Genomic DNA, 57,671 nt, shown 5'->3' with positions numbered 1-57,671 from the left:
AAAAAATCTGTGATAATGCTTTAGGACCAATCTGCGCTATCGTACTAGTTACTGGCGCTGGCGGTATGTTTGGTGGTGTATTACGAGCAAGTGGAATTGGTAACGAATTATCCGCAATGCTATCAGATACAGGTTTACCAGTTATCGTTGCCGCCTTTATCATTGCTCTAGCATTACGTGTTGCGCAGGGTTCTGCAACTGTCGCATTAACTACAGCTTCAGCACTTATTGCGCCAACTGTGGCAGCAACATCAGGATTAAGTCAATTTGATTTATGCTTTATTGTGATTGCCATTGCTTCAGGTGCAACAGCACTATCACATGTTAATGATTCTGGCTTCTGGCTAGTCAGTCGTTTCTTAGAAATGGATGAAAAAACAACTTTAAAAACGTGGACAGTCATGGAAACACTGATTGGTGTTGTGGGCTTCACTATTGCTGGCATTGGTAGCATCTTATTGTAAAATTTAAAAAAATCGACCGCACTTGACCCAACTTCAAATCACCCCGAGTGCGGTTCGATTTTCTCAATTTATCTCATAAACATCCAAATCAATCAGCGCACTGCGTTAAACGTTCAAAACCCGCTTGTAAATCAGCAATTAAATCTTCTGGATCTTCTAATCCTATATGCACACGAATTAAAGTACCGCTCAATTTACGTTCAATACTTGGACGAATAGCCATAATTTCTTCTGGTTGGTTATATAATATTAATGACTCAAAGCCGCCCCAAGAGTAAGCCATACTGAACAAACTGAAATGATTCATAAAGCATTCAAGCTGTTGTTGTGTCAATTTTTGCTGCAATTCAAATGAAAATAACCCACTTGCTCCTGTAAAATCACGCTTGAAAAATGCATGTCCTGGACAACTCGCTAACGCAGGATGATAGACCGCTTTTACTTGAGGTTGTGAAGTTAACCATCGTGCCACTTTTAATGCATTTTCTTCGTGTTGCTTCAAACGAATACCCAATGTCCGAATCCCTCTTGCGGTGACATAAGCACTATCAGCATCAACCATTTGCCCCATTAAATAGGAATTTTCACGTAACTTATCCCAACAACGAGCATTAGCGACTGCCGTACCAATCATCACATCTGAATGCCCAACTAGATATTTAGTTCCGGCTTGAATTGAAATATCAATGTCATGTTCCAACGCTTTAAATAACACTCCTGCAGACCAAGTATTATCAATCATAATCACAATATCAGGATTAACTTGGCGTGCTGCTTTAACAATGGCTGGAATATCAGGAACTTCCATCGTAAGTGAACTGGGTGCTTCAAGAAAAAGCACTTTGGTATTTTGTTTAATCAGAGATGAAATTGCTTCACCAATCATGGGATCATAGTAAGTAGTTTCTACACTAAATTGCTTCAATAACAGATTGCAAAAGTCTTGTGAGGGTTCATAGGCTGCACCACTCATCAAAATATGATCGCCACTTTGTACAAAAGATAAAATACTATGAGTAACTGCTGCTGCACCACAAGGATATAAATAGCAACCCACTCCACCTTCTAATTCTGTCATCGCTTCTTGTAAAGCAAAATGCGTCAATGTACCGCGTCGCCCATAAAATAACGCCCCTTTTGCTCGCTGAATAGTAGCTTGCTTTTTGTGTGCTAGACTATCAAATACTAATGATGATGCACGCTGAATAACAGGATTCACACTTCCCTGTAAAAATCTTTTGTTACGCCCTGCATGTACAAAAGTTGTAGATAAAGAATGGCGCTTTGACATGATAATTCGCTCCTTATAGCAATAAAAACAAGCATGATGTATATGAAAGACAAAAACCACTGTCAAAACCAGTTAACTTTCTTTAGAATAGAAAAGCAAATCCTGCTACTTATTAGCAGTGTTTTTTGTTTAATTTTTAATAGGAGATTATGACTATGGTATTAGTAACTCGTCAAGTACCAGATTTTACCGCAGCAGCTGTGCTAGGTAATGGCGAAATTGTTGATAATTTTAATTTTAAACAACATATTGCAGGCAAAGCTGCAGTTGTTTTTTTCTATCCACTTGATTTCACATTTGTTTGTCCATCTGAGTTAATCGCATTTGACCACCGCTACGAAGAATTCCAAAAACGTGGTGTAGAAATCATTGGTATTTCTATCGATTCTGAATTCAGCCATAACGCTTGGCGTAAAACCCCTGTAGAAAATGGTGGTATCGGCGAAGTCAAATACCCATTAGTCGCAGACATCAAACATGAAATTGCACAAGCATTCGGCATCGAACACCCAGAAGCAGGTGTTGCATTACGTGCTTCTTTCTTAATTGACAAAGAAGGGATCGTACGTCACCAAGTCGTTAACGACCTACCATTAGGTCGTAACATCGATGAAATGCTACGTATGGTTGATGCACTACAATTCCATGAAGAACACGGTGATGTTTGCCCTGCTCAATGGGAAAAAGGCAAAGAAGGGATGACCGGCAGCCCTGAAGGTGTCGCAAAGTACTTAAAACAACACGCTGATGAACTATAATATTAAATTATAGCTATTTAAAAATTAAAAAGGATTAACTTAAAGTTAATCCTTTTGTTTTATATTGAAAATAAAAATATAAATAACACTATATCAATATATTTGTTTTCCTTAAAAGCTTTAACTACTCTAGGTAATTTATTCTTTATTTAAAGAACCATTCATTAGAATCTATTCTCTTATACACATCGTGTATAGCTGTCATAGCGAGAAAATTAGATATAAACAAAAAATCCCTTGAAAACAAGGGATTTTTTATACCATTAACGTTTTAGTTAAACTTTGGTTTTTTAGAAGAGGAACGTCCAACTTCTTCTTCAAATCCAATAACTTGTTTAAATGTATCTAATAACTCTTTCTGACTATATGCTACATAATATTGATCACCAACACATTTCTTCCAAGCATCTACCTGGCGTTTAGGTGGGCTATAACCGAATGCAACAAATGCAATACGAGTAGGCAATTCTCTAAAATCTGGATCTTGTAACGTATCTACTCTTTCTTTAATTTTTTCACAAATACCTGCATTTAATAGTGTTACGAGTGTATCATAAGTCGGCCAGTTATCTTCTCCATCAGATAACACCATAATAATTCTTTGCGTATTTGTACCTAATTTCGACGGTTTAGCTTTAGGATCCGTATTCGCATCCATAATCAAATTTGCACCAACAATTAATCCTGACGATGCAGAAGTCCAGCCATGAGGATTAATACTACTCAATGCTCCAGAGATATTTTTATTTGTTTGATCAAACCAAGATTGTGTTGTTTTCTGCCCCTTATTTCCACCAAGACAGTATCTATCATCATCAAACACGAAATGATAGTTTCTTTTAGAACCATCAAAAGTCTGAACTTGATTAATAGTTTCATTGATATCCATATATTTATTAAAAATAGCACGTACCGTAGTCCAGTCCTTAATTGAAAGAGCATAATTCATGATAGTTTTAGGATTTGCTGATATATCACAGTAAGTAACTGCGTTACTCCCCGTTCCTGACACTTTACATGTATTCTCATAAAACTGATCATAGTATCCCTTATAATGGTCATCAAACTTTACCCAGCTATATACCCATTGTTTTGTTGCTGCATCCCATTTAAGAGGTGTATTATTACCTGTAATCCATCTTTCAATAGTCAATTTAGTAGAATTTTTCCATGCTTTTCTCTCATAGGGTAGGGTACATGTCCTTGTTTCATCTTTTTGTCTTACTCCACCAGAAAAAGTAGTGAAAGCCATTCGGTTAAAGGGACTCACTTCTTCTGATATTTTAGTAGGTAATAAAATTTTTGAAATCTCACCAACAACTTCCCTCAAAATAGAGATTTTACTTTTTCCCATTTTAGTTTTATCACTGCTATATTTCCCATTGAGGTCTTGATGCATAGACCCCGAAAAGTCAGCAACCAACATCAATTCAACTGGAATTACCACTCCTTTTTCTTTAATGGCATAGGTAGTCTGTGAATCTAAAGTCAAGCGTCCATTTTTAAGAGAATTTACATTAGCAAGCGACTCACTTACTGGTAACCAAAATTTACGATCTACACTACCTTGCACCTGGCAAACAACAGGTTTACGACGAGAATATTCATTACCTGTTGGTAAATCTAATTCCTCGCATAAATACTGAAAATCTTTGCTAACTTTAACAGGAGCGTCAGAGTCATTACTATCTTCTGATCTTAAATATAATTTGGCAATACCTTGGATTAACTCTTGATTCCGTTTCTCTTGTTTGGCTATAAATTCATTTCCACCAAACTTCTCTTTTTCCTCTTTAGAAATAATCTGTCTATTAACATCAGAATGCTTTTTATTTTCTCTATAATTATTATTCTCCGCAATAAGCGCTAATGCGGCCTGATCCATCCCCTGTGCTAAGCGGGATTTATCTAATAAAACACCGGTACCATCAACAGTAAAACCGACTAAAACTAATAGTGGAAATGCAAGTAAAGCAGTCATTACTGCATAAACCCCTCGTTCATCAACATAAAACTGTCTTAATTTATTATAAAAGTAAAACGTAAAATTCAATTTTTTCATAAAGTTCCTCCACGATAGATTATCGTGATACTGACATTGATGACGATCTCATCAAACCTGATGAACGCTGAGATTCATCTAATAACAAAGATTCAAATAGACTATGAGTTTCAACACATAATGTTACTTGATAGAGAGGTATTTTCCTTTCATTATTTAATTCTGAACGAGGAGATAAATAACTCAAATCAGAAAGCTTTTTATATGGCTTACAATCCCCTATCGCATTAGGAATTCTACGTCCAGAACCATCTTGTGCCCAATATTCTAAAACAACACCTATTTTTTTATCACTATCTTTATTTCCATAAAGCAGCTTTTTAGCAAGCTTTTCAAATTGCTTATAATCAGTATCATTAATTTGAGGGATACGATTATAGAGCTGTGAACGCTCCCTCAAAATACTGACCATCGTATACGAAGCATTATCCAATTTACCTAATGTCGAGCGTAACATTACTAAATCAAATAAAAATGCAAACAAGATAAGAAGAAACATTGACATAAAAAGAAACTCAATAGTGACTGATCCCTTTTTATTCCTTAAGAATGTTTTAATCATCCTAAATAAACTAAATTCTTTCATATATAGCTCTACTATAAAATAATTAACAAGCTCCCAAATTAAGGATTGCCTCCAGATGAATTAGTTTTTCCACCTGCATTAAAACGGGAACGCTCAAATTCTTGAACAACAACAAACTCACGGTTCAATATTGTTTCTGACCAAGACTTAGGAATAAATAATAACGGGATTACAAACTTATATTCATAAGTCAAAGAATAGCGCGCTAAAGTAGCTAAACGACCATCTGGTGAAATGATCTCGCCTTCGCTATTTTTTTGAGGCTGACGGAATTTTTCAGCTAATAAATTTTGAATACATTCAACCTCTTTCGCACAATCGACATATTCGACTTTGACTTCAAAATCATTCTTTTCAAGAAGAGCCAAATATCCCATTGTTGATTCATCATGGAATTTTTTTTGCTGCTTAAGAGCTTTTCTAAAAGCATCTTCATAGTTAGATGCAGAAGCTTGCTCATTCTTTGCAATCCTTACACTTTCAGTAATAGCAAGATCCCAATATGCTGTTGCAATAGCTAAACGACAAAATTCAAAGATAAACATCACAATAAATAAATAGAAAGCTATAGTAAGAGCAAACTCTACTGTAGACGTTCCTTTACTATTTGATAGAAATTTTTTCATATCAAATCCTCTTAATTATCTACGCACACCCTTAGATGCATGTGTGGTCTTTTTCAAAGCATTAATTAAATCATCTGGCGATGTATTTAATCGCTCCTTAACAATAATATCTTTTGCATAATCAAAATTACCATTTTTGACTAATGCAAAAACAAGGTTATGGATCAAACGAGGTTCCCTAATACCATTTAAATATTGAGGTAATAATAACGATACAGCGTTACTAAAATCACCATTAATAATATTCAACATTGCTAAATTATTAATAGCTACGCTATCATTAATAAAAAATTCTCTGGCTTTATTAATATCTGTACGTGCCTGACTAAGATTACCATTTTGAGCATATGCAATCCCTCTTAAATTATAGACTTCACCGTCATTAGGATGCTGATTCAACAAATCAGTAGCTACAGAAATAGCTTCTGAAAATTGGGATAGTTGGATTAAATTCTTCACTTGTAACGTTTTAGCTTGTACGCCAAGCTTAGATGTATCAGACAGTAAAGGGACTAAATACAATAAAGAAGATTTACTATCGCCACGCTGATAATAGGTTTTAGCCAATTTATATCGAATTACAGGATCTTCTTTATTTTTTAATATATCTCTATACAAAGAAGTTAACGCTGAATAATTCTGTGTACTCTCATATAATGTTTCTTTCGCTGCAATAGCTTCAGATGACATAGTCTTTTGATGAACATTTGTTGAACAACCTATAACAGATAAAACTAAAATACAAATTGCAGTTTTTTTTGTTAGTTTAGAAAACATTTGGAAATACCCTCATTATACCTGGTGCTAAAATTAAAATAATAATTGGAAACATAATAAATAAAATTAATGGAATACTCATTTTGGCTGATAATGTCCCCAATTTTTCTTCTATAATCAATAATTGCAATTCTCGAATATCTGCTGATAATTGGATTAAATGCGAATAAATAGAAGACCCAAAATTTAAACTTTGTTGTAATACTGTACAAAACATCCTTATTTCAGTTGTAGGCAATGAAATAGAAAGATCCTGTAGTGCCTGTGATAAACCAGTAAGTTCAGATTTACGAATAATCCTTAACATTACATAAGTAAGATCAGGATTCAGTTTTTTAAAATCAGTAGCAACTTGTTTTAATGCAGCATCAATACTAACCCCTGTTTGTACATTAACTGCGACCAAATCAATAAAGCCTGGTAAATCAACCATTATTTTCTTAATTTTTGCTTTTAAAATCATATTTGTTAAAATACCAGGAATAACAATAATAAAGACAAGAATAATCGCTAACCCCATAACAAAATTAAGCTCATTTTTTAAGGCATATAAGTAATATATGCCTGATAATACTAAAACAAGTAAAAACTTAACTTTTATATTTTTATCTAGAACACCTAAAAATTTTAAAACAGGATTATTATTAATAAGCAATAACTCTAATTCAATTTGTTGCTTACTTTTACCTTTCTCAACTGTTTCTTCGCTTTTTTCTTTAGGACTTTCACCAGCTAGGATTTCTCGACTTCTCTCTAATTTCTTTTTATGTGACAACGCAATAAGTAAGACAGATATTCCAAATATAATAAGTAAAATATAGAACAAGAGAATTTTAAACGTCATGTTGACTTCCTCATTAACCACCAAATGATCAACATACCAAATACCTCACTTCCAAAAACATAATATAGGACAATTCTACCACTAGGGTTATTAAGCAAAAAATCAAAGTTTTCAGGCATCGCAAACTGCATGAATAAGAAAAAACCTATTGGGAACATCGCTACGATAAAAGCCGACATTCTTGCTTCTGAAGTCATTGCTTTCTTTTTCTGTTCCATTTTTTTACTATCGGCAATAACACGTCCTAAACGAGAAATTACCTCACGAATCTGTCCACCTTTAGACAAGTTAGTTCTAATGATAGTGATAAAGAAATAAAATTCTTTATAAGGATATCTACTATAACTATCTTCAAATACAGACATAGGTTCTTCACCAAGTGCTAAACGTCTATGTATACTTTTGAATTCTTCACCTAATTGTCCTGTTAAATCTTTTCCACATCGTTCTAATGACTGCAATAAACCAGCCCCCCCTGTAGCAGCTGCATTCATGATCTGAATTACTTCTGGGAACATAGCATTAAACATTTTTTGATTACGATATTGTCCAAATTTCCAAACAAAAACAATAAATGCTAAAGCAAAGAGACAAATAAATATCCATCTTTCAAGACGAATATAAGTAACATTTACAAAAAATAAAATTAAAAATACAGCAATGCTAATAATAATATTTCTTAATAGTTTCTTTTTATCGCCACCGATAAAATAATACTGCCACAAAAAAAATTTTTTCTTTATATCTGCCACAGTATCTGCACTTCTGTTCAAGGAAGCATCATGCGGCTGTATTTTCTTTCTTGTTGTTCTCCACCCTTGTGCAGTGTATAAAAATAAAACAGCACCAAAAGCAAGAATCAAATAATACATTAAAGACATTTAACGTTCCTCAAAAATACTTTGCAATTCTGCACTCAAATTGAAGACTTGCGCATTTTGATATACGACAGAGCGAGTTAATAAACCATGAGAAATAAATTCGCCTGTAATCTTTCCATTTTGATCACGATGTTTACTTGGCTGATAAGAAAAAATATCTTGCATAACAATTTGCCCATTTTCCATTCCCATCAACTCAGTAATATTCATTATTTTTCTTGAACCATCATTCAAACGAGAAGCTTGCACAATAATATTTACAGCAGAAGCAATATTGCGGCGAATTGCTTCAAGTGGTAAAGATGCATTTGACATCATTACCATACTTTCTAAACGAGCCGTAGCATCACGAGGACTATTAGCATGCAGGGTAGACATTGACCCATCATGTCCAGTATTCATAGCTTGTAACATTTGAAATGCTTCCCCACCACGACACTCACCAACAATAATACGTTCTGGGCGCATACGTAATGCATTAATCACAAGATCTTGCATTGTAATTTCACCAGTACGTTCTACACCAGCTAATCGAGTCTCTAAACGTACAACATGTGGTTGCTCTAAACGTAACTCAGCAGTATCTTCTAATGTAATTACACGTTCCTGCGGTGAAATATAATTCGATAATGCATTTAGTAATGTTGTTTTACCAGAACCCGTACCACCAGAAACGATAATATTAACACGCGATCTTGCAGCAATAATTAGAAAGTTAGCCATTTCGCGTGTCATTGAACCAAAATTAACAAGCTCTTGTAATGACTTTTTGGATTTACTAAATTTACGGATAGAAATTGAAGTCCCATCTAAAGCAATAGGGGCAATTACCACATTCAAACGGCTACCATCCGGTAATCGAGAGTCAACTAGCGGACTTCCATCATCAATACGACGTCCAACTCTTGCAACCAATCGTTTTGCAATATCAGTTAACTGCTCATTGCTAATAAAAACTTTATCTGTTTTTTCTAAAATACCCGCTCTTTCAACCCAAACATCATCAGGACCATTAACTAAAATATCATTGACTGTCTCATCTTCCATGAGTTCTCTAATAGGTCCATAACCACCAATTTCATCAGCTATATTCTCAGCCATAAACAAGGCGTCTGCTGATGTAATATATACATTCCCTTTACCAGCAACTCGATAAACAACTTGAACTAATTCATCTACAAGCTTAGCCCTTTCACTTTGAATTTCATCAATCTTTTCAATATCTAGGTTACTTAATAGTTCATTTCTAAAAAAAACCTGCTGTTCTCTAGTCAACATATGTTATGATCTTCTTATTTATTACCAATTATGCCTTTCCGTAACGATGAAAATAATCCTTGTTTCTCTTTCTTTTGTTTGTGGCGCGATACTGCCCCAATCACTTTCATCATTAAAGAATTAATTTCTTTCTTACCAATACGTCCCAAATCAACATCTAAAATTGTTTTCGCATCTGTTTTCTTCAAAAATGGAATCACTACATCAACAGGTGATTTCAATAACACTTCTATATCATTCGTTGCCATTAGTCTAGAGGTCTCTTGACTATTATCAGATATACATATAAAAGTACGAATGGGTTTACCAGTCGAGCTTCTTACTCGTTCACATTCATCTAAAAATTGTTTAGCGACTCGTAATGCAACAATACTACGTTCAACAACTAAAATAAAACTATTGCTATATTCTAAAAATTCAGCAAAATCATCTTTATTAACATTAAAAATAGGCTGATCATAGATAATGAAATTATATTTATCAGTTGTAGAAGTTGGTAAACGAGATGGATCTCCACTGAATAAATCCAGATTAGGCATATACTCTACAATATCGCCTTGTAACTTTTTATCAAAAGAGAGATCTAAATCTTGAGAACCATTTGGTCCCTGTGCTAACAAAACAGGTACTTTCTTGTTTAAAACAATTTCATTTGCCAAGTGTGAACTGATTAAACTGGCACCTGAACCACCTTTACAACTCAATACTGCAATTTTTACTGTATGTCGAACAAGTGGAATATTTACACCAGATACGATTTTTTCAGCCATTTGACTTAACTGTGTATCAGAATGGAAATAAAGAATACCTTCATCAAGTAATTTTTGCGCTAGAGAAATAGAATCGCTTTGTCCAATAACACAGCACCACACGTTTTGAGGTACCACACTATAAATATTTTCAGAAATAACTTTTATATCAGTTTCAGCCCCAATATCAACAATGACACCTAATGTTTCTTCGGCTGCAAAAGCCAAATCAGATGATAAAAAGAAATCACTATTAATAATCTCTAAATTTTCTAAGCCACGAGTACGTAAAATCTGGGCAATATCATTTTGAATATGTTCTTGCCCTGAAACAACCATGATCTTTCGGGCACTGTCAACTGTAATATTTTCTTTATCAAGTAATAACATAAAGCAACCCCTTCTATATTAATGCTTTAATTGTATACGATGGTTACTTTTTGTTGCACAAGGATTAATTCCATCCCAACTCATCATATCTTCTGCTGTATCGACTACACAACGTGTCTTTTTCGAGCTAATATTTGCCACCTCTATATAAAGTGGATAAATTGCTCGTTTATATTGACTGCGCATAACTTTAATATATTTAGCCTCAATGCCCTTTTTAATTAAAAAACTGCGAATTTTTGCTGCATTTTGCTTCGATTGCTTATCGTTCCAAATAATATGAACACGTTTACTATTATCACTACCTAAATCTCGAATCACAGAACGGATAATATTATGATAAGCGATATCAGAATGCTCAGATAAAATATAACGATTAACTAACTGAGTCCGACTGAACTCATTGAGCTCATTAGGTTGCGCTAGCTTAACATTATTAACTAATTCATCTTTAGAAAAAGCCATTAATTGTGTCGATGTGAATGCCATAAAAGCAGCTAAAGCAATAACTAATTTTTTCATTGAATAAATCCTCCATTTCTTAAGAAATTAGAGCTTAATGTTTTATGATATACATTCTTTACCGGAGTTAAATTAAAGAAACGTTCCATTGTCCCTGTCTGTTCAAAAGTAGGATATACAATTTCACTTTCCTGAACTGGTTTAACAATATTTACCGTTGCTACAATCACTAACTCTTTATCTTCTCTATCGGTCTTCGCATTACGAAAGAAAGAACCTAAAATAGGAACATCACCTAAAAGAGGCACCTTATTAATTCCTTCAACATCTTGAGAACTGAATAAACCACCGATGATAAAACTTTCTCCATCTGCCACTTCAAAAATCGATTTTGCTCTGCGTGTATTAAAAAATGGTACGTTACCAACATTTTCATAAGAATAACTACCAGCGATACTACTTACACTCTGATCTAACGCTAAACGAATACGGTTATTTTTTTGCACTTTAGCACCAACCATTAATTTGACACCAAATTCCTTATAAATAATATTCGCGCTACCTTCTTTATCTTTTTGTGCAAATGGAATTTCTCCGCCGACTAAAATATCTGCAGTTTCACCAGATAATAGTGAAATACTAGGTTCTGCTAAAATTTTACCGTTACTTTGGTTATCTAATGCATTGATAAATGCAGAAACCCCTGTTGCATTTAAGCGCAAAATTAAACTTGAACCATCAAACCCACCACTTCCAGACCAGCTACCACCTAATAGAGTTCCACTATGAACACCAACAATACGTCCCCAATTAATGCCTAATGCTTCAGTCAACTTCTTATTTACTTCAGCAACAGAAAGTTTCACATTAATCTGAGTTGTATCCCTAACATTAGCATTATTGATTACTCCATCAAATTGATATTTATCTAAGAAAGGAACATATTCACTTGCACCATCTGCTCTACTAAATGAGGTTTCTGTGACTTTTTTGCCTTTACCTAACGCTTCACCTACGATACGATGTGCTTCATCACTTTCCTCTTGAGTAAGGGCTTTACCTTCTATCACATAAGCTTGTCCTACTTTTTTGACAGAAAGATTGGAATTAGGAAAACGTGCCTTAATCTGTCTATTTGTATCCGCAATATCATTAATACTACTAATAATAGAATTAACATTAATAACATCGTTTGTTAGAGGTTTACCATCTTCACCAAATGCCGTCACTTCTGCACGACCTTCTTCCTTTGCATAAATAATAAAACTGTTATCATCTAAAATTTCATAATCAGCTACAGACGGAGATGAAATAAAAATAGTATCGATTTTCTGCTCTGTACGAACTAATTTTGTTCCACCTTGTTCTAAATTGAACGTCTGAGCAAAAGTACTTAATGAGAAAAATGCCCAAAATCCAATATATAATGCAGAAAGTAATCTCTTTTTTATTTTTTTATCTTCCATTATTCATTACCTCTTAATTTTCTAATAAATAAACCTTTGTTGTTTGTACTTTCTACTTGATTAGTAGCAGGCAATATAATCAATTGAGACCCCTTCTCAAGTGAATAAAATAGTTTAGCCTGCTCAGGATTCACTTTAAGATTAATATACCCAATATATTCATCTTCTAATTCATCTTTCTTAATTATTTCATTATTTTCATCAATAGTCTGGAATTCTTTTACTTGTAAAACTAAGAGCTTATTGATAATTTTAAGTAATATATATCTCTCAGTACTATCTTCACGTGAACGATTGGTTATTTTCTGATTATATACGGAAACATAATCCCCTGTTTGTATTGTATCCAAAATATAACGCTCCGTTGGTTTTAGATAAACTCTAAATGCGATTTCTTGTTTAGGATCCAAACTTGTTAATAAGAACTTCGGATCATTTGGCGAAATAACAATAGAGTTAGAAAGTAAAGAACCAGACTTAAGATTTTGAGAAACTAAATGCCCTTGTAGACTTTTTGTATTTGAAATTGATAATACGTCTGTCAAATCATTATTTACGAGCGGATTATCTTCTGTCACCGTAATTTCAGTTAAGGAATAATCTTCTACTTGCAATAAAGTACCTGAATCAATATCCCTTTTTAATTCAGCAATCATAATTAATTTTTCTGGTTTTTTTTCTACCTCAGCAGAAGTCTCTGTTTCAGTATTTGAACTTGAGCTATCTCCTGTAGGTATAAGTAATATTCCTCCAATACCAACAACCAGTGTAAGAAGAGAAATGATAAATAACATTCTATAATTCATTATTGCCCCTTAATTTTTTATATATAGTTTGTATTTTTTGTATTATCAATCTTAGCCAAACAGTAATAAATCAGTTAAAAAACCTAAACTAATCGCAACACCATAAGGTAAAGCATTTTTACGTACTGAATCTCTAAAGAAAAGTAATCCAATTATAATTAGAAATAATCCCGCGAAAGCGGTAAAAAAGAAAAAATAAATTATTTGCTCGTAGGGTAAAGCCAGCATTAAAACGGAGGTTAATTTAATATCTCCTGCCCCAATAATACGAAAGGTAAATAAAAGAAAACCAATAGCAAGTACCCATAATGCAGGTATAATATTAATGTATCCATACTTTAACCAAGCTAATGGTAAAACCACTATTAATAGAGAGAATACAATTCTATTACTAATAATTCTGTCACGAATATCTGTCCACGATAGAACTATTAGTAATAGAATTACTACTGTTTGAAGAAAAATAACAAATCCATTCATTATTTCTGAACCTTAGTAGGCTTAATTATTTAGCCAATATTGAACCTAATACTAATGATGTCAAATATCCGAATCTATCTTTTAATGCTAAAATAAATCCATGATCATCATAAAGTACAAATACGACAAAAACAGCAATAACAACACCAATTAGTCCATATTCAATTGATGTGATGCCCTTTTGGCATTTCTTAAATTTAAGAAAATAATTCATCCTTTAAATACTATATGAGTATAAAAAAATTAACAGATAGACTAGCTCACTATATTCTACAATAATAAGCTAGTCTAATAAGCTTAAGACTTAATTATTTACTCAAACTAGCAGAAGCTACTGTTGAAGTTAAAGTACTGAATTTAGACTGAAGTTGTTTAATGAAACCAGTATCAGAATAGAATACAGCAACAACTAATACAGCAACAGCAACAGCGATTAGACCGTATTCGATTGCAGTCACACCACGCTCGTCTTTGTTAAAGTTACGAATCGATTCAGTCACAGTGATATAAGCTTGAGTTAATTTACTAAACATTTTGATATGCTCCTAAGTTTAAATTAAATATTAAATGTTAAATAATCTCTCAATATGAGAGTGTATTGTTATTTAGCGACTACCAAGATCGCATTAAGAAAACTATTTTAATCACTAAATAATCTTAGAGAATTTTAACCATTTTTTTGATTAACGGAAATAAAAAAAATAGAAAAGATAACTGATCCGATGAGTTACAAGGGAACTATAATATTAAGAAGAAATGTTTTAAGAGGAATGAAAATTAGTACTACTTCAAATTTCAATATTCTCACAGTTTAAATGAATAACAATAACGATAATAACATTACTTAACAAGAAATGCATATCACATTACATCAACTAAACGAACCTAAAAAAATAAATACTAAAATAAAAAAGAAATGAAAAACTATAAAATGGTGCCCGAGGCCAGACTTGAACTGGCACGCTTCGAAAAGCGAGGGATTTTAAATCCCTTGTGTCTACCGATTTCACCACTCGGGCTGATCAACAAGATAATGATATTTTGGAGCGGGAAACGAGGCTCGAACTCGCGACCCCAACCTTGGCAAGGTTGTGCTCTACCAACTGAGCTATTCCCGCTTTAAGCTAATATGTTGTGTTCCTAAACAACGAGGTGCATTTTACCTATTTATTAAGACTAGTCAAATAAAAAATACAAAAGAATAACTCAATTGATTAAAAACAAATCACAAAATAACAAAAGAAGCCTTTATTTCATGAAACATACGATAACGCAGTCAAAAAGAATCTAGAAAATCATAGAAAGAGATAATATTCATTCGCTCCATAAGATAAAATAATTAACACTTATAAATTAATAAAATTTATACAGATTGAAATATTTAGTATTCTCCTGATTCCATTCTTATTAAGACTATAACATGTATAATATTCAATCAAAACATTGGCAATTATTGGAAATCAGTATTTGATCACTTGCTTCTTATTTTCCAATAAGTAGTAAGCTTAAATCACAAAAAACTAACTTTTAAAGAAAAAAGAAGTGATAAAATACCATAAGAAAATATGCACCATCCCACGTAATCATCGATCTCAATTTTTGCTTAAAAAAACTATCTTAATAAATGATGTATTGCTTATCATGATATTCACTGATGAGTTTCATTTGATAACATCCTAGCTTAATAAAATCCAAAAACATCCCCTTACGACTATCTTTATAGAAGATTAAATTTGTACTTAATTGGCAGTAAATTAACTCATCACTTTTTCAAGTTTCCCATAGAAATGACCTCTAACGAGACTCTAGAAGATGACCTTAACTCATATCTCAAAAGATCTGCATATCCAAGGATTACGTCATGCCTAATCATATTCAAAAACTATTTGTCGTTATTCTGTTATCACTTAATATCTTTAAAAACTCTACAACTCAGAAACTGTCAAAAATACTATCTAAAAAAGAAGACGATTAGCTTCATACAAGGTATTTTTTAGTTCATAGTAAAAATCCACCTTCAAAGAAAGTAGCTTTGATTAGCACCCCATAGGCGGGTTTCTAAATTTTAATTCCTAGAATCCGAATTTTACATTGCTTAAAGTCTTAACTGTTTATCTTCTAACCTATATTTCTGTGGTATTGAATATAGCCTTATCTTTCTGCATTCGCACTTAAGGCTATCCACACAGTGACCTCATGACCAAAGGTGATTACTTCATAATTTATGTTTCCTTAAATTCGAAAACTTATTAGACAATCTGATTATCATCTGCCCCTTTTAAGCTCCCATCACTTCAGACACGAACAACTTTAGCGGAGCTTTCACTACAAATAAACATGAGCTATTGTACATTCAATTCGGAAATCGCTATCTTGAGCAGCTCACTGAGACTTATTGGCTGTATATAAACTTCTCTACTAACTTTCTCTTTTAATATTCTGAAAGGGTGCTTTAGTGTCTAAAGCTAAATGATATTAATAAATGCCAAACTGTACAATTTCTTAAATCAGCGCCTAGTTTTGCCTAAGTAAAGCCAGTAATCGCTTTTACAGAAGTTTTTTCTAGCTAGCAATAAAAAACAACTTCACATAATCTGCCAAAAAATGGAATTACTCAGAGTATGTCTTACAAAGGAAATTGTTTGGCTAACAGCGTAATGGAAGTTTTTTCGGGAATTACACATTAACTTTTGAGACGCTGGGTGAATTAGTACGGGCAATTTATGACTATATTCGCGATTACAATCAGGAGCAAATACAGTTAACATTAAAAGAATTGGGTCCGAGAAAATATTGGAAACAACCCCTGATGTCACAGCCTATTAGGAGCAGATCACAAGGGCACTCTTAGTAAATCCTTCAGTGAAAATTATAATGAAATATCTGATAATAAGCTGCCTTTTGCTGCTTTTAGATACTGTAACATCGACCAAACTGTCAAAATTGCAGCAATATACAATAAAACAATTGCAGTAATTTCCATGACAACATTATAGCGCCATAATAATCCACCTAATGCTAGCATTTGTGCTGTTGTTTTCACTTTTCCTAGCCATGAAACTGCAACCTTGTTACGATCACCAATCTCTGCCATCCATTCTCTTAGCGCTGAAATAATAATTTCTCTTGAAATCATAATCACAGCAGGTAGTGTTATCCAAAATGAATGATGATATTCAACGACTAAAGCAAGCGCGACTGTGACCATTACTTTATCAGCAACAGGATCTAAGAAGGCTCCAAAACGCGTAGTTTGTTTCCATTTTCGTGCCAGATAACCATCAAACCAGTCTGTTACTCCCGCAATAAAAAAGATAAGCGTTGTTAGAAAAGGTGACCATGAAAACGGCAAATAGAATGCGATCACAAAGAATGGGATTAAAATAACGCGAAAAAGTGTAAGAAAGATAGGTATGTTAGGTTTCATAGAAAGAGTTTGGTCAATTTTTATAATGTATTTATTCTAGAACATATCGCTTTATTTGGAAATGGAATTTTCCGTTCTATTAAAAATTCCTGCGTTAATGCTGTAATGCTTCATAAATTCGTTCTGCAAGTGCTTTAGAAATACCTGGTACAGAAGCTATTTCGGCTAAAGTCGCCTTTTTCACCCCTTGTATACCACCTAAATATTTTAATAACGCTTGACGACGTTTTGTTCCAACACCTTCAATCGTTTCTAGTCCGCTTTGTATAAAAGCTTGTTGACGTTTTTTACGGTGTCCACTAATTGCATGATGATGGCTTTCATCTCGAATATGTTGAATTAAATGGAGCGCTAAGTGATCTGCAGGTAAATGAATTTCTTTTTCCTGCTTACTCATAATTAAAGTTTCTAGACCAGCTTTACGATATACACCTTTTGCAACACCAATCAAGTGCGGTCGATTTTTATCCCATTTTACATTTAATCGTGCAAATACTTGTATTGCTCGGTTCAATTGCCCCTTACCACCGTCAATAAAAATCACATCTGGAATCTTATCTTGCTCTAATGGCTTATCATAACGCTTGAGTAAAGCTTGTTCCATCGCCGCATAATCATCACCACCCGTTATTCCTTCAATATTAAAACGACGATAATCGGATTTTAGCGGTCCATTTTGATTAAACACCACACAAGAAGCAATAGTTTGCTGTCCCATTGTATGACTAATATCAAAACATTCCATACGCTTAATTTCAGGTAGATTCAATAATGTTTGCAACGCTTGATAACGCTCTTGGATTAAATGAGTTTGTTTAAGTTGAGTAGCTAAAGCTAATTTGGCATTCATTTGTGCAAGCTGCAAATACTTACTCTTATTACCTTTCGCGTGATCTTGAATCTGTACTTTACGTCCTGCTTGCTGTGTCAATAAGATTTCCAATTCATTTTTTTCTGCTAACTTATGATCTACAACAATACTATTCGGAATGCTACGCCCTTGATGCGCTTGTAAATAGAATTGTCCGACAAAAGTTGCTGTAAGTTCTGCAAGATCTGTATTAGCTGGAACCTTAGGAAAATAACTTCGATTACCTAAAATCTTACCTTGACGAATAAACAAAACTTGCACACAAGCAATACCTAATTGATAGGCTATTGAAATAATATCCATATCATCAAGGCAATCATTCGATACAAATTGCTTTTCAATCACCGAGCGAGCAGCTTGAATTTGATCACGAATCCTTGCTGCTAATTCAAAATTAAGCTCGGCACTAGCTTGTTCCATCTTGGCTACCAAATGCTCAAGTACTTGCTGATCTTTGCCTTGTAAAAAAAGGCGTGCAAATTCAACCTGTTGTAAATAATCTTCGTCACTGACATAGCCAGCAACACAAGGTGCTGCACATCGTCCTATTTGATACTGTAAGCAAGGACGAGAGCGATTATTATAAACAGCGTTTTCACATTGCCGAATAGGGAATAGTTTTTGTAATAAAGAAAGTGTTTCTCTTACTGCGCTGGCATGTGGATAAGGACCAAAGTATTCACCTTTTATTTTTTTACTACCTCGATACGCAGTAATACGAGGATGGTGTTCGTCAGTGAGTAAAATGTAAGGATAGGACTTATCATCGCGTAACAGAACATTATAGCGTGGCTGATAAGTTTTAATATAGTTATGCTCAAGTAGTAAAGCCTCTGTTTCAGAAGAAGTAATCGTTGTTTCAATACGTGCAATTGAGGCAACTAATGCTTCCGTTTTTTTGTTTGTTAAATTAGCGCGAAAATAACTGGTGAGACGTTTTTTAAGATCTTTCGCTTTTCCCACATAAATTACCGTGTCCTTATCGTCATACATACGATAAACACCTGGTGAGTGAGAAATATGAGCTAAGAAGGATTTTGCCTCAAACATAACTTAGTGCCAAAGGAATTTTATGCTTATTTTTGCTGTAAAATAGACCGCACTTTTTCAAGATCTTCTAATGTATCCACACCAATGGGGGGGACTTCTTGTGCTAGTTCAACATGTATCTTTTCACCATACCATAATACACGGAGCTGCTCTAAACTTTCGATTTGTTCTAACACTGTTGGCTGCCATTGTACATATTGTTGAATAAATCCAGCGCGATAAGCATAAATGCCGATATGACGTAAATAATGATCGGACAATTTCAATTGGTCTATTGTATGAGTTTGGTTATGTAATGTCGCAAACTGATCGCGATTCCATGGAATAACCGCGCGAGAAAAATATAAAACATAGCCTTCTTTATCTGTCAGCACTTTTACTGCATTTGGATTAAACAGCTCTTCTGGCTCAGTTATTTTTACTGCCAAACTTGCCATCTTTACTTGATATTTCGATAAATTTTCTGCAACTTGATTGACAATCGCAGGTGGAATTAACGGTTCATCTCCTTGTATATTGACGATAATTTCATCTTGTGCAATATCCAGTTTTTCAATAACTTCTGCTAAACGTTCAGTACCTGAATTATGCTGAGTAGATGTCATACAAACTTCCGCGCCAAAATCACGAGCAACTTCCGCAACCTTAAGATGATCGGTAGCAATGATAATTCGACTTGCACCAGATTGCTTTGCTTTTTCAAACACATGTGCAATCATTGGTTTTCCTGCGATATCTGCTAAAGGCTTACCAGGTAAACGAGTGGAAGCATAGCGAGCAGGAATGATTACAGTAAATGTTGCCATATTAGTTATCCTGTGATTGTTCAAAAAATGGAATTGCTTGCTCAGCCAATAAAACAGGAATCCCCTGTTTAATCTCATAAACAACTTTATCAAATTTACACACTAACTGTTGATTTGTTTTATCAAACGCTAAGTGCCCATGGCAAATAGGACAAGCTACAATTTCTAATAATTTTGTATCCATTTTTTCCTCTCTAAATTCTGCACCAGTTATTTCGTTGAGCAAAATTTTTCTAAAAATGACCGCACTTTCTCGCCTTCAATTACTGCATCCACTGGTACATACCACCAATTCGGCTGAGCAAATGCAAAACACTTTACTGCGTCCTTTTCTGTCATCAATAACGGTCGATTTTTATCAAATTTAACAAATTGATTAGCTTCAAATTTTTGATGGTCTTGAAATGCTTGTGTTTGGCTAAGCTGAATATTCAAGCTCTGTAACATCATAAAAAAACGTTGTGGATTACCAATTCCAGCAATCGCTGAAGCTACTTTAAATGAGGCAATCAAACGCTTTTCTCCCGTTACTAAATTGACTGCATAATGAGGCTCTAACCTCATTACAACATCAGTATATTGATTACTCTCACCATTACTAATGACTAAATCTGCTTGTTGTAAACGACTTGGCAGCTCACGTAATGGTCCTGCGGGCAGTAACAAACCGTTGCCTAAACCACGTTGTGCATCTATTACAACAATTTCAATATCACGTTGTAATTTATAATGCTGTAACCCATCATCACTGATAATTAAATCATAATGTTGCTGTTGCAATAATAATTCGATTGCTTGCTGGCGATTAGGTGATATACAAACAGGTACTTGGGTCCGTTTGGCAATTAATACAGGTTCATCACCGCCTTGTAGCGGATCTGTTTGTGCAGTCACTAACAAAGGATAAGTATTAGACTGGCTACCGTAGCCACGCGAGATAACCCCTACTTTTAATCCCTGCTGTTGTAGTTGCTGAACTAACCAAATGACAACTGGCGTTTTACCATTTCCACCAACCGAAAGATTACCAACGATAACCACGGGAACAGGGGCGCGATAAGAGGATAAAATATTATGTTTAAATAATGCTCTGCGTACATAACTGATGAGCCAAAATAAAAAAGAAAAAGGCAACAGCAAACAAGTGACCCACGAATGCGAATACCAAAATTGCATGTTAACCTCTTTCTATATGTTATATCGTCTAAATTAATGACTGAATTGCATACTATGTAATTGTTTATACGCACCACCTAATGCCAACAATTCAGTATGTGTGCCACGTTCTTTGATTTCACCATGCTCAATAACTAAAATTTCATCTGCATTTTCAATTGTTGATAAGCGATGAGCAATAACAATGACAGTACGCTCTTTTTGTAATTTTTCTAACGCTAATTGAATTGAACGTTCCGATTCTGTATCTAATGCAGATGTCGCTTCATCTAGAATTAATACTGGCGAATCACGTAATAATGCGCGTGCAATAGCTAAGCGCTGGCGCTGACCACCTGATAAGCTGAGTCCATTTTCACCAATTACTGTATCTAAACCATGTTCTAGTTTTTCAATAAATTCCATTGCATAAGCATCTTCTGCTGCTTTAATAATTTCTTCACGGCTGTACTTATCTTTGGCAGCATACGCAATATTATTTGCGATAGTATCATTAAAAAGATGAACTTGTTGTGAAACTACCGCACAATTTTCACGCAGGCTTGATAAACGATAATCTTGAATATTGATGCCATCTAATAAAATCTCGCCTTGATCAACGTCGTAAAAACGTGTCACTAAATTCGCAATCGTGGATTTGCCAGAGCCAGAACGCCCAACTAATGCTACTGTTTTGCCTTTTTCAACTTCAAAAGATAAATTACGTAATGCTGGCTCATTACGCCCTTGATAAGTAAAAGTGACATCTTTAAACGCAAGATTTCCCTGTACATTTTCGCCTTTATGTGTACCTAGATCTTTTTCAGTATCCAAATCTAATAACGCAAACAGCGTTTGACAAGCCGCCATTCCCTTTTGGAATTGTGCATTTACATTTGTAAGCGACTTTAATGGTCGCATCATCGCTAACATAGCGGAAAACACCACAGTAAATGCACCTGCCGTCAAGTTTTGATCCATAATTGTTGGTACTGTTGCTAAATAAAGCACTGCCGCCAGTGCAAAAGAAGCAATCACTTGAACCACAGGATTAGAAATTGCATCTGCTACAGCCATTTTCATCCCTTTACGACGCATATCATTACTAACATGATTAAAGCGTTCTTCTTCAACTAGTTGCCCACCAAATGAAAGCACAACTTTATGCCCTTTCAACATTTGTTCAGCTGTTGCAGTAAGTTCCCCCATAGCATTTTGCATATTTTTACTTAATTCTCTAAAACGCTTTGAAACTAAACGAACCAAAACCGCAATAATTGGACCAATTAAAAATAATACTAAAGATAATTGCCAACTGTGGTAGAGCATAACAACAAGTAAAGAAATAATATAAGCACCTTCTCTTATAATAGTGATTAATGCCCCAGAAGACGAATTGGCGACCATTTCTGAATCATAAGAAATACGAGATAAAAGCTTACCAGTTGAATTTTGGTCGAAAAAAGGAACTGGCATGAACATAAGGTGCTTAAAAATACGACGACGCATAGTCATCACAACTTTACCTGAAACCCAAGAGAGACAATAAGAAGAAATAAAATTACTTATTCCTCGTAAAAGTATAACTAAAACAACCACATATGACATTGTACGCAAAAAAGAAGTATCAGCATTACCAAAACCTTCATCTAATAGGGGCTTAAGTAAAGAAATTAAACTTGCATCTGCTAACGCATTAAGTACTAAAGCAATTGCTGATACAACTAATCCAAATTTGAATGGGCGAATAGTTGGCCATAAACGCTTAAATGTTTGTATTGTTGAAAAATCTTTATCTTGCATAATTTCTTCTATTTTATATGGAATAATATGCGGCATTGTACCTTTATTTTGTTTGTAAGCCAATTAATCTGCGGTACCAAGGCGAAAATTCCGTTCTTGCTGTATGAATTTTAATTTGCTTTTTATCAAACAATAAACTCACTTGCCCTACTTCTGCAGTATTGTAAACTTGACATTGATAGTGTTTTAAACGCTGTATCACTTGTTTATGAGGAAACTTCCATGGATTCCAACGCCCACTAGAAATAAGTGCAATTTGTGGTTGAGTTTTTTGTAATAAAGTATGCCCTGTTGAGGTTTTACTACCATGATGCCCGACTTGTAAAACATCAATTTTACCTAGCTGGGATATGAATTGATTTTCACTCGCCATATCTGCATCTCCTGTTAGGAGCACCTTATTGTATCCATCAGAAATCAACAAAACACAAGAATCAGTATTTTTCAATACGATGAGGAGAAATAGCGGTTATTTTTAATCCTTGCCAATCCCATTCTTGGCCAGACAGGCAAAAAGTGCGGTCTATTTTGCCATAATTTTGTGTTGATGCTGTCATCAGTTCAACATTGGGATATTGACGTAATATTGTTTTTGCTCCTCCAGCATGATCATTATCATCATGACTAATAACCACATGTTCTAAGTCAATACCTTGTCGTTGTAAATACGGCACAATTTCAAGCTGCGCCATACTGCCACCTTGCCATGAACTCCCAGTATCATACAACATGCCTCGTCCATTTTTTGTTATCAATACGGCTAATCCTTGTCCAACATCTAAAATATCTAAACGCCACTGAGGTGAAAAAACATACTGATAAGCAGGATAACCAAGACACATAATGACAATTAATGTTGCAATTAAATAAATTGCACGTTTTAAGGAACATGATAATGTTGGTTCGGTCATAAAATGGAAACCAGTATAACACTGGTTAATAAAATGAAGATTCATACTCGTCTTATCTACTTTTTTAAAATCATATACATACCAAACTGCTGCGATAAAAAATGTAGTAAGCACAGCAATGATTAATACCGCCTCTGATTGAGAAATAAGGCACCAATTATCTTGCCAAACTTGTAAAATTAATGTTGTCTTTTGTGCAACGCTATTTGCTATAGCCCATGAAGAAAAAGCACCTTGCGTAAAAGTAGCAAACAATACTAAGGGAACTAAAACCAGACTGTAAATCGGCAGTGCAATTAAATTTGCACAAAAACCTCTCAACGAAATGCCATGAAATAACAGTAATTGGACGGGAGTAAAAAGCCACAGTAATCCGAGCTGTAGATGAAATATACTAAAGATCCAACGCAAGTTACACCAAGGACTTGCTAATATTGATTTACCTTGCCATTGCAATAAAGAGATAGGAAAAACTTGATACCAAAGAATTAATGCTGTGACTGCACTTATTGATAACCAAAAACTGAGCGATAAAACCATTAACGGCTCGAATACCAGTAACATAGCAATCACTATTAACAAAAGTTGCCATGAAGTGTAATAAAGGCGTAATAATCGACAACTAGCCACCAGAGATAATGCCAAGCAGGCACGAGAAGTAGGAATTGCAAAGCCAGCTAACTGTCCATAAAAATAGGCTAATAGCAAACCACTAAAAATAGGAAAATAAGGACTAATCCAGCGTAATGGCAATAAAATTTGAATACCACGAATTAACCAATAACCTATGCTCATTGCTAAACCAATATGTAATCCAGAAATTGCAATAAGATGTGCGGTACTGGTTTTTTGATACACTTGCCATACTTGTTGCGGCAACCATGCTCTTTCACCGAAAGCCAAAGCAATTAATAACCCTTGATAATCCAATCCTGTGGTTTGCGTTAAACCTGCTTGAAGCAATTTATCACGCCATGAAGCATATTGTGAAATTTTGACCGCACTTTTTACCGAGGCACGCGCAGTAATTTTTTGAGATAAATACCATTGCTGTTTATCAAAACCTGCTAAATTTAATCGTGAAGAAATGGGTTTCAATAACAATTCACCATACCATGTTTCTCCTAAATGCACTTTTTCTTTTGCATACCATTGAAGATAAATACGCTGTTCTGCTTGTTCTTTTTGTAGTTGTGCTGAAACAATTAGAGTTTGGTAATCCGTTTGGTCGATAATCTCAACAATGGTAAAATTAGTTTTCACTTTTCTTGGTAGCTGAGCCACGCTATCCGCTTGAGATAATAATTGGCGTGCTGAATCATGCATATAACCTAGGCTAAATAACATACAAAATATCAACACCAAATAATTAACCCATTGCTTTTTTTTCTTCAGATAACAAACCAGTAGTAAAATCAATAACGTTACACAAGCAATTAGTACTATCTGCCAAGCGAGCAATAAATAATCAGGTAAGCAAAGTAATGAAAGTGCACTTAGTAAAATACAGCCTGAAATTCGTTCAATAGATAATCGCATTAACCCTACTCTTTTATCGACATATAAAAAGAAAAGCATGAGCATTTCACGAGTGTTTTTCTCGGTTATTAAGCTGGTTTTGCAAGCGAGATCGCAAAAATCAGATTTATTTCACTAAAAATTGTAATATCAGGTAAATTTATTTGATAATTAAGATGAGTTCTGCTATTTATAACGCTTTTTAAAATGCCTAACATCTTTACAGGTAATTTTAAACTGAACGAATCAACGCCAATGCGTGTGAATAATGTAATTTCAACCGTTAAATGGACGACTTTTTATTAGGAGATACCCAATGTCTAAATCCTCTTTAAGTATATTAGCCCTAGCTGGTGTTGAGCCTTATAAAGAAAAAGTAGGCGAAGAGTACATGAATGAAGCACAATTGCTTCACTTCAAAAAAATTCTACAAGCATGGCATGATCAAATTGTAGAAGAAGCGAGCCGTACTGTCGCACACATGCAAGATGAAGCATCCAACTTCCCTGATCCAGCTGATCGCGCCACGCAGGAAGAAGAGTTTAGCTTAGAGTTGCGTACAAGAGATCGTGAAAGAAAACTCATGAAAAAAATTGAAAATACCTTGAAAAAACTTGAAACAGGTGATTTTGGTTATTGTGACTCTTGCGGTATTGAAATCGGCATTCGTCGTTTAGAAGCTCGCCCTACAGCAGATCTCTGTATCGACTGTAAAACACTGGCTGAGATCCGTGAAAAGCAAATGATTGGTTAAACCTAATTTTTAACTTCAACACAAACATAGAATTAGAATAAACAAGATTTAAAGTAAAGTGCGGTGATTTTTACCGCACTTTTAACTGGAAAGCAAAATTACCTTGACGAGGTCTATTATTTTAAAGTACATCAAAAATCTGTTTAATAAAAAAACAAAAGCGTATTTAGTTAAACGAGAAAAAGCAGATTCTACTCATTCAAAATCAAGAACAACACAAGCTGAACAAGTTTCATCCGCTTTTATTCAGCATGACACGCCTACCACAACACAACCTAAGACTTCTTATCACTACAACAAGCACGTGATCAAAGCATCTCTACATGGTATTACGCCACGTATGATTAATCGTAATGCATTAACTGTCGTAGAAAAACTACACCGTCAAGGATTTGAAGCTTATATCGTCGGTGGCTGTTTAAGAGATTTATTACTTGGTAAACACCCAAAAGATTTTGATGTGGTTACCAATGCGCGTCCTGAACAAATTCAAACACTTTTTCAGCGTCAATGCCGCTTAGTTGGTCGCCGTTTCCGTCTTGCGCACATTATGTTTGGTCGAGATGTTATTGAAGTGGCAACTTTCCGTGCCAATCATAATGAAAGTCGTAATGAAAATCATGCAAAACAAAGTGAACAAGGCATGTTATTGCGCGATAATGTTTATGGTACGCTTGAACAAGATGCAGAACGCCGTGATTTTACTGTTAATGCACTTTATTATAATCCACAAGATAATACTTTACGTGACTATTTTAACGGGATTGAAGATCTTAAAGCGGGTAAATTACGCTTAATTGGTGATCCTGCGACACGTTATCAGGAAGATCCTGTTCGCATGTTACGTGCCATTCGCTTCATGGCAAAACTAGACATGTTCTTAGAAAAACCAAGCGAGTTGCCTATTCAGCAACTAGCACATTTACTTAAAAATATTCCGCCAGCTCGTTTATTTGATGAAAGCTTAAAATTACTACAGACTGGTCATGGCGTAAAAACTTACCAATTATTACGTGAATATGGTTTATTTGAACAGCTATTTCCTGCACTAATATCTTATTTCACCGAGAAAGGGGACAGTTTTGCCGAACGTATGATTTTAAAAGCACTCACTTCAACAGACGAACGTGTTGCTGATAACTTACGGATTAATCCTGCTTTTTTATTTGCTGCGTTTTTTTGGTATCCCCTACGAGAACAGATAGAAATGCTTAAAAATGAAGGTGGGTTAAATAATCATGATGCTTATGCACTAGCAAGTAATGAGCTTTTAGATATTTTTTGTACCACACTTGCCGCGCCACGTAGGCACACGGCTGTCATTCGTGATATTTGGTTTTTACAATTACAATTGTTAAAACGCACAGGACATAATCCAGTACGTACAATGGAACACCCTAAATTCCGTGCTGCATTTGATTTACTGGTTATGCGCGCAGAAATCGAAGGCGGTGAAGCTATTGAGCTTGCAACTTGGTGGCATGAGTATCAGTTTAGTAACTTAGAACAACGCGATTTATTAGTGCAAGAGCAGCAACGTTTGCATCCAAAACCGAAGAAAAAATATTATCGTTCTAGAAAGCGTCGCAAACCAAAACCGTTACAATAAAAAAGTAAGAGATGCTATAAAATGAAGCCTGTTTATATTGCACTAGGAAGTAATTTAAATACGCCAATTGATCAACTCAATGCCGCATTAAAAGCGATTAGTCAGTTGCCTCATACTCAATTAGTCAAATCAAGTTCGTTTTACCAAAGTAAGCCGCTTGGTCCACAAGATCAACCTGATTATGTGAATGCTGTTGCCTATTTACAGACAGTGCTTCCTGCACATACATTACTTGAGTATTTACAACAAATTGAAAATACTCAAGGACGTGTGCGTTTACGTCGTTGGGGAGAACGTACTCTCGATCTGGATATCTTGCTTTATGATAAGGATGTTATACAGACAACGAGTTTGACTATTCCTCATTATGATATGCATAACCGTGAATTTGTGATTGTGCCTCTATTTGAAATTGCCCCAACATTAGTACTTCCAAATGGAATAAAACTTGCTGAACTTGCCCAACAATTCGAGTCACACCAAATGAAAGTTGTAAACTCAAAAGCAATCATTTAAATCAATGAAGCAGCTCATCTATTGGTACTTTCAATACTCTAGCCCATTCTTAGGGAGATTAAACTATCTCATTGATACAATTTCTGATCATATTCAAATCGTACCTATTTTCACTTTCATTATTTTTCAGGTAGCAGCTTAATTCGCGGACTTTTATATGCTAACTTTATCATTTTTAAAAATAGAAACCATACTGTTCTACTCTGCTAAACCATCACGAATCTTACTTTCAAATAAGGTATAATCGACTAAAAAAGCGTCATGTCCATAATCAGAAGTAAACTCATAATAATTCAAATCGACCCCACTTTGCTCCAGTAGTGCCTTGCTCTTATGCAATTCAGCTAATTTAAACAATTGATCATTTTCAACTGCAACTAAAGTATAACGCGCTGTAATTCTGGATAATGCAGCATGCATATTCTGATAATCCCGACTAGGATCATATAAATCTAGCGCTCTCAACAAATGGAGATAACTATTTGCATCAAAACGTCCCAAAAATTTTTTCCCCTGATAACTTAAATAAGATTCAACTTGAAAATAATCCCCCCAAAATTGTGCTTCTGATTTTATTGCTCGCCCAAAGGCTTTGGTTAGCTGTAAATCAGTACGATAAGTGAGCATTCCTAACATACGTGCAATAGTCAATCCACGTTCTGGAGGTTGATGTTCATAATAATCTCCATGATTAAAATAAGGATCATTAATCACTGCTTGACGCATAACATGATTAAAACCAATAGCCTCTGCGCTACATAACAAGGATGAACATAAATTAATCACATTATTGACAAGATCAGGGTAATCAATCGCCCATTGTGTCGCTTGCATCCCCCCAAAAGAACCACCAACAACAGCATGTAAACGAGGTATATCAAGATGATCCAATAAAGCTTTTTGTAGCTTTACCATATCTTGCACAATAATATTTGGAAATTGACTACCATAGGGTTTATTCGTATCAGGATTAATCGATGATGGACCTGTCGTACCTTGACAGCCACCTAATACATTAGAGCAAATAAAAAAATAGCGAGAAGTATCTAATGCTAATCCTTCTCCCATAAAGCTTTGCCACCAACCTTGCTGTGTCTTATCAGCAAAATAAGGCTGAGCATCACCAGTTAAAGCGTGACAAATTAATACTGCATTACTTTTATTAGCATCCAGTACACCATAAGTTTGATATGCTACATCAACCTGTTTCAGTTTACCGCCTAAGCTTAAAGGAAATCCTTCTTCTGTAAACAGTGTTACCTTCTGTACTGTCATGCTACCGCCTGTATTTTATTATCATTATTACAGTAATGTTTGTTTTTAATATCATTCAATTTTAGACATCTAAACGTCTTTACGTATAAATCTACTAAAATTCAGCTTGCACTTCAACTCTTTTTTCATTATGGTGAAGCTTAATTCCCAAACAGTAATGATAGCTTCAAAATGACATCTATTTTTGCTTTCCTCTCTCCCCAATACTTGAAGCGATTAATTCGCTATTTGCTTATTGGTTTGTCATCTTTTATCGCGCTATTAATCTTAATCGATCAAGCAATTAGCTTTTATGTTCGGCAAAATATTTATACTGACGTTAATAAATTACCTTATAGACCCTATGGCGTAGTGCTTGGCACATCGAAATATTTCGACAAAAATACATTGAACTTGTTCTATCATAATCGGCTGCTTTCTGCCTACGAGGTCTTTTCTGCACGTAAAATCGATTATTTATTATTAAGTGGGGATAACCGTACGAGCCAATATAATGAACCACGTAATATGTTTAAAGATTTACGTAAAATGGGAATACCACAAGAATTTATGTATATGGATTTTGCTGGATTTCGCACTTTAGATTCAGTAATACGTGCTGAACAAGTATTTAAAGCACATTCATTTACAATTATTACACAGAAATTTCATTGTGAACGTGCTTTATTTATCGCTAAATATCATGATATTGATGCAATTTGTTTCGCTGCTGAGTACCCTCATGGTCATTATTTTGTCCGTTTTCGTGAGTTTTTTGCGCGAATACTGGCGATATTTGATCTCTTAATGGAAAAAAAACCACATTTTCTCGGTGAGCCAGAACCTTTACCATCGCCTACAACCGTACCCATTGTGGAATTCGAACTAAGCAATCAGTTGTCTTAAGTACGTGATTCGATCAACTCTCGAACAATTACTTCGTGTGGCTGTTTGATATTCTTTTCTCTCATTTTATGTAACACAAGATTTAATAAAGATTGAGCTATTTTTTCATGGTTCTGTACACAACAAATCACTTTATTTTCTAATACATCGAGCATTTCATGATGACCAAAAGTTGCAATAACAAGTTCTTTTGGAATACTGTTATAGCGCTTAATTAATACTTGAAAAATGCCTTGTAACAAAGTTAAGGAAGTCACAAAAATTGCTTCTGGTAATGCATTTTTATCTAACCATTGACTAAATACTTCTGCACTTGATAATTTATGAAATTGATTAGCATAAAGGTAATCGACTGGTGTACATTGCCCATTCAATGCATTACGAAAGCCTAATTCTCGTTTATAGCTCACTGAAAATTCAGGTAATGCACTCAAAAATAATACTCGTTTACCTGCATGATCTTTAATTAAACGCTGAGCTAAACGGTAAGCATCCCCTTCATCGTCAGTCAGCAGCATCATTTCATTCATCATTAAACGACGATCAAACCCCACAACTGGTACATCTGCAAAGCGTTGATAAAAATCTGTATCAGAAGGTAAAGCTGTTGAAACAATAAGTGCATCTATCTGGCGTTGAAATAAATGCTTTGCACATTTAATTTCATTATCTGCATTGTCATTAGAACAAGCAATTAAGAGCTGATACCCCTTTTCACGGAAACCTGCTTCTAAACGACTTGCAATTTTGGCATAACTGGCATTTTCAAAATCAGGTACAATCAAGCCAATAGTGTGGCTTTTACCTGCACGTAAACCTGCTGCCATTGCATTAGGTTTAAAATCGTACTTTTTTATCAGTTCTTCAACTTTTTCAATTGTTTTGTCACTGACACGATAATGTTTAGCCTTCCCATTTACTACATAGCTGGCTGTTGTACGCGAAACACCAGCTAACTTAGCTAGTTCATCTAATTTCACTTTCACTCCTTAAAATACATTATGCTTTTCAAGTCATCCCCAAACCAAAAAACTGAATAATAAATAGCACAATCCATTTGTAAAATTATGTAAAAATATGTATACAAGAAAAATTATATATTTAATTTTTTAAAATAACAAAATACAAATGTGTAATATTTGATCTAGTTCGCAAAATAAAAAAGTGCGGTGAAATTCCTGAAAATTTAACCGCACTTTCAATTATTTCAATCAATTAAGTTATAAACAATTTTTTTCACCACGAGAAAGGCTTATCAAACCAGAACGTACAATCTCAATAATGAAAGTTTCTTCTTTGACCGCTGTAATAAATGCATCTAATTTATCCTTCGTTCCCGTTAATTGGATGGTATAAGATTTTGTTGTGACATCTACAATTTGACCGCGATAAATATCAGCCAAACGTTTTAATTCATCACGAGAACTTCCTTGTGCTCTTACTTTAATCAATAGCACTTCACGTTCAACATGGTCACAATCGCTTAAGCTAATCACTTTAAACACATCAACTAGTTTATGTAATTGTTTTTCAATTTGTTCAAGCACTTGCTCGTCGCCATAAGCTTCTATCGTCATTCGCGATAATGTCGGATCATCTGTTGGTGCGACTGTTAAACTTTCAATATTAAAAGCACGTTGCGAAAATAACCCAACAACACGTGATAAAGCACCTGATTCGTTTTCTAATAAGACAGATAAGATTCTACGCATGAGTATTCTCCGGTTTAGTTAAAATCATTTCATTCATTGCTCCACCACGTACTTGCATTGGATAAACATGTTCAGTCGCATCAACATTAATATCAACAAAGACTAATTTATCTTTCATTGAAAACGCTTGAGCTAATTTGTGCTCTAATTCATCTGGTGTATTAATTTGGATACCTACATGACCATAAGCTTCTGCTAATTTGACAAAATCAGGCAACGAATTCATATAAGACTGCGAATGACGCCCTGAATAAATCAAATCTTGCCACTGTTTAACCATACCTAAGAAACGATTATTTAAACTGATGATCACAATAGGAATTTCATATTGCTGTGCAGTTGATAATTCCTGAATATTCATTTGAATACTCCCATCACCAGTCACACACACTACCGTCGAGTCAGGATAAGCTAATTTCACACCTAAAGCAGCGGGTAAACCAAATCCCATTGTGCCCAATCCACCTGAGTTAATCCAACGACGTGGTTGATTAAATGGGTAATGCAATGCAGCAAACATTTGGTGCTGCCCAACATCTGATGCCACATAGGCTTCACCATCAGTTAAACGGTAAACAACTTCCATAACCTGCTGTGGCTTAATAACTTGAGTATCCCGCTCAAATGATAAGCATTTTACCGCTTTCCAAGTTTCAATTTCGTTCCACCACTCTGCTAATGAAGTTTGTGATTTCAATAAATTATCATCTTCCAATAAAGATAAAAATTCAGCTAACACATTTTCTGCACTACCTACAATTGGAATAGCCGCTGATACATTTTTTGAAATTGACGTAGGATCAATATCAATATGGATAACTTTGGCATTTGGACAATATTTCGCTAAATTATTAGTCGTACGGTCATCAAAACGAACACCAATACCCAAGATTAAATCACTATGATGCATTGCATTATTTGCTTCATAAGTACCATGCATACCTAGCATACCTAAGAATTGTTTATCCGAACTTGGATAAGCCCCTAACCCCATCAACGAGGAGGTGACTGGTAAATTCAATGCCTGTGCAAATCTTATTAATTGTTCACTACAATTAGCTGTAATAGCCCCACCACCAACGAATAATATAGGTTTCTTGGCGACTAATAATGCTTTTAACGCACGCTTAATTTGCCCCTTATGTCCTTGTGTTGTGGGATTATAAGAACGCAATTCAATCTTTGCTGGATAATGATAAACAAATTTATTTGCAGGATTGACAACATTTTTTGGTAAATCAATCACAACGGGTCCTGGACGACCTGTTGCAGCAATGTAAAAAGCTTTTTTTATTGTTTCTGGAATTTCTTCGGCTGATTTAACTAGAAAACTGTGTTTAACAACAGGGCGGGAAATTCCAACCATGTCACATTCTTGGAAAGCATCACTACCAATTAAACCTGACATTACTTGTCCAGAAAGTATCACCATTGGAATTGAATCCATGTAGGCTGTTGCAATCCCAGTAATAGTATTCGTTGCACCAGGACCTGATGTGACTAAAACACAACCTACTTTTCCTGTTGCTCTGGCATAACCATCCGCCATATGTACGGCTGCTTGTTCATGACGAACCAAAATATGCTCAATTCCTCCTAATGTATGAATCGCATCATAAATATCTAAAACTGAGCCACCAGGATAACCAAATAAAAATTCAACGCCTTCATCCCTTAGGGACTGCACAACCATTTCTGCGCCTGACAACTTTTTCATTTTCACCTCTCAAATTAACCCGCATTTAACATGCTATTTTGTATAATGTTGTTGCAATAATGTTAAAAATTAACATGAGATATGTTTTACTGAAAAGTACAATTTTTGTCCATCACTTTTTGATAGTTTTCTAGAACAACAAGAAAACAAATAAAGTATTAAATACCAATAAAATTAAAAATAAAAGAATTTAATAAAACAAACAAAGAAGAAATCATAAAAAATACGGCATTAAGCCGCATTTTATAAATATAGAATATTTTTACACCATTTGTGATCAAGATCACATTTTAATTTCGTTTAAAAATAAATACTAAAACTGCTAATAAGCCACCCGTAGTCACAAAACCAAGCACGCCTGATTGAGTAAAGCCAAGTACCAAGTAACCTACAATTGAAGATATCGCAATCAATATAGCATAAGGGAATTGTGTTGTAACATGATCAATATGATTACATTTTGCGCCTGTTGAAGACAAAATAGTGGTATCAGATATTGGCGAGCAATGATCACCACAGACAGCTCCGGCCATCACTGCGGATAAACATGGCAACATTAATTCTGGTGCAGCATTAGCGGCGATAGCTGCCGCGATAGGTAACATAATGCCAAATGTTCCCCAACTCGTGCCCGTAGAAAATGCCATTACAGCAGTAAGCACAAACAATAAGGCTGGTAATACTGCAATTGGTAAGCTATCAGAAACTAAAGAGGATAAATAAACACCCGTCTTCATATCGCTTACTACATTATTAATGGTCCAAGCAAATAATAAAATGAGTACAGCACCTAACATCGATTTAATTCCCACTATCCATGCTTTGCCATATTCATTAAGGCTGACTTGACGATCTAATATAATACAAATTGTCGAAATTAAAACCGCACTTACACCACCAACGACTAAAGAAATACCAACAGTCGTGTTCTCAAATGCGCCTAAAATATCAAATGGCTTTCCTTCTGCAGCAAGTGCTTCATTTCCTGTATACATCATCATACCGACCGTAGCCAAAATCAACACAGCAATTGGTAAAATTAAATTACGCACATGCCCTTGCACACCGCTTTGTTTTTCTTCAATTTCTATATTACGTTCTAATGCTGTTCTTTCATGGCGAACCATTGAACCAATATCAAAAGAATAATAAGAAACGAAAAATACCATTAAAATTGAAAAAATAGCATAGAAATTCATTGCACTCATGGTCATAAATGCACCGATTGGCGAATATTCAGTAATAGAATAGGTCGCCAGTAATCCTGCTATTAGCGTAATAATATATGCTCCCCAGCTTGATACTGGCATTAATACGCACATTGGCGCCGCAGTTGAGTCAAGAATATAAGCTAATTTCGCACGAGAAACTTTGAATTTATCTGTTACGGGGCTTGCAATTGCACCGACAGCTAGGCTGTGAAAATAATCATCAATAAAAGTAACAAAGACTAAAGAAGCAGCAAGTAATTTAGCGCCACGTCTATCTTTAATGCGTTTTTGTGCCCATTCCGCAAAAGCGCGATTACTACCAGAAACTGTGAGTAATGCCGTTAACACACCAAGTAGAAATAAAAACAATACAATATTAATGTTATTTGTATTAGGCTCACCATCGCTATATGCCAATGAAATAACATTATTTTTCAAATAACTCAATGCATTAACTAAATTAAAATCCGCAAGCATTAGCGAGCCAACAAGAATACCAATACTTAATGATAAAATGACTCGACGGGTCACAATTGCCAATAAGAGTGCCAAAATCGGCGGTACGACAGCCCAAACGGATGTCGAATAATCGATAAGTTCCATAAGTTTTCTACCTTATAATGAAGGGATAACCACTGAGTGAATATAGAAATGATCTAAAAAGGCAGGCAAAAAATAATTAAGACCCAACCTAGCCAGTAGCGCTCCATAGTTTAAAAAAGACTATGACAATGACGTTCCTTTCGAATACGCCACCAACCAATTAAAATGACTCTTAATTGATTTCGGCGGTCACTCCTTTCCTTTTTCCTCATCGTTATCCACTCAGAAAAAATACTTATAGTGATCGCTCCTCTACATACGTAGGATGCGAATAAGACTACAATAAAAAATTACACTTGCCAATAGAGCTAAAAGAATATTTTTAACTTAATTTACATTTTTAATAACTAAAAAATATTAACTTTAAAATATTCTACAAAAATAACATTTACCTCTCATAATATTTACTATATGATAATTCGCGTTTGATTATATTTTTATATAATCCATTTTTTAAATGATATAGAGGAACAAATATGAGTGATTTATTAAAAGCTTTAGCAAATATTCGTAGTTTACGTGTTTTAGCTCGTGAAACGACTTTAGAACAACTTGAAATTGCTTTAGAAAAGTTCTCTCTTGTTGTTGAAGAAAAACGTGAAGCAGAAAAGAAAGCAGAACGCGAAGCGGCAGCGCGCCAAGCAAGAATTGCAAAATTGAAGGAATCATTAGAGCAAGAAGGAATCACAGCTAAAGAATTAGCAATGTTACTCGGTCAAGAGTCGCCAGTTCAACGCAAAAAAAGAGAACCTCGCCCGGCAAAATATCAATATACTGACGAAAATGGTGAAGTAAAAACTTGGACTGGTCAAGGCAGAACACCTAAAGTAATTCAAAAAGCCTTAGATGCAGGTAAATCGCTGAATTCATTTGAAATTTAATTTATTTTACCACATCGTAAAACCCATTAATTTAATGGGTTTTACTTTTTAAATCAGCTAAATAAAAAGCACAATATTATGATTGAAAATAAAATATTATTAACTGATTGTCCAGATGATAAAGGATTAATCGCCAAAATAACAAATATTTGTTATAAACATCAACTTAATATTATTCATAATAATGAATTTGTTGATTTTGAAACAAAACATTTTTTTATGCGGACTGAATTAGAAGGCATTTTTAATGAAGAAACATTGTTAGCAGATCTTAAATTTAGCCTGCCAGAAGGAACAAATTGTCGTTTAATTAGTGCTAAACGCAAACGTATCGTTATTTTAGTGACTAAAGAAGCACATTGTCTTGGTGATATTCTCATGAAGAATTATTACGGCGGCTTAGATGTCGAAATTGCCGCAGTAATTGGTAATCATGATACATTAAAAACCCTAGTCGAGCGTTTTGATATTCCGTTCCATTACATCAGTCATAATAATTTAACACGCATAGAGCATGATAAACTGTTAGCAAATAAAATTGATGAATACGCTCCAGACTATATTGTACTAGCCAAATATATGCGTGTGCTTAACCCTCAATTTGTTGAACGTTATCCAAATCGAGTGATTAATATTCATCACTCTTTCTTACCCGCCTTCATCGGTGCTAAACCTTATCATCAAGCCTATGAACGTGGCGTAAAAATCATTGGTGCTACCGCTCATTTTATTAATAATGAATTGGATCAAGGTCCAATCATTATGCAAAATGTGATCAATGTTGATCATACATATAGTGCTGAAGCAATGATGCGTGCTGGTCGTGATGTTGAAAAAACTGTATTAAGTCGAGCATTAGATCTTGCTTTACATGATCGAATCTTTGTTTATAAGAACAAAACCATCGTGCTGTAAAGTGCGGTCATTTTTTAGCAAATTTCGAACAAAAAAATAGCGTGATAGTTATCATGCTATTTTCTTTTTTCTGATTCAGAGCATCAATTAATTGACTTTCCATTCACCATTTACTGCGGTGCCTAACACTTTAAAATCATGTGTAAATACCGTTAAATTAGCAATTTTTCCAACTTCAATTGAACCAAGTCGATCATCAACATGAATTGCTTTTGCGGGATAATAATTACACATACGCAAGGTTTCATCTAATGGAATGCCAACTTCTTGCACTGCATTTTGCACTGATTCAATCATCGTTACTGCTGCACCACCTAATGTCCCATTTGCGTCATAGCATTTACCATCACGCACATAAACTGTTTTACCAACAAAAATAAAAGACTCAATATCTGCCCCCGCTGCTGCTGTTGCATCAGTCACAATACACAGTTTTTCACCTTTTGCTTTTTTATCAATACGAATATTGCCATAGTCAACATGCAAGCCATCAACAATAATGCCAGTATAAACATCTGAATCTAATACAGCACCAACAACTCCCATTGCACGTCCTGAACTAATTGGTGACATAGCATTATGCAAATGCGTAGCAAAGCTTGCGCCTTTCTTAATTGCATCCTGCGCTACTTCATACGTCGCATTCGAATGCCCTAAAGAAACAATAATACCTTTTTCAACAAAATCAGGAATATGTTGTGCTGTTGGATTTTCTGCTGCAAGAGTAATTTTTGTAATCACATCTGCGTTATCACATAAAAACGATTTCATTTCAGGGCTAATAGCACGAATATACTCTTCGCGATGGACCCCTTTTTTCTCTACACTTAAATAAGGACCTTCAAAGTGCAAGCCTAATGCTTGATTTTGATATTGGTTTAAATAATCACGCATCACTTTTACTGCTTCTTTCATGCCTTCATCAGGCGAAGTAATGAAAGTTGGCAAATAACTCGTCGTACCTGATTTAAGATTGGTTGCTTGCATAATTTCCAAAGTCTTGACGCTAATATCTTCGTTAAACATTACGCCACCACAACCATTCAATTGCAAATCAATGAAACCTGCGGTTAAATTATTTCCTGCTAAATCAATTTTTTCTATTTCTACAGGTAATTCTTCTACTGGTACAATTGCACTAATTTTATCACCATCAACAACAACTGCTTTACCATACAGCACTTCTTTTGCAGTATAAATTACTGCATTAACAAAAGCATACATTTTGCTCTCCTTATCTTACACTATGAATTGCACGAGCCTCTAATTCAGTGAAATATTTTACTGTTTTTACTTTTAATTCTTGTGTTGAAGGTTCATCACAAACAATAATGGCGCGACGATGCATTTGTAATGCACTAACAGTCCATAAATGATTAATACTGCCTTCGACTGCCGCTTGTAAAGCAAGCGCTTTATTATAACCAGTAACTAAAATCATGACCTCTTCTGCATCAAGTAATGTCCCAACACCAATAGTTAATGAATATTTTGGTACTTTATTTACATCATTATCAAAGAAACGCGAGTTCGCAATTAAAGTATCCTCTGTAAGCGTTTTTATACGAGTACGAGAAGATAAAGAAGATGCAGGCTCATTAAAAGCAATATGCCCATCAACACCTACCCCCCCCATGAACAAATGAATTTTGCCATAAGCTTTAATTTTATCTTCATAGCGTTGACATTCAGCATCATGATCATCAGTATTACCATCTAAAATATTGATATTTTTCTCTTGAATATCAATATGATCAAAGAAATTTCTATACATAAATGAATGATAGCTTTCAGGATGCTCTTTCGGCAAGCCAACATATTCATCCATATTAAATGTCACCACATGTTTAAAACTCACTTCACCCACTTTATTTAAGGCAATTAGCTCCTGGTAGGTTTTCAATGGCGTACCACCAGTAGGTAAGCCTAATACAAATGGACGCTCTTCCGTAGGCTTGAATTGGTTAATACGATCAACAATATAACGAGCCGACCATTTTGCGACTTGCTCGGCATTTTGTAATGGAATTAAACGCATAATATGTTACCTCTTTTGTATGTAAAATAAACAAGTAATAAATGTGATAACAACCATATTAAAAATTTTGATTAAATGCCATCAATTTTTATCAAAATATGGAGTTTTTGTTTTTTTTCATTATAAAATAAGTCGTTTTAAATAGCCAACAAAAACTCATCTCTATCGGAGATTTAGTGATGAGAATCACAAAAACAACAGTTTTAATTTGCAATAGAAAATTATTGGCATATAGTTAGAAGCGATTGAGAAAACGTTTACGCTGTTTCTCAACAAAATCGAAATAAAAAATAAAAGGAGTTCCTATGAGTGTGCTAAGTTACTTACAAAGAATTGGGCAAGCATTGATGGTTCCTGTTGCTGCATTGCCGGCAGCTGCTATTTTAATGGGAATTGGTTACTGGATAGATCCAAATGGTTGGGGTGGTGAAAGCCAACTCGCTGCATTCTTGATCAAATCTGGTGCAGCAATTATTGATAACATGGCGATTTTGTTTGCTGTGGGCGTTGCATTTGGTATGTCTAAAGATAAACATGGTTCCGCTGCATTATCAGGTTTAGTTGGCTTCTTAGTCGTCACAACATTACTATCACCAGGTGCGGTTGCACAATTACAAAGTATTGCGCCCGATCAAGTTCCTGCTGCATTTGGCAAAATTAATAACCAATTCATTGGTATCTTAGTGGGGGTTATTTCAGCTGAATTATATAATCGTTTCCACCAAGTTGAACTACCACCAGCACTAGCCTTCTTTAGTGGTAAACGCTTAGTACCAATTGTGACTTCTGTTGTCATGATTGTCGTTTCTTTCATTTTAATGTACTTATGGCCAGTGATCTTTAATGGTTTAGTTGGCTTTGGTAAATCCATTACAGATATTGGTGCGACAGGTGCAGGTATCTATGGCTTCCTAAACCGCCTATTAATTCCAGTCGGCTTACATCATGCATTGAACTCTGTATTCTGGTTTAATGTAGCGGGTATTAATGATATCCCGAACTTCTTAGGTGGTGCACAATCACTGGCTAATGGTAACGCAGTATTAGGTGTTACAGGTATGTATCAGGCAGGTTTCTTCCCTGTTATGATGTTTGGTTTACCTGCTGCGGCATTGGCTATCTATCACAGCGCAAAACCAGCGAAAAAAGCACAAGTCGCTTCATTAATGATCGCTGCTTCATTGGCTTCATTCTTCACTGGTGTCACAGAGCCGCTAGAGTTTGCCTTCATGTTTGTCGCACCTGTGCTTTATGTCATTCACGCCTTATTAACTGGGTTATCCGTATTTATCGCGGCATCAATGCAATGGATGGCAGGTTTTGGTTTCAGTGCAGGTTTCGTTGATATGGTGCTTTCTTCACAAAACCCACTTGCGACACAATGGTATATGCTATTAATACAAGGTGCCGTATTCGCAGTGATTTACTATGTCGTCTTCCGTGCTGCAATCAAAGCATTTAACTTAAAAACTCCAGGTCGCGAAGAAGACGAAGTCGTCGTAGAAGTGAAAAAAGATGCTTCTCGTGAAGAACGCGCGGCTAACTTTATTATTGCCTTAGGTGGTAAAGATAACTTCCAAACTATTGATGCTTGTATCACTCGCCTCCGTTTAACTTTAGTTGATCGCAGTAAAGTGAATGAAGAACAACTCAAAGTACTTGGTTCAAAAGGCAACGTAAAATTAGGTGAAAATGGTTTACAAGTCATTCTAGGACCTGAAGCCGAATTAGTGGCTGATGCAATCAAACAACAAGTAAAACAATAGTACCATCAGTAAAAAAAGCTTGGGGCGAATATAATTCGCCCCTTTTACTATTAGCTAGTTGTTCTGACGACTGTGTTATTAAAATATTGTAAAAACTGACCGCACTTATTCAGCACGATAACGATTTTCTTCAGTTTCTGGCTCTAAATCCAATTTAGCCATCAACAATTGATCACCATCTTCTTCTGGGTTTCCCGTCACTAATAACTTATCTCCATAGAAAATAGAATTCGCGCCAGCCATAAAACACATCGCCTGCATTTCTTCTGACATACCTTGACGCCCTGCCGATAAACGCACATAACTTTTCGGCATCGTAATTCGTGCAACGGCAATCGTACGAACAAATTCTGTCCAATCTAATTCAGCTGCCTCAGCTAACGGCGTACCTTCAACTTTAACAAGTTGGTTAATTGGTACTGACTCTGGTTGAGGATCTAAATTAGCCAAGCTTGCAATCAATCCTGCACGCTCTTTTCTTGTTTCATTCATACCAATAATGCCGCCACAGCACACCTTTAATCCCGCTTGACGAACTTTACCTAAAGTATTAATACGATCATCAAATTGACGTGTTCCGATCACATTATGATAGTGTTCTGGCGCGGTATCTAAATTATGATTATAGTAATCTAAGCCTGCCTGTTTTAAATCTTCTGCCATTCCATCTTGTAATAAACCAAACGTCCCACAAGTTTCTAAACCCAATTCTTTCACTGCTTTAATAATAGCAGTTACTTTTTCCATATCTTTTGGCTTTGGACCTCGCCATGCTGCGCCCATACAAAAACGCCCAGCACCGCGTGCTTTTGCAATTTTGGCTTTGGCAACAATTTCTTCGACATCTAATAATTGTTGATTTTGTACGCCAGTTTGATAACGAGCAGACTGGGGGCAATAACCACAATCTTCTGGGCAACCACCTGTTTTAATTGACATTAAGGTAGACAACTGAATTGCTTTCGGATTAAAATTTTCACGATGTACCTGTGCTGCACGATATACTAAATCAAGAAAGGGAGTCTCAAATAACGCTTCGATTTTGCATACAGACCAATATTCTAACGTTGGATGTGGTGTTAGGGTTCGCACCTCAAAAGTTGTTGTTGTCATATTTTTTCTATTTCCTTTGTTATATACCGCTTAAAAGTGCGGTCTATTTTCCAATAAAATTATCTAATTAAAATCTGCGATTGACTAATCCTACCATGCTCAACTTGAATAATACGATCAATTTTTTCCAATAATTCATTTGGCTGATGAGTAACCACGATTAAAGTCAGCTGTTTCTCTATACATAATTGATCAATTAATTCCAACATTTCTACACGCAAATTAGGATCAAGCGCGGAAAAAGGCTCATCGAGTAATAAAATTGGTTTATCGCGTAACAAACAACGTGCTAATGCAACGCGTTGCCTTTGTCCACCTGATAAGTTTTGCGGTAGTTGGCCTAAATATTTTTCTAAACCAACCGCTGCTGCGACATCATGTACTTTCTGTTGCTCAATTTGATTTAACTTTAAACTTGGCTTTAATCCTAAGGCAATATTTTCCGCTACAGTAAGATGAGTAAATAAGTTGTTCTCCTGAAATAAAATTGAAACAGGACGCTGATGCGGCTGTGTTTTCGTATGATTTTCACCATTCAACCAAACTTCACCTCGCTCTACAAATTCAAAGCCTGCAATCAAATTTAATAATGTACTTTTACCTGCACCGCTCGCCCCAATGACAGCGACTTTCTGTTGTGCTGGAATATGTAAATCCAACTCAAATCTGGCTGTTTTATAACAAAATTGCACCTGATGTAATTTAATCATTATCTTTTTCCTTATGCCACTCAATTAAAATAAAAGTAGCCATACAAAAAACTAATAAGATAAACGCAGTAACAGCAGCCTCTTGGCTACGATAATGACCAAGTTGTTGATAGAGCAAATGTGGCAGAGAAGTAAAATCTTCATTACCAAATAAGGCAATCGCAGTGAAATCCCCTAGAGATAAAGCGCAAGCTAATGCAAAAGCATACTTTACTGGCGAACGTAAAGTATGCCATTCAATCAAGGAAAAACGTTGCCAGCCTCGAAGATGTAGAGATTGACATAATTTTTCGTAGTAAATCATGTTGTTATTCATCGGAACTGCAAGAATTCGTAATACAAATGGCATCGCAGCTAGCGCGTTACAGCATACTACAACTATAAAAAGATGTAGTGTAGAAAAATCAATCTCACGTAATAGAATGAATAATCCAATCGCAACAACAAGTGTAGGAATAGCTAAAATTGTCGCACCAATATTAAGAATCAAATCAGAAAAGCGACGATATTCCAACCAATATAACTGTCTTGCGCATAGTAATAAAGCAAATGACAAGATTAGTGCGATAAAAGCAGAAGTTGGCGCTATCAATGCGGAATAACCTATTGCTTTCCACAGTTGAGGTTGTAACCATATAGAAAACAGCTTTGGCGAAAATAACGCGGAAAATAAAATATGCAACAAAGGTAACAATACAAAACTAGTTGCCAATATAATCAATAAAATTTGCCAAAATCTAACCGCTCTTGGTTGAGGGGAAATCCAATATTGACGACTGTGTAATGTTGTTTCTGGTACCTTAGCTAAAAAACTACTTAACACAAATAAACCGAAGCAAAAGATAAATTGTAATAGTGCAAATAAAGCTGCTTTTGGGAGATCAAATTCAAACAGTACTGCTTGATAAATGGCAACTTCTAATGTCGTATACTTAGGTCCACCACCAAGGGTTAACACAATGGCAAAACTAGTAAAGCACAGCATGAAAATTAAAGTAAAGACAGGAGATAATTGCTGACGCAAATAAGGTAGCTCAATTAGGCGTATAAATTGCCAACCACGAATATTAAGTTGAGCGGCAAGCTGTCTTTGTTGAATGGGAATATGTTGTAATCCTTGCAAAAACATTCGAGTCGCTAATGGAATATTAAAAAACAGGTGCGCGATTAAAATACCCGTTAATCCATAGATGTTTGGTGTCCAATTAATATCTCCAATTGCCATTAACGTAGCTAACCAACCTGAACTACCATATACACCTAATAAACCAAAAATTGCCACTAAAGCAGGCAAAACAAAAGTTAATGAAAACAACTTTAAAATCAATGTATTCGCAATAAACTGTTGATAAAAAAATGCGCGTGCTAATAATGCCCCAAAAATAACAGACAACAATGCGGATAAAAATGCCTGCCAAAGACTAAATAAAATAACGTGATGCAAATACCGATCAGTCAGTAAATAATACCAACTATACTCACCTTGAATAGAAAAAACAGCAGTTAATGGAAAAACATAAAAGACAATAAGTAATAAAATCACCAAAATTCCGCCCAAATAGTGGGACGGGCGAAATTTTGGTGACATCAATAGTTGCAACATGTGATTATTTAGTTAAGGTTGTTTGCCAAACAGCGATCCATTTTTTTAGCTGTTGTGCATTAACTTGGGTAGTATCCAATACTTTCGATTGCAATTGTTTTACTTTTAATGCATCAAAATGCGGTTCAATTTGTGCGTCAATTACAGATAGCATCACATTATTTTTAACTAAATGCAGCTGAGCTTCAGGTTGAATTAAAAATGTAAGAAAATGATCAGCACAAACATTATCACGATTTATCACTTTTGCGGCCGTTTCAATTTGAAGTACGCCACCTTCAGTAAACTCTGTTGCCATGTACTGATCTTTTTGTTCAAACACAAGATGATACAACGGCGATGTACTATAGCTAAGTACTAAGTCTGCCTCACCTTTTAAGAAAGCGCCATATGTATCAGACCAGCCTTTTCCTACTGTGACTGTATGTTTAGCAAGCTTTTGCCATGCTTGTGTAATTTCATGTTCAGGATAAACTTTATTCATCCAAATTAATAAGCCACGTCCAACACTACTCGTACGCGGATCTTGGTAAATAATGTTTAAATCATCGCGGGTAACCAGTTCTTGTAAACTTTGCGGTGGATTTTGTACTTTTGTCTTATCATAAATAAAAGCAAATTGCCCAAAATCATAAGGTAAAAAAGTCTTATCTTTCCATATGATTGGTAACGAAAGTTGATTTAAATCGACTGTATTTGGTGCAAATAACTCGCTTTTTCTCGCTTCTTCTAATACATAATTATCTAACCCAACAACAATATCTGCTTTCGTTTTTTTCCCTTCTAAACGTAAGCGATTAAACATAGTGCCAGAATCACCAAACGCAGTGAAATTTACTTGGCATTGTGGAAATTGTTTTTCAAATGCTGTTTTTATCTTTGGACCAGCTCCCCAATCTGATGTAAAAGAGTCATAAGTATAAACATTGACAGTTTGCATTTGTGCAAACGCAGCTAATGAAAAGATTGAAAGTGCGGTTAAAAATAAAGAAGTTTTAAATTTAGACATTGTGTCCTCTCTTGTTATGGCATCAAAAAAGTACACAGTAATATTGACTGTTAGTTTCCTACGCCAGTATTAACTGCATCAGGTTCACGGGTATTATCTCAGCCATCAAAGTAGCACCCCGACTAAGTGGGTAAGTCTATAATATTTTATGAGGAAACAAAAGGTTATTTATTGATTCCTATAGCTTATATTTTCAAATGGAAGAAAGATAAAATATAAAAGAGAAACCAAAAAATTATTTGTCTAAAATTCTGGAACTTCCATCGCAAAAGTGAAAAATTACTACAGTGAAAACCGCTATTTTATGCTAAAGTCAGTCTGTTTCTTGTGTATTTAATAGGATTTCTCATGTCTTTATCTTTTAACCAATTTGATCACCAATTAGCTCAACTTGCTCAACAACTGATAAATACATTTCCTGACCAATATGACATCACGTTATTGCAACAAATTGAACTGGATAAAGACGATCTCAATAGCTCAATCGGGCAGCTTCGTTATGCTATTGCAATGTCAGACTTCTTTGCCGATGTATTGTCAAAACAGCCACACTTTTTACAACAATGTTGGCATAATCCTCCTAAGCTAGATGAATGCGATCAATATGTAGTTCGGCTAAATATCCTATTAACGCAAACTCATTCAGAAGAGCAACTTTATAAAGTCCTGCGTCAATTTCGCAATCAAGAAATGGCTAAGCTCAGTTTTTGCCAAAGTCTAAATTTAGGTACCGTAGAAGATATTTTTCTTCGTTTATCTCAGTTAGCTGAGAGCTTAATTATTACAGCTCGAGATTGGCTCTATGTACGTGCCTGTGAAGAAATGGGAACACCCATGGATGAACAAGGTCAGCCACAGCAGCTCTATATTTTAGGCATGGGTAAACTTGGTGGTTTTGAACTCAATTTTTCTTCAGATATTGACTTAATTTTCACTTATCCAGCTAATGGTGAAACCATCGGTGCACGAAAAAGGGTTGAAAACGCTAAATTTTTCACACGGTTAGGACAACGTTTAATTAGCGCATTAGATCAATATACAGTTGATGGATTTGTTTATCGAACAGATATGCGCTTACGCCCTTTTGGTGAAAGTGGCGCTTTGGCATTAAGCTTTGCCGCTATGGAACAATATTATCAAGATCAAGGGCGTGATTGGGAACGTTATGCAATGATAAAAGGACGAATTCTAGGTGCAAATCCACAAGATCCTAATATCAAAACACTACAACAATTATTACGCCCTTTTGTATATCGTCGCTATATTGATTTCAGTGTGATTCAATCTCTACGAGAAATGAAAGGGAAAATTGAACGAGAAGTGCGTCGTCGTGGGCTCAACGATAATATTAAACTTGGCGCAGGCGGGATTCGTGAAATTGAATTTATTGTCCAAGTTTTCCAACTTATTCGAGGAGGACGTGAAATCAGATTACAACGCCATGAATTGTTAAAATTGCTACCTGAGCTAGTTGCACTTGAATTGATATCGGCACAACAAAAACAAGATTTGCAACAAGCTTATGTGTTTTTACGCCGTACTGAAAATATCTTACAAGCAATCAACGATCAGCAAACACAACAATTACCCGAAAAGGAATTGGATCGCCAACGTTTGATACAAGCAACACAAGTTTTTAAGCAATGGAATACTCAATTTCAAGCAGAAAATGTCTTCTACCCTATTGATGACTGGACAAGTTTTTGCAAGCAATTACATCAACATCAGCAAAAAGTTCGTGCTATTTTTACTAACTTAATTGGTGAAGAAAAAGAAGAAATAGCCGGAGCCTTAGACCTATGGCATGACTTTCTTGATGCGGATTTAGACGAAAGTGAAATTAAGCAAGTATTGATTGAGAATCAAGTAGATGAGGCAGATTTCACCGAAATTATTCAGATATTAGTTCAATTTCGCTCTGAATTATCTCGTCGCCCAATTGGCACACGTGGGCGAGAAGTACTTACACAATTATTGCCACATTTATTACAACAACTATTTTCGCATTCTGCCTATCGTACTTTATTACCAAGAATCCTCAATATTGTCGAAAAAATATTAACACGTACCACTTATTTAGAATTATTGCTTGAAAATCCACAAGCACTTAATCAACTGATTGAGCTTTGCGCCCAATCTAAACTGATCGCAGAGCAAGTTGCACGTCATCCTATTTTGCTTGATGAACTACTAGATCGTAAAGCGTTACTTAATCTACCGCCCTATACAGAATATCAAAGCGAACTACAACAATATTTACTGCGTTTACCCTCTGATGATGAGGAACAGATTATTGATGGTTTGCGCCAATTTAAACAAGCGACTTTATTACGTATCGCCTCTGCAGACATTCTCGGTGCATTACCCGTGATGAAAGTAAGTGATCATCTCACATTTTTGGCAGAAGCGATCATTGAAGTAGTTGTGAATTTAGCTTGGCAGCAGGTCGCCACTCGCTTTGGAATACCTGAACATTTAACGGAAAACCAAAAAGGTTTTTTAGTCATTGGGTACGGTAAACTTGGTGGTATTGAACTAGGCTACAAATCTGATTTAGATCTCGTCTTTTTATATCAATCTGCTAACAATAGCCAAACAATTGGCGGGAAACGCAGTATTGATAGCAATCAATTTTACTTGCGCTTAGCACAAAAAATTATCAGCATTTTCAGTATAAATACGTTTGCAGGCATATTATATGAAGTGGACATGCGCTTACGTCCTTCAGGTGAATCTGGGTTGTTATGCAGTTCTATTTCCGCATTTAAAGATTACCAACTCAATGAAGCTTGGACTTGGGAAAAACAAGCATTAGTGCGCAGCCGTGCTATTTATGGTGAAAAAACGCTCCGACAAGCGTTTGAAGCTATTCGCCAAAGCGTACTTTCCGCACCACGAGAAATCAACACTCTCAAAGCCGATGTTGTTACGATGCGTCACAAAATGTATGAGCACTTAGCAAATACAGAAGAAGGGCAATTCAACATTAAAACTGACCGTGGTGGCATTACAGATATTGAATTTATCGCCCAATATTTAGTACTCACCCATGCACCACAAAATCCAATATTGGCAACATGGTCAGACAATGTGCGTATTTTTGAGATCATGGCTGAAAGTGCGGTCATTTCTTGGCAAATTTCAGAAAGATTACAACAATGCTATGTGGAATTACGTAACCGTATTCATCATTTAAGTCTGTTAGGTTTACCTGCTATCGTACCAAATTCAGAGTTTCAATCAGAGCGAGAATTTATCCAAATGATTTGGTATGAATTACTAGAAAAGGAAGCTGAATAAATAAAGAGGCACAGATTCATCATGCTGTGCCTCTTAATCCATCTTAATCGTTCATCAAATTTGCTTCAACGAAAGAGCGGACATCCTGAACAAATTGCTTAACGACTTGTTGTTTATCCTCTTTTTCATATTGCTTACCAATACTGAAAACCCCTTCTTCGATTTTATTTAATAATAATGTGACTAACTCTGCATCCGTTTTTATACCATCAAACAACAATATAGTACGTATCTCACTGGAGGATAGGATTAATGTGTTACCAACAAAATTTGACAGCTCAACTACAGGCTTATCGGTATTTAAGTGATATTCAAAATAGCGACGATAGGTGTCTTTCAACTTAATCTTAGCTGATTGCCTAACTTCAAGCTCCCTTGCGTAAAAATCAATATGTTGATTATAAATCTCTAACAAAATTGAGGAATAACCTTCTTCTCGATTATCAGCAAAATAGGTATGAATAAAATCAGCCACATTCATTGAATTTGGATAAATATCCTTCAATTTCACTGCCACTTCAGAAGAAGATTCGCTACCTAAATTTGCTCGAATATACAGTTTATTTAAATGTTCAATCTTAATAGTTCTAGAAATATTACATTTTTCTTTATTTGCTAAATGCGTCACTATACTGGTTCTAAATTGCCTATTTAGCAAATAATCGTAATATTGTTCTTTGAGTAGATGATTATCACCACATTCATTATCAATCATTTCCTCAATATTATCGTCTTTAAAAATTGGGAAACTTGCGCCTACTGTTGAATCGCAAATATGCGCTAACCCATATTGTTCTAATAACTGATTAAATTCATATAAGTAAAAAGGGTGGTTATATTCTTCAAAATATTCATGATAAATATAATGGTCATCTTTTGCCGCAAGATTCTCTGCAGCCTCTTTTAATTGTTTATCTGCAAGTGAAAATTTTGCTAAAAACTCAGCGGTTCCTTTACCATAAGCCACCTTTTCTAAAGGCGATAAATGGATATTCTCTTGTTCTAATAAATTGACTCGAAATTTCATGATATCTTTTAATACTTCAAGCGATTTCCAGCCTGGATAAGTATTGTAAGATATGGTTGCAGAACCATTTTCAGCTAAATGTGATTTAATCAACTGTAAAATTTTAATACGGACAGATTCAGGCACCCAGCTAAACACTCCGTGACAAATAATATAGTCAAATTTAACGGATGTTTTTTCAAAATAAGAAATATCTTGGCAAAGTAATTCCACATTATGTAAACCAAGTTGCTCAACGACAGCTTTACCGCCTTCAATTTGTTTTTCGGATAAATCAACGCCAACAAAATGTGAATTAGGATGAATCAATGCGCTACAAATAATATTTCCACCAAAACCACAACCAATTTCTAATACATTAGCCGTTTTAATATCTGGTGTATTAAAACCAAATAAAGTCAACACGGCTTTCTGTCTTTCAGGCAAAGTATGAGAAAACCCTTTGGAAATATAAGGTAACTCATTATAGCTTTCTTTAATTAAATCAATATTTTCCATTTTTATACTTACTTAAAATTAAATAATAAGCGCAATAGTTATCGGTTAACTGACATTGCCATACGTACATAAGTATGACGACGACCTCGAATTGCAATTGAATAGGTCATAATATTCTCTGGTACCGCAATGCCATAAAAACCAGCATCACCAATATGATAAATATCAGCCCCTGCCATTTTGCTATTCAACGCAATTTGGCGAATAGTTGCTGCATCAGCCCCTTCTTGACTTGTACCAATAGCAAGTAAGGCTAATGCACCTTTGGAATGAATAAACTGAATATATTTTTCTACTTTCTCTACTGTCATGCCTGGTACTGTACCTGGCGCTGCTAATAAGATAATATCAGCACCTGCTGCAATAAAATTCTCTAGATCTTGTAGCGAAATAATGGAACTGCCCGTTTCATTCGCAACGCCTGCACCATGCATTTTACCTGCGATGATCAGGCCTTCATTACCCAGTACTGCTCTTGCACGTTTAATTGCATTGACGATTTCGTAGTTTGTTACACCCGTTTTAGGGTTACCAGTTAAACAAATAAAATCAAATCCCAACATTTTAGCCTGTTGCAAAGACTCCGTAGTTGCTATCCGCCCTTTTGCAATAGTTTCTAACACCTCAATTTGTTCCGCATTAATATCAACAGGCTCTAAATTAATACCAATTGGGCGACCAACTAATCGTTTTAAGGTTTGAATCGTTTGCTCTGGTCTATCACATACGAGACCATTTACACAAGGTTGGAAAACATCAAATAAATTCAATAAAATCAAATCCGCACCAAATGCAGCGGCTAATTCAGAATTCGTGACATTAGGATACAAAGGTTGAACAGCTACCATGTTTTCTGACAACATTACGCGTCCTTCACTAGCACGAATAGCTTGTTTAAGCTGTTGTCCAGTCATATTTTGAAAATCTGACGCAGTACAATCTAGTAGTCTTTTCATTGCATTATCCTCCAATATAATCATGTTAAAATATTGTTTAGTGCATTGTAACAATCTGAATTCGCGAAAGAAAGTGCGGTCTATTTTTTCAAAGTTTTAACAAATTGAATAAAAAAGTGCGAGGCAATGCTCGCACTTTATCGCTATTCAAATAAGTTAAAATGCTAACTCACGATCGCCATTTTCATCTTTGATACGATTTGGTAAACCCATTTTATTTAAAAGATTCAAGAATGGTTTTGGATCAAGTTGTTCAACATTGCACATTTCACCCACATCCCACTCACCTGTCGCAATCAGTAATGCCGCTGCTACAGCAGGGACACCCGCTGTGTAGGAAATGCCTTGACTACCCACTTCTTCATAAGCGTCTTTGTGATCTGCCACATTATAAATAAAGATTTCTTTCTCTTTACCGTCTTTTTTCCCTTTTACTAGATTACCAATACAAGTTTTACCCGTGTAATTTGGTGCTAAAGAAGCTGGATCAGGTAATACGGCTTTCACAACTTTAATCGGAATAACCTCTAAACCCTCTGCAGTTTTAACTGGATGAACAGATAGCAAACCAAGGTTTTTTAATACATTAAATACATTAATATAGTGATCACCAAAGCCCATCCAGAAGCGGATATTAGGCACATTTAAATGAGTTGATAAAGAATGCAGTTCTTCATGACCAGTTAAGTAAGAATTTTGCATACCAACAATCGGTAAGTCGTCAGTACGCTTCACTTCAAACATCTTGTTCGCCACCCATTGGCTATTTTGCCAACTCCAAACTGTCCCTGTAAACTCACGGAAATTCACTTCAGGATCAAAGTTTGTGGCAAAATAACGCCCATGACTACCCGCATTAATATCAATAATATCAATGCTATCTACACTATCAAACTCATCATTCACTGCATATGCTGCATAAGCATTGACGACACCCGGATCAAAGCCTGCACTCAAAATTGCAGTAACATTGTTTTGTTTACATAGTTCACGACGTTTCCATTCATAATTTGCATACCAAGGTGGTGTTTCGCAAACTTTACTTGGATCTTCGTGCATTGCAGTGTCAATATATGCCGCGCCAGTTTCAATACAAGCTTGTAATACGGACATATTGACAAATGATGGACCAACATTAATCACAATTTGTGATTCTGTTTTTTGAATTAATGCTTTCGTTGCTTCAACATCAAATACATCGATTTCAAAGCATTCAATAGTAGCAAGCAGTTTAAAATTTCCTTTTTCTGCTACACTTTCCGCGATGGCTTGACATTTCTCAATTTTACGTGAAGCAATAGAAATTTTGCCAAGAATATCATTATGTTGTGCACATTTATGTACCACAACCTGTGATACGCCACCCGCACCAATCACCAAAACATTTTTTTTCATTTAGCATTTTCCTCCCAAGTGCCGAACTTGCTAAAGGATCGACATAGGCGTTGATAAAAACCTGATACATATTGAAAACCTAAAAAGTCAATATCAGGCAGAGATAGCTTTATCGTATTAACCGATAAAGTAAAACAAATGAAAGTGCGGTCTGTTTTGAGTAAATTTCATAAAAAACTCACCGCACTTTTTATTTTTTAAGACAGACTCTCAACATAATCTTGGTAACCAAATTGCTTGACAACACGTACAGTGCCATCTAACTCCTTGATTGCAATGGTAGGCATGTTCACTCCATTAAACCAATTTTTTTTCACCATGGTATAACCCGCTGCATCACAAAATGAAATACGATCGCCAATTTGTAATGGTTTCTCAAAACGATACTCACCAAAAATATCGCCAGCTAAACAAGACTTACCACATACCATATATTGATATTCCCCTTTGCCTTGGAATGCATCTGGTAATAATTTTGCTTCTGAGCGGTAAATTAATAAATCCAACATATGTGCTTCTGTGGCAGCATCCACAATAGCCAGATCTTTACCATGATTTAAAATATCTAATACCGTCACTTCTAGACTCGTACTTAACGTGATAGAGGCTTCACCAGGCTCTAAATAAACTTGTACTGTAAATTTTTCAGCAAACTGTTTGAGACGCTCAGCAAATGCCTCTAATGGATAATTTTCCCCTGTGAAATGAATTCCCCCACCAAGGCTCACCCATTCTACTTGGTGCAATAATTCACCAAATTCAGTCTCAATACGATCTAGCATGGCGCAGAATTTGTCAAAATCGTCATTTTCACAGTTATTATGAAACATAAAACCACTAATCAATGGCATCACTTCACGGATTTTATGAATATCCCATTCACCTAAACGGCTATGTGGACGTGCGGGATCCGCGAGTAAGAAACTTGAAGTACTGACGCGTGGATTGACACGTAGCCCACGCGGTAAATCACCGCTACGATCAGCAAAGCGTTGTAATTGATTAATTGAATTAAAAATAATTTTATCGGCATTCGCTACAACTTCATCAATTTCTTCATTCGCATAGGCAACACTATATGCATGAGTTTCACCGCCAAATTTTTCTCGGCCTAATCTCACTTCATATAATGATGATGACGTGGTTCCATCCATATACTGACTCATAAAATCAAACACGCCCCAAGTCGCAAAACATTTCAAGGCAAGTAATGCTTTTGCCCCTGATCTCTCACGCAAATAAGCGATTTTTTCCATATTGCGTAGTAGCTTGCTTTTATCAATCAAATAATAAGGTGTTTGTAATACAGTCATCCTATTTTTAGCCCTTTTTTCAATTATTAAATTCAGAAAACCAAAGCTAATTATTATAGCTAAGTCTTACCAATGAGCAATCGTTTTCCTACTTATTTATTGCCATTTTTTGAATAAATATGCCATAGTGCAAAAACAGGCTTTTTTTGCTAAAATCTTCGCCAATTTTGATGATAAAAAATAGAACAATATAACTAACGATTATGACAACCAATTATTCTGCACACGAAATAACCGTATTAAAAGATCTTGAGCCTGTACAATTACGTCCAGGTATGTACACCGATACCACTCGCCCAAACCATTTAGGACAAGAAGTCATTGACAACAGTGTAGATGAAGCACTGGCAGGACATGCAACCAAAATTGAAGTAATTTTACATAAAGATCAATCACTTGAAGTAATTGATAATGGTCGCGGGATGCCAGTAGATATTCATCCTGTTGAAAAAGTCTCTGGCGTTGAAGTTATTTTGACCAAATTACATGCCGGCGGTAAATTTTCAAATAAAAACTATGAATTCTCAGGGGGGTTACACGGCGTCGGTATTTCTGTCGTAAATGCACTTTCTCAACGTGTCGATGTCACCGTAAAACGTAATGGTGAAATACATAAAATTGCCTTTGAAAATGGTGTGAAAGTAGAAGAACTCGATGTCATTGGTACTTGTGGTAGACGAAACACGGGGACGACCGTACATTTCAAACCTAACCCAAAATACTTTGATAGCGAAAAATTCTCAGTTTCACGCTTACGTCATTTGTTGAGAGCTAAAGCAGTGCTTTGCTCTGGTTTAGAAATCAAATTTATTGATAAAGTCAATAATACTGAAGATGTTTGGCTATACGAAGATGGTTTAGCTGATTATTTAAGTGAAGCAGTAAATGGTTTTGTTACTCTCCCCGAAAAGCCCTTTATTGGTGATTTCAAGGGTAATACAGAAGCAGTCAGTTGGGCATTATTATGGCTACCTGAGGGGGGGGAATTATTAGGTGAAAGCTATGTTAACTTGATTCCAACTATTCAAGGCGGAACACATGTTAACGGACTACGCCAAGGTTTGCTTGATGCTATGCGCGAGTTCTGTGAATTCCGTAACTTGTTACCACGTGGTGTAAAATTGACAGCGGATGACATTTGGGAACGCTGTGCTTATGTGCTGTCGCTAAAAATGCAAGATCCTCAATTTGCAGGACAAACCAAAGAGCGCTTATCGTCACGCCAAAGTGCTGTTTTTGTTAGCGGCGTAGTAAAAGACACCTTTAGTCTATGGCTCAATCAACATATATCACAAGCAGAACAACTTGCCGAAATAGCAATTAGCTCAGCACAACGTCGTTTACGGGCAGCAAAAAAAGTCGTCCGTAAAAAATTAGTTAGCGGTCCTGCGTTACCCGGTAAACTTGCCGATTGTAGCCAACAAGATTTAGAGAAAACTGAGTTATTCTTAGTAGAAGGTGACTCTGCGGGAGGATCGGCTAAACAAGCACGAGATCGAGAATATCAAGCTATCTTACCTTTACGCGGGAAAATTTTAAACACCTGGGAAGTGTCATCCGAACAAGTCCTGTCTTCCAACGAAATTCATGATATCGCTGTTGCACTAGGTATTGATCCTGACAATGAAGATCTATCCCAATTACGCTATGGCAAAGTCTGTATTCTTGCTGATGCGGATTCTGACGGTTTACATATTGCCACGTTACTCTGCGCTTTATTTTTACGTCATTTCCCTAAATTGGTCCAAAATGGTCACGTTTATGTCGCCATGCCACCGCTCTATCGTATTGATTTAGGTAAAGAGGTGTTCTATGCCTTAGATGAAGGGGAAAAAGAAGCGATTTTAGATCGTCTGAAAAACAAAAAAGGGAAGCCCAACGTACAACGTTTTAAAGGTCTCGGTGAAATGAATCCTATCCAATTACGCGAGACCACAATGGATCCAAACACTCGTCGTTTAGTACAGCTGACTTACAATAAAGAAGAAGATAATGGTGCAGAAACCTTAGAATTAATGGACATGTTACTCGCGAAAAAACGCTCAGAGGATCGCAAAAATTGGCTACAAACCAAAGGCGATCAAGTTGACTTGAGTGTATAAATTGGAATTTCTGCACTAAATAAATTTATTAATAGAAATAGCTAAATAGAAAAGTGCGGTGGATTTTATCCAAATTTCCTCACGCAAACCGCCCAAATGAAGAAAGATTTCTCAGTAAGAAAGAAAGTTGCGAAGCAAAGCAAAAACAACTTATTTTGCGTAAAGAAAAATTTTTCGTAATGAGGATAAACTGTTTAGTCGAGTGCTTTTCTGTTTGCCCTCTTTCTTTTTTTGGACAAGCAAAAGAAAGAAGGTCACCATCGGTGAAAGCAGATATATAAGATATAAAATTAACCTCAAAACCAAAACAACATTATGAACACAATCAACTACGAAGGCATTGAACAAACGCCATTACGCACGTTCACTGAAAAAGCTTATTTAAATTATTCTATGTACGTCATTATGGACCGTGCATTACCTTTTATTGGCGATGGCTTAAAACCCGTACAACGCCGTATTATTTATGCCATGTCTGAACTAGGCTTAAATGCCGCAGCCAAATATAAAAAATCAGCGCGCACAGTAGGTGATGTGCTGGGTAAGTTCCATCCACATGGTGACTCAGCTTGCTACGAAGCGATGGTATTGATGGCACAGCCTTTCTCTTATCGCTATCCATTAGTAGATGGGCAAGGGAACTGGGGCGCACCTGATGATCCTAAGTCTTTCGCGGCAATGCGTTATACTGAATCGCGCTTATCCAAAATTGCTGACATTCTCTTATCTGAATTAGGGCAAGGTACTGTTGATTATCAACCTAACTTCGATGGTACATTATCTGAACCACAATATTTGCCCGCGCGCTTACCACATATTTTATTAAATGGTACCACTGGCATTGCAGTAGGGATGGCAACAGATATTCCACCACATAATATTAACGAAATTGCCGATGCCGCAGTCATGTTGATTGATAATCCTAAAGCTACATTAGATGATTTATTAAGCGTAGTACAAGGACCAGATTATCCAACAGAAGCCGAAATTATTTCTTCGAAAGAAGACATTCGTAAATTATATGAGCAAGGTCGTGGCTCTGTACGTATGCGTGCAGTATGGAAAAAAGAAGATGGTGAAATTATTATCACAGCTCTGCCACACCAAGCTTCCCCCTCAAAGGTCATTGCTCAAATTGCTGATCAAATGACAGCCAAAAAACTGCCAATGGTAGAAGATATTCGTGATGAAGCAGATCATGAAAATCCAATCCGTATTGTGATTGTGCCACGCTCTAATCGTATTGATGTAGAGGCACTCATGGCACATTTATTTGCTACAACAGATTTGGAAAAAAGCTAT

The 57,671-nt window shown here is 35.5% G+C and carries 48 protein-coding genes, 2 tRNA genes, 2 pseudogenes and 2 riboswitches (2 of these 54 cut by a window edge); of the genes and pseudogenes, 13 read left to right on the top strand and 39 right to left on the bottom strand.

Going from position 1 to position 57,671, the window contains the following annotated elements:
• Positions 1-464, top strand: the end of a protein-coding gene (locus C0975_RS08630; protein WP_101775985.1) for a GntP family permease. It extends 886 nt beyond the left edge of the window; the window shows 464 of its 1,350 coding nt (coding positions 887-1,350); its start codon lies off the left edge, out of view; its stop codon occupies positions 462-464.
• 88 nt (positions 465-552) lie between these two features.
• Here the strand turns inward: C0975_RS08630 and metC are convergent, their stop codons facing one another.
• Positions 553-1,755: a cystathionine beta-lyase gene (metC, locus tag C0975_RS08625; protein ID WP_101775984.1), complete on the bottom strand. Its 1,203-nt coding sequence runs from the start codon at positions 1,753-1,755 to the stop codon at positions 553-555.
• Positions 1,756-1,910: 155 nt separating this feature from the next.
• Here metC and C0975_RS08620 point away from each other — a divergent pair, with 155 nt between their 5' ends.
• Positions 1,911-2,513, top strand: coding sequence for a peroxiredoxin C (locus tag C0975_RS08620; protein WP_101775983.1), 603 nt, complete (start codon positions 1,911-1,913; stop codon positions 2,511-2,513).
• Between the two features lie 271 nt (positions 2,514-2,784).
• Here C0975_RS08620 and C0975_RS08615 read toward each other — a convergent pair whose 3' ends face one another.
• From C0975_RS08615 to C0975_RS08540, 16 genes are all read right to left on the bottom strand, one after another.
• A complete protein-coding gene (locus C0975_RS08615; protein ID WP_101775982.1) occupies positions 2,785-4,575 on the bottom strand; it encodes a TadE/TadG family type IV pilus assembly protein in 1,791 nt (596 codons plus the stop codon).
• Between the two features lie 19 nt (positions 4,576-4,594).
• The gene (tadF, locus tag C0975_RS08610) at positions 4,595-5,161 is read right to left on the bottom strand and encodes a tight adherence pilus pseudopilin TadF (RefSeq protein ID WP_101775981.1); all 567 of its coding nucleotides are present in this window, start codon (positions 5,159-5,161) and stop codon (positions 4,595-4,597) included.
• A 38-nt stretch (positions 5,162-5,199) separates the two neighbouring features.
• Positions 5,200-5,787, bottom strand: a complete 588-nt coding sequence (locus tag C0975_RS08605) for a TadE/TadG family type IV pilus assembly protein (protein ID WP_101775980.1) — start codon at positions 5,785-5,787, stop codon at positions 5,200-5,202.
• A gap of 15 nt (positions 5,788-5,802) precedes the next feature.
• Positions 5,803-6,564, bottom strand: coding sequence for a tetratricopeptide repeat protein (locus tag C0975_RS08600; RefSeq protein ID WP_101775979.1), 762 nt, complete (start codon positions 6,562-6,564; stop codon positions 5,803-5,805).
• Positions 6,554-7,408, bottom strand: a complete 855-nt coding sequence (locus C0975_RS08595; RefSeq protein ID WP_101775978.1) for a type II secretion system F family protein — start codon at positions 7,406-7,408, stop codon at positions 6,554-6,556. Before C0975_RS08595 ends, C0975_RS08600 begins: the two co-directional genes overlap by 11 nt.
• Entirely contained in the window at positions 7,405-8,289 is an 885-nt protein-coding gene (locus C0975_RS08590; RefSeq protein WP_101775977.1) for a type II secretion system F family protein, read from the bottom strand. Before C0975_RS08590 ends, C0975_RS08595 begins: the two co-directional genes overlap by 4 nt.
• On the bottom strand, positions 8,290-9,567 hold the full coding sequence (locus tag C0975_RS08585) for a TadA family conjugal transfer-associated ATPase (protein WP_101775976.1): 1,278 nt from the start codon (positions 9,565-9,567) through the stop codon (positions 8,290-8,292).
• A gap of 14 nt (positions 9,568-9,581) precedes the next feature.
• Positions 9,582-10,706 (bottom strand): CpaE/TadZ family protein, encoded by a 1,125-nt coding sequence (locus C0975_RS08580; RefSeq protein WP_101775975.1) that lies wholly within the window; start codon positions 10,704-10,706, stop codon positions 9,582-9,584.
• Positions 10,707-10,724: 18 nt separating this feature from the next.
• Positions 10,725-11,228: a protein RcpB gene (locus C0975_RS08575; protein ID WP_101775974.1), complete on the bottom strand. Its 504-nt coding sequence runs from the start codon at positions 11,226-11,228 to the stop codon at positions 10,725-10,727.
• The gene (locus tag C0975_RS08570; protein WP_101775973.1) at positions 11,225-12,634 is read right to left on the bottom strand and encodes a type II and III secretion system protein family protein; all 1,410 of its coding nucleotides are present in this window, start codon (positions 12,632-12,634) and stop codon (positions 11,225-11,227) included. The genes C0975_RS08575 and C0975_RS08570 overlap by 4 nt, the downstream gene beginning before the upstream one ends.
• Positions 12,634-13,440: a flp operon protein C gene (locus C0975_RS08565; RefSeq protein ID WP_101775972.1), complete on the bottom strand. Its 807-nt coding sequence runs from the start codon at positions 13,438-13,440 to the stop codon at positions 12,634-12,636. The genes C0975_RS08570 and C0975_RS08565 overlap by 1 nt, the downstream gene beginning before the upstream one ends.
• Before the next feature lie 51 nt (positions 13,441-13,491).
• On the bottom strand, positions 13,492-13,920 hold the full coding sequence (locus C0975_RS08560; protein ID WP_101775971.1) for an A24 family peptidase: 429 nt from the start codon (positions 13,918-13,920) through the stop codon (positions 13,492-13,494).
• Between the two features lie 25 nt (positions 13,921-13,945).
• A complete protein-coding gene (locus C0975_RS08555; RefSeq protein ID WP_101775970.1) occupies positions 13,946-14,134 on the bottom strand; it encodes a Flp family type IVb pilin in 189 nt (62 codons plus the stop codon).
• A gap of 94 nt (positions 14,135-14,228) precedes the next feature.
• On the bottom strand, positions 14,229-14,453 hold the full coding sequence (locus C0975_RS08550) for a Flp family type IVb pilin (protein WP_101775969.1): 225 nt from the start codon (positions 14,451-14,453) through the stop codon (positions 14,229-14,231).
• 399 nt (positions 14,454-14,852) lie between these two features.
• Positions 14,853-14,939, bottom strand: a tRNA-Leu gene (locus tag C0975_RS08545).
• A gap of 23 nt (positions 14,940-14,962) precedes the next feature.
• A tRNA-Gly gene (locus C0975_RS08540) sits at positions 14,963-15,038 on the bottom strand.
• Between the two features lie 1,571 nt (positions 15,039-16,609).
• On the opposite strand from C0975_RS08540, the pseudogene C0975_RS11740 reads away from it, so the two are divergent.
• Positions 16,610-16,771, top strand: a pseudogene (locus C0975_RS11740) (IS3 family transposase); the annotation flags it as partial.
• Positions 16,772-16,789: 18 nt separating this feature from the next.
• Here the strand turns inward: C0975_RS11740 and pgsA are convergent.
• From pgsA to C0975_RS08500, 7 genes and pseudogenes are all read right to left on the bottom strand, one after another.
• Positions 16,790-17,347 (bottom strand): CDP-diacylglycerol--glycerol-3-phosphate 3-phosphatidyltransferase, encoded by a 558-nt coding sequence (gene pgsA, locus C0975_RS08530; RefSeq protein ID WP_101775968.1) that lies wholly within the window; start codon positions 17,345-17,347, stop codon positions 16,790-16,792.
• Positions 17,348-17,441: 94 nt separating this feature from the next.
• The gene (gene uvrC / locus C0975_RS08525; protein WP_101775967.1) at positions 17,442-19,268 is read right to left on the bottom strand and encodes an excinuclease ABC subunit UvrC; all 1,827 of its coding nucleotides are present in this window, start codon (positions 19,266-19,268) and stop codon (positions 17,442-17,444) included.
• A 26-nt stretch (positions 19,269-19,294) separates the two neighbouring features.
• A complete protein-coding gene (kdsB, locus tag C0975_RS08520) occupies positions 19,295-20,074 on the bottom strand; it encodes a 3-deoxy-manno-octulosonate cytidylyltransferase (protein WP_101775966.1) in 780 nt (259 codons plus the stop codon).
• A 1-nt stretch (position 20,075) separates the two neighbouring features.
• Positions 20,076-20,258 (bottom strand): Trm112 family protein, encoded by a 183-nt coding sequence (locus C0975_RS08515; protein ID WP_101775965.1) that lies wholly within the window; start codon positions 20,256-20,258, stop codon positions 20,076-20,078.
• Positions 20,259-20,284: 26 nt separating this feature from the next.
• The gene (gene lpxK, locus C0975_RS08510; RefSeq protein WP_101775964.1) at positions 20,285-21,250 is read right to left on the bottom strand and encodes a tetraacyldisaccharide 4'-kinase; all 966 of its coding nucleotides are present in this window, start codon (positions 21,248-21,250) and stop codon (positions 20,285-20,287) included.
• A 33-nt stretch (positions 21,251-21,283) separates the two neighbouring features.
• Positions 21,284-23,032: a lipid A ABC transporter ATP-binding protein/permease MsbA gene (msbA, locus tag C0975_RS08505; protein WP_101776018.1), complete on the bottom strand. Its 1,749-nt coding sequence runs from the start codon at positions 23,030-23,032 to the stop codon at positions 21,284-21,286.
• 43 nt (positions 23,033-23,075) lie between these two features.
• Positions 23,076-25,482 (bottom strand): annotated as a pseudogene (locus C0975_RS08500) (DNA internalization-related competence protein ComEC/Rec2).
• Between the two features lie 295 nt (positions 25,483-25,777).
• On the opposite strand from C0975_RS08500, the gene dksA reads away from it, so the two are divergent.
• From dksA to folK, 3 genes are all read left to right on the top strand, one after another.
• Positions 25,778-26,215: an RNA polymerase-binding protein DksA gene (dksA, locus tag C0975_RS08495; RefSeq protein ID WP_101775963.1), complete on the top strand. Its 438-nt coding sequence runs from the start codon at positions 25,778-25,780 to the stop codon at positions 26,213-26,215.
• 244 nt (positions 26,216-26,459) lie between these two features.
• On the top strand, positions 26,460-27,824 hold the full coding sequence (pcnB, locus tag C0975_RS08490) for a polynucleotide adenylyltransferase PcnB (protein ID WP_245853346.1): 1,365 nt from the start codon (positions 26,460-26,462) through the stop codon (positions 27,822-27,824).
• 21 nt (positions 27,825-27,845) lie between these two features.
• Positions 27,846-28,340 carry a 2-amino-4-hydroxy-6-hydroxymethyldihydropteridine diphosphokinase gene (folK, locus tag C0975_RS08485; RefSeq protein WP_101775962.1) on the top strand — a complete coding sequence of 165 codons (495 nt, stop codon included), beginning with the start codon at positions 27,846-27,848 and terminating at the stop codon, positions 28,338-28,340.
• 198 nt (positions 28,341-28,538) lie between these two features.
• On the opposite strand, the gene metX is transcribed toward folK, so the two are convergent.
• Complete coding sequence (gene metX / locus C0975_RS08480; protein ID WP_101775961.1) at positions 28,539-29,615, bottom strand: homoserine O-acetyltransferase MetX; 1,077 nt, start codon at positions 29,613-29,615, stop codon at positions 28,539-28,541.
• 171 nt (positions 29,616-29,786) lie between these two features.
• Between metX and C0975_RS08475 the strand changes: the two genes are divergently transcribed.
• On the top strand, positions 29,787-30,500 hold the full coding sequence (locus C0975_RS08475; RefSeq protein WP_101775960.1) for a SanA/YdcF family protein: 714 nt from the start codon (positions 29,787-29,789) through the stop codon (positions 30,498-30,500).
• On the opposite strand, the gene cra is transcribed toward C0975_RS08475, so the two are convergent.
• From cra to C0975_RS08455, 4 genes are all read right to left on the bottom strand, one after another.
• Complete coding sequence (cra, locus tag C0975_RS08470) at positions 30,497-31,486, bottom strand: catabolite repressor/activator (protein ID WP_101775959.1); 990 nt, start codon at positions 31,484-31,486, stop codon at positions 30,497-30,499. The two genes, C0975_RS08475 and cra, sit on opposite strands and share 4 nt — an antisense overlap.
• A 234-nt stretch (positions 31,487-31,720) precedes the next feature.
• The gene (gene ilvN / locus C0975_RS08465; RefSeq protein WP_101775958.1) at positions 31,721-32,212 is read right to left on the bottom strand and encodes an acetolactate synthase small subunit; all 492 of its coding nucleotides are present in this window, start codon (positions 32,210-32,212) and stop codon (positions 31,721-31,723) included.
• Entirely contained in the window at positions 32,205-33,929 is a 1,725-nt protein-coding gene (locus C0975_RS08460; RefSeq protein ID WP_101775957.1) for an acetolactate synthase 3 large subunit, read from the bottom strand. The genes ilvN and C0975_RS08460 overlap by 8 nt, the downstream gene beginning before the upstream one ends.
• A gap of 290 nt (positions 33,930-34,219) precedes the next feature.
• Positions 34,220-35,743: a Na+/H+ antiporter NhaC family protein gene (locus C0975_RS08455; protein ID WP_101775956.1), complete on the bottom strand. Its 1,524-nt coding sequence runs from the start codon at positions 35,741-35,743 to the stop codon at positions 34,220-34,222.
• Positions 35,744-35,831: 88 nt separating this feature from the next.
• Positions 35,832-36,006: riboswitch (Lysine riboswitch) on the bottom strand.
• 213 nt (positions 36,007-36,219) lie between these two features.
• Here C0975_RS08455 and C0975_RS08450 point away from each other — a divergent pair.
• Together C0975_RS08450 and purU are read left to right on the top strand one after the other, a co-directional pair.
• Positions 36,220-36,624 (top strand): H-NS family histone-like protein, encoded by a 405-nt coding sequence (locus C0975_RS08450; RefSeq protein WP_101775955.1) that lies wholly within the window; start codon positions 36,220-36,222, stop codon positions 36,622-36,624.
• Positions 36,625-36,702: 78 nt separating this feature from the next.
• The gene (gene purU, locus C0975_RS08445; protein WP_101775954.1) at positions 36,703-37,539 is read left to right on the top strand and encodes a formyltetrahydrofolate deformylase; all 837 of its coding nucleotides are present in this window, start codon (positions 36,703-36,705) and stop codon (positions 37,537-37,539) included.
• A gap of 87 nt (positions 37,540-37,626) precedes the next feature.
• Here purU and nagA read toward each other — a convergent pair whose 3' ends face one another.
• Both nagA and nagB read right to left on the bottom strand, forming a co-directional pair.
• Entirely contained in the window at positions 37,627-38,763 is a 1,137-nt protein-coding gene (nagA, locus tag C0975_RS08440) for an N-acetylglucosamine-6-phosphate deacetylase (RefSeq protein WP_101775953.1), read from the bottom strand.
• 10 nt (positions 38,764-38,773) lie between these two features.
• On the bottom strand, positions 38,774-39,577 hold the full coding sequence (gene nagB / locus C0975_RS08435; RefSeq protein ID WP_101775952.1) for a glucosamine-6-phosphate deaminase: 804 nt from the start codon (positions 39,575-39,577) through the stop codon (positions 38,774-38,776).
• A gap of 305 nt (positions 39,578-39,882) precedes the next feature.
• On the opposite strand from nagB, the gene nagE reads away from it, so the two are divergent.
• Positions 39,883-41,343 (top strand): N-acetylglucosamine-specific PTS transporter subunit IIBC, encoded by a 1,461-nt coding sequence (gene nagE, locus C0975_RS08425; protein ID WP_101775951.1) that lies wholly within the window; start codon positions 39,883-39,885, stop codon positions 41,341-41,343.
• A gap of 105 nt (positions 41,344-41,448) precedes the next feature.
• On the opposite strand, the gene bioB is transcribed toward nagE, so the two are convergent.
• From bioB to thiB, 4 genes are read right to left on the bottom strand one after another with little or no spacing between them, the layout of a single operon-like run.
• Positions 41,449-42,456 (bottom strand): biotin synthase BioB, encoded by a 1,008-nt coding sequence (gene bioB / locus C0975_RS08420; protein WP_101775950.1) that lies wholly within the window; start codon positions 42,454-42,456, stop codon positions 41,449-41,451.
• Positions 42,457-42,515: 59 nt separating this feature from the next.
• Positions 42,516-43,166: a thiamine ABC transporter ATP-binding protein gene (gene thiQ / locus C0975_RS08415; RefSeq protein ID WP_101775949.1), complete on the bottom strand. Its 651-nt coding sequence runs from the start codon at positions 43,164-43,166 to the stop codon at positions 42,516-42,518.
• The gene (thiP, locus tag C0975_RS08410) at positions 43,159-44,769 is read right to left on the bottom strand and encodes a thiamine/thiamine pyrophosphate ABC transporter permease ThiP (RefSeq protein ID WP_101775948.1); all 1,611 of its coding nucleotides are present in this window, start codon (positions 44,767-44,769) and stop codon (positions 43,159-43,161) included. Before thiP ends, thiQ begins: the two co-directional genes overlap by 8 nt.
• Before the next feature lie 4 nt (positions 44,770-44,773).
• Positions 44,774-45,778, bottom strand: a complete 1,005-nt coding sequence (thiB, locus tag C0975_RS08405; RefSeq protein WP_101775947.1) for a thiamine ABC transporter substrate binding subunit — start codon at positions 45,776-45,778, stop codon at positions 44,774-44,776.
• A gap of 38 nt (positions 45,779-45,816) precedes the next feature.
• Positions 45,817-45,909: riboswitch (TPP riboswitch) on the bottom strand.
• A gap of 217 nt (positions 45,910-46,126) precedes the next feature.
• Between thiB and glnE the strand changes: the two genes are divergently transcribed.
• Positions 46,127-49,078, top strand: a complete 2,952-nt coding sequence (gene glnE, locus C0975_RS08400; protein ID WP_101775946.1) for a bifunctional [glutamate--ammonia ligase]-adenylyl-L-tyrosine phosphorylase/[glutamate--ammonia-ligase] adenylyltransferase — start codon at positions 46,127-46,129, stop codon at positions 49,076-49,078.
• Between the two features lie 43 nt (positions 49,079-49,121).
• Here the strand turns inward: glnE and C0975_RS08395 are convergent, their stop codons facing one another.
• From C0975_RS08395 to nspC, 4 genes are all read right to left on the bottom strand, one after another.
• Positions 49,122-50,603: a class I SAM-dependent methyltransferase gene (locus C0975_RS08395; RefSeq protein WP_101775945.1), complete on the bottom strand. Its 1,482-nt coding sequence runs from the start codon at positions 50,601-50,603 to the stop codon at positions 49,122-49,124.
• Between the two features lie 38 nt (positions 50,604-50,641).
• Positions 50,642-51,559, bottom strand: a complete 918-nt coding sequence (locus C0975_RS08390) for a DUF7916 family protein (protein WP_101775944.1) — start codon at positions 51,557-51,559, stop codon at positions 50,642-50,644.
• A 156-nt stretch (positions 51,560-51,715) separates the two neighbouring features.
• Entirely contained in the window at positions 51,716-52,954 is a 1,239-nt protein-coding gene (locus C0975_RS08385; RefSeq protein ID WP_101775943.1) for a saccharopine dehydrogenase family protein, read from the bottom strand.
• 197 nt (positions 52,955-53,151) lie between these two features.
• The gene (gene nspC / locus C0975_RS08380; protein ID WP_101775942.1) at positions 53,152-54,267 is read right to left on the bottom strand and encodes a carboxynorspermidine decarboxylase; all 1,116 of its coding nucleotides are present in this window, start codon (positions 54,265-54,267) and stop codon (positions 53,152-53,154) included.
• A gap of 203 nt (positions 54,268-54,470) precedes the next feature.
• Between nspC and parE the strand changes: the two genes are divergently transcribed.
• Positions 54,471-56,369, top strand: coding sequence for a DNA topoisomerase IV subunit B (gene parE / locus C0975_RS08375; RefSeq protein WP_101775941.1), 1,899 nt, complete (start codon positions 54,471-54,473; stop codon positions 56,367-56,369).
• A 315-nt stretch (positions 56,370-56,684) separates the two neighbouring features.
• A protein-coding gene (gene parC / locus C0975_RS08370) for a DNA topoisomerase IV subunit A (RefSeq protein ID WP_101775940.1) crosses the window boundary here: on the top strand, positions 56,685-57,671 show its beginning. Its footprint extends 1,266 nt past the window's final position; only the first 987 of its 2,253 coding nucleotides appear in the window; the start codon lies at positions 56,685-56,687; its stop codon lies beyond the right edge, outside the window.

The sequence above is a fragment of the Pasteurella oralis genome (assembly GCF_002850605.1).
GTDB lineage: Bacteria > Pseudomonadota > Gammaproteobacteria > Enterobacterales > Pasteurellaceae > Pasteurella > Pasteurella oralis.
Note: the sequence above shows the minus strand (reverse complement) of the source record. Positions and strands in the feature narration are given on the sequence as shown.

What these genes read in the sequence shown, in the direction of transcription:
- C0975_RS08550 (WP_101775969.1), bottom strand. Translation starts at nt 14,453, where the DNA reads ATGTTTAGTAAATTAACTCAAGCTTATATCACTGTGACTGAATCGATT.
- C0975_RS08600 (WP_101775979.1), bottom strand. Translation starts at nt 6,564, where the DNA reads ATGTTTTCTAAACTAACAAAAAAAACTGCAATTTGTATTTTAGTTTTA.
- C0975_RS08455 (WP_101775956.1), bottom strand. Translation starts at nt 35,743, where the DNA reads ATGGAACTTATCGATTATTCGACATCCGTTTGGGCTGTCGTACCGCCG.
- thiQ (WP_101775949.1), bottom strand. Translation starts at nt 43,166, where the DNA reads ATGATTAAATTACATCAGGTGCAATTTTGTTATAAAACAGCCAGATTT.
- msbA (WP_101776018.1), bottom strand. Translation starts at nt 23,032, where the DNA reads ATGCAAGATAAAGATTTTTCAACAATACAAACATTTAAGCGTTTATGG.
- C0975_RS08590 (WP_101775977.1), bottom strand. Translation starts at nt 8,289, where the DNA reads ATGTCTTTAATGTATTATTTGATTCTTGCTTTTGGTGCTGTTTTATTT.
- kdsB (WP_101775966.1), bottom strand. Translation starts at nt 20,074, where the DNA reads ATGGCAACATTTACTGTAATCATTCCTGCTCGCTATGCTTCCACTCGT.
- tadF (WP_101775981.1), bottom strand. Translation starts at nt 5,161, where the DNA reads ATGAAAGAATTTAGTTTATTTAGGATGATTAAAACATTCTTAAGGAAT.
- nspC (WP_101775942.1), bottom strand. Translation starts at nt 54,267, where the DNA reads ATGACTGTATTACAAACACCTTATTATTTGATTGATAAAAGCAAGCTA.
- C0975_RS08595 (WP_101775978.1), bottom strand. Translation starts at nt 7,408, where the DNA reads ATGACGTTTAAAATTCTCTTGTTCTATATTTTACTTATTATATTTGGA.
- uvrC (WP_101775967.1), bottom strand. Translation starts at nt 19,268, where the DNA reads ATGTTTGAGGCAAAATCCTTCTTAGCTCATATTTCTCACTCACCAGGT.
- thiP (WP_101775948.1), bottom strand. Translation starts at nt 44,769, where the DNA reads ATGTTGCAACTATTGATGTCACCAAAATTTCGCCCGTCCCACTATTTG.
- C0975_RS08620 (WP_101775983.1), top strand. Translation starts at nt 1,911, where the DNA reads ATGGTATTAGTAACTCGTCAAGTACCAGATTTTACCGCAGCAGCTGTG.
- ilvN (WP_101775958.1), bottom strand. Translation starts at nt 32,212, where the DNA reads ATGCGTAGAATCTTATCTGTCTTATTAGAAAACGAATCAGGTGCTTTA.
- lpxK (WP_101775964.1), bottom strand. Translation starts at nt 21,250, where the DNA reads ATGCAATTTTGGTATTCGCATTCGTGGGTCACTTGTTTGCTGTTGCCT.
- nagB (WP_101775952.1), bottom strand. Translation starts at nt 39,577, where the DNA reads ATGCGTTTAATTCCATTACAAAATGCCGAGCAAGTCGCAAAATGGTCG.
- nagE (WP_101775951.1), top strand. Translation starts at nt 39,883, where the DNA reads ATGAGTGTGCTAAGTTACTTACAAAGAATTGGGCAAGCATTGATGGTT.
- C0975_RS08605 (WP_101775980.1), bottom strand. Translation starts at nt 5,787, where the DNA reads ATGAAAAAATTTCTATCAAATAGTAAAGGAACGTCTACAGTAGAGTTT.
- bioB (WP_101775950.1), bottom strand. Translation starts at nt 42,456, where the DNA reads ATGACAACAACAACTTTTGAGGTGCGAACCCTAACACCACATCCAACG.
- C0975_RS08565 (WP_101775972.1), bottom strand. Translation starts at nt 13,440, where the DNA reads ATGAATTATAGAATGTTATTTATCATTTCTCTTCTTACACTGGTTGTT.
- C0975_RS08575 (WP_101775974.1), bottom strand. Translation starts at nt 11,228, where the DNA reads ATGAAAAAATTAGTTATTGCTTTAGCTGCTTTTATGGCATTCACATCG.
- C0975_RS08585 (WP_101775976.1), bottom strand. Translation starts at nt 9,567, where the DNA reads ATGTTGACTAGAGAACAGCAGGTTTTTTTTAGAAATGAACTATTAAGT.
- C0975_RS08475 (WP_101775960.1), top strand. Translation starts at nt 29,787, where the DNA reads ATGACATCTATTTTTGCTTTCCTCTCTCCCCAATACTTGAAGCGATTA.
- C0975_RS08390 (WP_101775944.1), bottom strand. Translation starts at nt 51,559, where the DNA reads ATGAAAAGACTACTAGATTGTACTGCGTCAGATTTTCAAAATATGACT.
- C0975_RS08570 (WP_101775973.1), bottom strand. Translation starts at nt 12,634, where the DNA reads ATGGAAGATAAAAAAATAAAAAAGAGATTACTTTCTGCATTATATATT.
- pgsA (WP_101775968.1), bottom strand. Translation starts at nt 17,347, where the DNA reads ATGAAACCTAACATACCTATCTTTCTTACACTTTTTCGCGTTATTTTA.
- C0975_RS08395 (WP_101775945.1), bottom strand. Translation starts at nt 50,603, where the DNA reads ATGGAAAATATTGATTTAATTAAAGAAAGCTATAATGAGTTACCTTAT.
- C0975_RS08450 (WP_101775955.1), top strand. Translation starts at nt 36,220, where the DNA reads ATGAGTGATTTATTAAAAGCTTTAGCAAATATTCGTAGTTTACGTGTT.
- nagA (WP_101775953.1), bottom strand. Translation starts at nt 38,763, where the DNA reads ATGTATGCTTTTGTTAATGCAGTAATTTATACTGCAAAAGAAGTGCTG.
- C0975_RS08460 (WP_101775957.1), bottom strand. Translation starts at nt 33,929, where the DNA reads ATGAAAAAGTTGTCAGGCGCAGAAATGGTTGTGCAGTCCCTAAGGGAT.
- purU (WP_101775954.1), top strand. Translation starts at nt 36,703, where the DNA reads ATGATTGAAAATAAAATATTATTAACTGATTGTCCAGATGATAAAGGA.
- C0975_RS08560 (WP_101775971.1), bottom strand. Translation starts at nt 13,920, where the DNA reads ATGAATGGATTTGTTATTTTTCTTCAAACAGTAGTAATTCTATTACTA.
- C0975_RS08555 (WP_101775970.1), bottom strand. Translation starts at nt 14,134, where the DNA reads ATGAATTATTTTCTTAAATTTAAGAAATGCCAAAAGGGCATCACATCA.
- thiB (WP_101775947.1), bottom strand. Translation starts at nt 45,778, where the DNA reads ATGTCTAAATTTAAAACTTCTTTATTTTTAACCGCACTTTCAATCTTT.
- C0975_RS08580 (WP_101775975.1), bottom strand. Translation starts at nt 10,706, where the DNA reads ATGTTATTACTTGATAAAGAAAATATTACAGTTGACAGTGCCCGAAAG.
- C0975_RS08615 (WP_101775982.1), bottom strand. Translation starts at nt 4,575, where the DNA reads ATGAAAAAATTGAATTTTACGTTTTACTTTTATAATAAATTAAGACAG.
- dksA (WP_101775963.1), top strand. Translation starts at nt 25,778, where the DNA reads ATGTCTAAATCCTCTTTAAGTATATTAGCCCTAGCTGGTGTTGAGCCT.
- metX (WP_101775961.1), bottom strand. Translation starts at nt 29,615, where the DNA reads ATGACAGTACAGAAGGTAACACTGTTTACAGAAGAAGGATTTCCTTTA.
- metC (WP_101775984.1), bottom strand. Translation starts at nt 1,755, where the DNA reads ATGTCAAAGCGCCATTCTTTATCTACAACTTTTGTACATGCAGGGCGT.
- C0975_RS08515 (WP_101775965.1), bottom strand. Translation starts at nt 20,258, where the DNA reads ATGGATACAAAATTATTAGAAATTGTAGCTTGTCCTATTTGCCATGGG.
- glnE (WP_101775946.1), top strand. Translation starts at nt 46,127, where the DNA reads ATGTCTTTATCTTTTAACCAATTTGATCACCAATTAGCTCAACTTGCT.
- parE (WP_101775941.1), top strand. Translation starts at nt 54,471, where the DNA reads ATGACAACCAATTATTCTGCACACGAAATAACCGTATTAAAAGATCTT.
- C0975_RS08385 (WP_101775943.1), bottom strand. Translation starts at nt 52,954, where the DNA reads ATGAAAAAAAATGTTTTGGTGATTGGTGCGGGTGGCGTATCACAGGTT.
- folK (WP_101775962.1), top strand. Translation starts at nt 27,846, where the DNA reads ATGAAGCCTGTTTATATTGCACTAGGAAGTAATTTAAATACGCCAATT.